This is a genomic window from [Mycobacterium] manitobense, from assembly GCF_025821665.1.
In the GTDB taxonomy this organism is placed as follows: domain Bacteria; phylum Actinomycetota; class Actinomycetes; order Mycobacteriales; family Mycobacteriaceae; genus Mycobacterium; species Mycobacterium arseniciresistens.
Map to the genome: position 1 here is coordinate 1 of NZ_JACKSJ010000016.1, position 55,895 is coordinate 55,895.

At 68.4% G+C, this 55,895-nt stretch carries 56 protein-coding genes and 1 pseudogene (1 of these 57 running past the window's edge); 30 read left to right on the forward strand and 27 right to left on the reverse strand.

The window, feature by feature from the left end:
* Positions 1-320: 320 nt before the first annotated feature.
* The 7 genes from H7I41_RS01125 to H7I41_RS01160 all read right to left on the reverse strand — a co-directional run bounded on the left by H7I41_RS01125 (position 321) and on the right by H7I41_RS01160 (position 7,024).
* The gene (locus tag H7I41_RS01125) at positions 321-1,070 is read right to left on the reverse strand and encodes an SDR family oxidoreductase (protein ID WP_264010710.1); all 750 of its coding nucleotides are present in this window, start codon (positions 1,068-1,070) and stop codon (positions 321-323) included.
* Between the two features lie 29 nt (positions 1,071-1,099).
* The gene (locus H7I41_RS01130; protein WP_264010711.1) at positions 1,100-2,668 is read right to left on the reverse strand and encodes a succinic semialdehyde dehydrogenase; all 1,569 of its coding nucleotides are present in this window, start codon (positions 2,666-2,668) and stop codon (positions 1,100-1,102) included.
* Between the two features lie 55 nt (positions 2,669-2,723).
* Complete coding sequence (locus H7I41_RS30235; protein ID WP_302471742.1) at positions 2,724-3,587, reverse strand: Fpg/Nei family DNA glycosylase; 864 nt, start codon at positions 3,585-3,587, stop codon at positions 2,724-2,726.
* Positions 3,588-3,603: 16 nt separating this feature from the next.
* Positions 3,604-3,996 carry a phage holin family protein gene (locus H7I41_RS01145; RefSeq protein WP_264010712.1) on the reverse strand — a complete coding sequence of 131 codons (393 nt, stop codon included), beginning with the start codon at positions 3,994-3,996 and terminating at the stop codon, positions 3,604-3,606.
* Positions 3,997-4,026: 30 nt separating this feature from the next.
* A complete protein-coding gene (gene cobF, locus H7I41_RS01150) occupies positions 4,027-4,764 on the reverse strand; it encodes a precorrin-6A synthase (deacetylating) (protein ID WP_264010713.1) in 738 nt (245 codons plus the stop codon).
* A 203-nt stretch (positions 4,765-4,967) separates the two neighbouring features.
* The gene (locus tag H7I41_RS01155) at positions 4,968-5,786 is read right to left on the reverse strand and encodes a SigB/SigF/SigG family RNA polymerase sigma factor (protein ID WP_264010714.1); all 819 of its coding nucleotides are present in this window, start codon (positions 5,784-5,786) and stop codon (positions 4,968-4,970) included.
* A 185-nt stretch (positions 5,787-5,971) separates the two neighbouring features.
* Positions 5,972-7,024 carry a YihY/virulence factor BrkB family protein gene (locus H7I41_RS01160; protein WP_264010715.1) on the reverse strand — a complete coding sequence of 351 codons (1,053 nt, stop codon included), beginning with the start codon at positions 7,022-7,024 and terminating at the stop codon, positions 5,972-5,974.
* A gap of 127 nt (positions 7,025-7,151) precedes the next feature.
* Between H7I41_RS01160 and H7I41_RS01165 the strand changes: the two genes are divergently transcribed.
* Positions 7,152-8,060, forward strand: coding sequence for an AurF N-oxygenase family protein (locus tag H7I41_RS01165; protein WP_264010716.1), 909 nt, complete (start codon positions 7,152-7,154; stop codon positions 8,058-8,060).
* The gene (locus H7I41_RS01170) at positions 8,057-8,821 is read left to right on the forward strand and encodes a DUF4873 domain-containing protein (protein ID WP_264010717.1); all 765 of its coding nucleotides are present in this window, start codon (positions 8,057-8,059) and stop codon (positions 8,819-8,821) included. Before H7I41_RS01165 ends, H7I41_RS01170 begins: the two co-directional genes overlap by 4 nt.
* Before the next feature lie 9 nt (positions 8,822-8,830).
* On the opposite strand, the gene H7I41_RS01175 is transcribed toward H7I41_RS01170, so the two are convergent.
* Both H7I41_RS01175 and H7I41_RS01180 read right to left on the reverse strand, forming a co-directional pair.
* Entirely contained in the window at positions 8,831-10,618 is a 1,788-nt protein-coding gene (locus H7I41_RS01175; RefSeq protein ID WP_264010718.1) for a thiamine pyrophosphate-requiring protein, read from the reverse strand.
* A 32-nt stretch (positions 10,619-10,650) separates the two neighbouring features.
* Positions 10,651-10,920: a DUF4235 domain-containing protein gene (locus H7I41_RS01180; RefSeq protein ID WP_264010719.1), complete on the reverse strand. Its 270-nt coding sequence runs from the start codon at positions 10,918-10,920 to the stop codon at positions 10,651-10,653.
* A gap of 89 nt (positions 10,921-11,009) precedes the next feature.
* Between H7I41_RS01180 and H7I41_RS01185 the strand changes: the two genes are divergently transcribed.
* Together H7I41_RS01185 and H7I41_RS01190 are read left to right on the forward strand one after the other, a co-directional pair.
* Entirely contained in the window at positions 11,010-11,876 is an 867-nt protein-coding gene (locus H7I41_RS01185; RefSeq protein ID WP_264010720.1) for a TIGR03619 family F420-dependent LLM class oxidoreductase, read from the forward strand.
* Positions 11,877-11,973: 97 nt separating this feature from the next.
* Entirely contained in the window at positions 11,974-12,726 is a 753-nt protein-coding gene (locus H7I41_RS01190; RefSeq protein WP_264010721.1) for an STAS domain-containing protein, read from the forward strand.
* 36 nt (positions 12,727-12,762) lie between these two features.
* On the opposite strand, the gene H7I41_RS01195 is transcribed toward H7I41_RS01190, so the two are convergent.
* On the reverse strand, positions 12,763-13,758 hold the full coding sequence (locus H7I41_RS01195) for a helix-turn-helix transcriptional regulator (RefSeq protein ID WP_264010722.1): 996 nt from the start codon (positions 13,756-13,758) through the stop codon (positions 12,763-12,765).
* Between the two features lie 137 nt (positions 13,759-13,895).
* Positions 13,896-15,080: an ROK family transcriptional regulator gene (locus H7I41_RS01200; protein WP_264010723.1), complete on the reverse strand. Its 1,185-nt coding sequence runs from the start codon at positions 15,078-15,080 to the stop codon at positions 13,896-13,898.
* Between the two features lie 85 nt (positions 15,081-15,165).
* Between H7I41_RS01200 and H7I41_RS01205 the strand changes: the two genes are divergently transcribed.
* The 3 genes from H7I41_RS01205 (at position 15,166) to H7I41_RS01215 (ending at position 17,549) form a co-directional block, all read left to right on the forward strand.
* Entirely contained in the window at positions 15,166-16,371 is a 1,206-nt protein-coding gene (locus H7I41_RS01205) for an MFS transporter (protein WP_264010724.1), read from the forward strand.
* A gap of 5 nt (positions 16,372-16,376) precedes the next feature.
* The gene (locus tag H7I41_RS01210) at positions 16,377-17,138 is read left to right on the forward strand and encodes an SDR family NAD(P)-dependent oxidoreductase (protein ID WP_264010817.1); all 762 of its coding nucleotides are present in this window, start codon (positions 16,377-16,379) and stop codon (positions 17,136-17,138) included.
* Positions 17,139-17,255: 117 nt separating this feature from the next.
* The gene (locus H7I41_RS01215; RefSeq protein ID WP_264010725.1) at positions 17,256-17,549 is read left to right on the forward strand and encodes a hypothetical protein; all 294 of its coding nucleotides are present in this window, start codon (positions 17,256-17,258) and stop codon (positions 17,547-17,549) included.
* A gap of 66 nt (positions 17,550-17,615) precedes the next feature.
* Here the strand turns inward: H7I41_RS01215 and H7I41_RS01220 are convergent, their stop codons facing one another.
* Together H7I41_RS01220 and H7I41_RS01225 are read right to left on the reverse strand one after the other, a co-directional pair.
* Entirely contained in the window at positions 17,616-19,124 is a 1,509-nt protein-coding gene (locus H7I41_RS01220; RefSeq protein WP_264010726.1) for a sensor histidine kinase, read from the reverse strand.
* Positions 19,121-19,891, reverse strand: a complete 771-nt coding sequence (locus H7I41_RS01225) for a response regulator transcription factor (RefSeq protein WP_276008146.1) — start codon at positions 19,889-19,891, stop codon at positions 19,121-19,123. Before H7I41_RS01225 ends, H7I41_RS01220 begins: the two co-directional genes overlap by 4 nt.
* A 92-nt stretch (positions 19,892-19,983) precedes the next feature.
* Between H7I41_RS01225 and H7I41_RS01230 the strand changes: the two genes are divergently transcribed.
* The 3 genes from H7I41_RS01230 to H7I41_RS01240 all read left to right on the forward strand — a co-directional run bounded on the left by H7I41_RS01230 (position 19,984) and on the right by H7I41_RS01240 (position 22,242).
* Positions 19,984-20,379 carry a hypothetical protein gene (locus tag H7I41_RS01230; protein ID WP_264010727.1) on the forward strand — a complete coding sequence of 132 codons (396 nt, stop codon included), beginning with the start codon at positions 19,984-19,986 and terminating at the stop codon, positions 20,377-20,379.
* A 153-nt stretch (positions 20,380-20,532) separates the two neighbouring features.
* Complete coding sequence (locus H7I41_RS01235; protein WP_264010728.1) at positions 20,533-21,507, forward strand: hypothetical protein; 975 nt, start codon at positions 20,533-20,535, stop codon at positions 21,505-21,507.
* Positions 21,508-21,633: 126 nt separating this feature from the next.
* Complete coding sequence (locus H7I41_RS01240; protein ID WP_264010729.1) at positions 21,634-22,242, forward strand: FHA domain-containing protein; 609 nt, start codon at positions 21,634-21,636, stop codon at positions 22,240-22,242.
* Here the strand turns inward: H7I41_RS01240 and H7I41_RS01245 are convergent.
* Positions 22,235-25,228, reverse strand: a complete 2,994-nt coding sequence (locus tag H7I41_RS01245; protein WP_264010730.1) for a serine/threonine-protein kinase — start codon at positions 25,226-25,228, stop codon at positions 22,235-22,237. The two genes, H7I41_RS01240 and H7I41_RS01245, sit on opposite strands and share 8 nt — an antisense overlap.
* A 107-nt stretch (positions 25,229-25,335) precedes the next feature.
* Positions 25,336-26,094: an acyl-[acyl-carrier-protein] thioesterase gene (locus H7I41_RS01250; protein WP_264010731.1), complete on the reverse strand. Its 759-nt coding sequence runs from the start codon at positions 26,092-26,094 to the stop codon at positions 25,336-25,338.
* Between the two features lie 61 nt (positions 26,095-26,155).
* Between H7I41_RS01250 and H7I41_RS01255 the strand changes: the two genes are divergently transcribed.
* Positions 26,156-27,544 (forward strand): NAD(P)-binding protein, encoded by a 1,389-nt coding sequence (locus tag H7I41_RS01255; protein ID WP_264010732.1) that lies wholly within the window; start codon positions 26,156-26,158, stop codon positions 27,542-27,544.
* Here H7I41_RS01255 and H7I41_RS01260 read toward each other — a convergent pair whose 3' ends face one another.
* A complete protein-coding gene (locus tag H7I41_RS01260) occupies positions 27,545-28,165 on the reverse strand; it encodes a hypothetical protein (protein ID WP_264010733.1) in 621 nt (206 codons plus the stop codon).
* Positions 28,166-28,219: 54 nt separating this feature from the next.
* Between H7I41_RS01260 and H7I41_RS01265 the strand changes: the two genes are divergently transcribed.
* Both H7I41_RS01265 and rnhA read left to right on the forward strand, forming a co-directional pair.
* On the forward strand, positions 28,220-28,852 hold the full coding sequence (locus H7I41_RS01265) for a VOC family protein (RefSeq protein ID WP_264010734.1): 633 nt from the start codon (positions 28,220-28,222) through the stop codon (positions 28,850-28,852).
* A gap of 35 nt (positions 28,853-28,887) precedes the next feature.
* On the forward strand, positions 28,888-29,352 hold the full coding sequence (gene rnhA, locus H7I41_RS01270) for a ribonuclease HI (RefSeq protein ID WP_264010735.1): 465 nt from the start codon (positions 28,888-28,890) through the stop codon (positions 29,350-29,352).
* Here the strand turns inward: rnhA and H7I41_RS01275 are convergent.
* Complete coding sequence (locus H7I41_RS01275) at positions 29,345-30,343, reverse strand: aldo/keto reductase (RefSeq protein ID WP_264010736.1); 999 nt, start codon at positions 30,341-30,343, stop codon at positions 29,345-29,347. The two genes, rnhA and H7I41_RS01275, sit on opposite strands and share 8 nt — an antisense overlap.
* A 101-nt stretch (positions 30,344-30,444) precedes the next feature.
* Here H7I41_RS01275 and H7I41_RS01280 point away from each other — a divergent pair, with 101 nt between their 5' ends.
* From H7I41_RS01280 to H7I41_RS01295, 4 genes are all read left to right on the forward strand, one after another.
* The gene (locus H7I41_RS01280; protein WP_264010737.1) at positions 30,445-31,290 is read left to right on the forward strand and encodes a helix-turn-helix transcriptional regulator; all 846 of its coding nucleotides are present in this window, start codon (positions 30,445-30,447) and stop codon (positions 31,288-31,290) included.
* Positions 31,291-31,419: 129 nt separating this feature from the next.
* Positions 31,420-32,253, forward strand: coding sequence for a bestrophin-like domain (locus H7I41_RS01285; protein ID WP_264010738.1), 834 nt, complete (start codon positions 31,420-31,422; stop codon positions 32,251-32,253).
* Positions 32,254-32,383: 130 nt separating this feature from the next.
* Entirely contained in the window at positions 32,384-32,941 is a 558-nt protein-coding gene (locus H7I41_RS01290; protein WP_264010739.1) for a hypothetical protein, read from the forward strand.
* A gap of 28 nt (positions 32,942-32,969) precedes the next feature.
* Positions 32,970-33,956: an NAD(P)H-quinone oxidoreductase gene (locus H7I41_RS01295; RefSeq protein WP_264010740.1), complete on the forward strand. Its 987-nt coding sequence runs from the start codon at positions 32,970-32,972 to the stop codon at positions 33,954-33,956.
* Positions 33,957-34,662: 706 nt separating this feature from the next.
* On the opposite strand, the gene H7I41_RS01300 is transcribed toward H7I41_RS01295, so the two are convergent.
* Positions 34,663-35,244, reverse strand: coding sequence for a TetR/AcrR family transcriptional regulator (locus H7I41_RS01300; RefSeq protein WP_264010741.1), 582 nt, complete (start codon positions 35,242-35,244; stop codon positions 34,663-34,665).
* Between the two features lie 89 nt (positions 35,245-35,333).
* On the opposite strand from H7I41_RS01300, the gene H7I41_RS01305 reads away from it, so the two are divergent.
* Both H7I41_RS01305 and H7I41_RS01310 read left to right on the forward strand, forming a co-directional pair.
* Positions 35,334-36,095, forward strand: coding sequence for an SDR family NAD(P)-dependent oxidoreductase (locus tag H7I41_RS01305; RefSeq protein ID WP_264010742.1), 762 nt, complete (start codon positions 35,334-35,336; stop codon positions 36,093-36,095).
* 34 nt (positions 36,096-36,129) lie between these two features.
* Positions 36,130-36,897 (forward strand): SDR family NAD(P)-dependent oxidoreductase, encoded by a 768-nt coding sequence (locus tag H7I41_RS01310; protein ID WP_264010743.1) that lies wholly within the window; start codon positions 36,130-36,132, stop codon positions 36,895-36,897.
* A gap of 68 nt (positions 36,898-36,965) precedes the next feature.
* Here H7I41_RS01310 and H7I41_RS01315 read toward each other — a convergent pair whose 3' ends face one another.
* Positions 36,966-39,233 carry an ATP-dependent DNA ligase gene (locus H7I41_RS01315; RefSeq protein WP_264010744.1) on the reverse strand — a complete coding sequence of 756 codons (2,268 nt, stop codon included), beginning with the start codon at positions 39,231-39,233 and terminating at the stop codon, positions 36,966-36,968.
* 32 nt (positions 39,234-39,265) lie between these two features.
* On the opposite strand from H7I41_RS01315, the gene H7I41_RS01320 reads away from it, so the two are divergent.
* Together H7I41_RS01320 and H7I41_RS01325 are read left to right on the forward strand one after the other, a co-directional pair.
* Entirely contained in the window at positions 39,266-39,490 is a 225-nt protein-coding gene (locus tag H7I41_RS01320; RefSeq protein WP_264010745.1) for a hypothetical protein, read from the forward strand.
* 159 nt (positions 39,491-39,649) lie between these two features.
* Positions 39,650-40,517 (forward strand): annotated as a pseudogene (locus H7I41_RS01325) (type IV toxin-antitoxin system AbiEi family antitoxin).
* Positions 40,518-40,562: 45 nt separating this feature from the next.
* On the opposite strand, the gene H7I41_RS01330 reads toward H7I41_RS01325, so the two are convergent.
* Genes H7I41_RS01330 through H7I41_RS01355 form a run of 6 tightly spaced genes read right to left on the reverse strand, consistent with a single transcriptional unit; the run spans position 40,563 to position 47,205 of the window.
* Positions 40,563-41,831, reverse strand: coding sequence for a DUF4032 domain-containing protein (locus H7I41_RS01330; RefSeq protein WP_264010746.1), 1,269 nt, complete (start codon positions 41,829-41,831; stop codon positions 40,563-40,565).
* A 4-nt stretch (positions 41,832-41,835) separates the two neighbouring features.
* Complete coding sequence (locus H7I41_RS01335) at positions 41,836-42,918, reverse strand: ABC transporter ATP-binding protein (RefSeq protein ID WP_264010747.1); 1,083 nt, start codon at positions 42,916-42,918, stop codon at positions 41,836-41,838.
* A 29-nt stretch (positions 42,919-42,947) separates the two neighbouring features.
* The gene (locus H7I41_RS01340) at positions 42,948-43,820 is read right to left on the reverse strand and encodes a carbohydrate ABC transporter permease (protein ID WP_264010748.1); all 873 of its coding nucleotides are present in this window, start codon (positions 43,818-43,820) and stop codon (positions 42,948-42,950) included.
* A gap of 2 nt (positions 43,821-43,822) precedes the next feature.
* A complete protein-coding gene (locus H7I41_RS01345; protein WP_264010749.1) occupies positions 43,823-44,806 on the reverse strand; it encodes a carbohydrate ABC transporter permease in 984 nt (327 codons plus the stop codon).
* Complete coding sequence (locus H7I41_RS01350; RefSeq protein WP_264010750.1) at positions 44,806-46,176, reverse strand: ABC transporter substrate-binding protein; 1,371 nt, start codon at positions 46,174-46,176, stop codon at positions 44,806-44,808. Before H7I41_RS01350 ends, H7I41_RS01345 begins: the two co-directional genes overlap by 1 nt.
* 24 nt (positions 46,177-46,200) lie before the next feature.
* The gene (locus H7I41_RS01355) at positions 46,201-47,205 is read right to left on the reverse strand and encodes a sugar-binding transcriptional regulator (protein WP_264010751.1); all 1,005 of its coding nucleotides are present in this window, start codon (positions 47,203-47,205) and stop codon (positions 46,201-46,203) included.
* Between the two features lie 115 nt (positions 47,206-47,320).
* Here H7I41_RS01355 and H7I41_RS01360 point away from each other — a divergent pair, with 115 nt between their 5' ends.
* Genes H7I41_RS01360 through H7I41_RS01370 form a run of 3 tightly spaced genes read left to right on the forward strand, consistent with a single transcriptional unit; the run spans position 47,321 to position 50,663 of the window.
* Positions 47,321-48,322: an NAD(P)-dependent alcohol dehydrogenase gene (locus H7I41_RS01360; RefSeq protein WP_264010819.1), complete on the forward strand. Its 1,002-nt coding sequence runs from the start codon at positions 47,321-47,323 to the stop codon at positions 48,320-48,322.
* Entirely contained in the window at positions 48,319-49,731 is a 1,413-nt protein-coding gene (locus H7I41_RS01365) for a mannitol dehydrogenase family protein (protein WP_264010752.1), read from the forward strand. The genes H7I41_RS01360 and H7I41_RS01365 overlap by 4 nt, the downstream gene beginning before the upstream one ends.
* Entirely contained in the window at positions 49,728-50,663 is a 936-nt protein-coding gene (locus tag H7I41_RS01370) for a carbohydrate kinase family protein (RefSeq protein ID WP_264010753.1), read from the forward strand. The genes H7I41_RS01365 and H7I41_RS01370 overlap by 4 nt, the downstream gene beginning before the upstream one ends.
* Here H7I41_RS01370 and H7I41_RS01375 read toward each other — a convergent pair.
* A complete protein-coding gene (locus tag H7I41_RS01375; RefSeq protein WP_264010754.1) occupies positions 50,644-51,135 on the reverse strand; it encodes a hypothetical protein in 492 nt (163 codons plus the stop codon). The genes H7I41_RS01370 and H7I41_RS01375 overlap by 20 nt on opposite strands.
* A gap of 59 nt (positions 51,136-51,194) precedes the next feature.
* On the opposite strand from H7I41_RS01375, the gene ku reads away from it, so the two are divergent.
* Positions 51,195-52,130 carry a non-homologous end joining protein Ku gene (ku, locus tag H7I41_RS01380; protein WP_264010755.1) on the forward strand — a complete coding sequence of 312 codons (936 nt, stop codon included), beginning with the start codon at positions 51,195-51,197 and terminating at the stop codon, positions 52,128-52,130.
* Positions 52,131-52,204: 74 nt separating this feature from the next.
* Here ku and H7I41_RS01385 read toward each other — a convergent pair whose 3' ends face one another.
* Positions 52,205-52,762 (reverse strand): TetR/AcrR family transcriptional regulator, encoded by a 558-nt coding sequence (locus H7I41_RS01385; RefSeq protein WP_264010756.1) that lies wholly within the window; start codon positions 52,760-52,762, stop codon positions 52,205-52,207.
* A 50-nt stretch (positions 52,763-52,812) separates the two neighbouring features.
* Between H7I41_RS01385 and H7I41_RS01390 the strand changes: the two genes are divergently transcribed.
* From H7I41_RS01390 to H7I41_RS01410, 5 genes are all read left to right on the forward strand, one after another.
* Positions 52,813-53,148, forward strand: coding sequence for a DoxX family protein (locus H7I41_RS01390; protein ID WP_264010757.1), 336 nt, complete (start codon positions 52,813-52,815; stop codon positions 53,146-53,148).
* A gap of 93 nt (positions 53,149-53,241) precedes the next feature.
* A complete protein-coding gene (locus tag H7I41_RS01395; RefSeq protein WP_264010758.1) occupies positions 53,242-54,033 on the forward strand; it encodes an SDR family oxidoreductase in 792 nt (263 codons plus the stop codon).
* 10 nt (positions 54,034-54,043) lie between these two features.
* Positions 54,044-55,114, forward strand: a complete 1,071-nt coding sequence (locus tag H7I41_RS01400) for an NAD(P)H-dependent amine dehydrogenase family protein (protein ID WP_264010759.1) — start codon at positions 54,044-54,046, stop codon at positions 55,112-55,114.
* A gap of 42 nt (positions 55,115-55,156) precedes the next feature.
* Complete coding sequence (locus H7I41_RS01405) at positions 55,157-55,414, forward strand: hypothetical protein (RefSeq protein ID WP_264010760.1); 258 nt, start codon at positions 55,157-55,159, stop codon at positions 55,412-55,414.
* A gap of 146 nt (positions 55,415-55,560) precedes the next feature.
* A protein-coding gene (locus H7I41_RS01410) for an Nramp family divalent metal transporter (RefSeq protein ID WP_264010761.1) crosses the window boundary here: on the forward strand, positions 55,561-55,895 show its beginning. The gene runs 892 nt beyond the window's last position; 335 of the gene's 1,227 nt are visible here — the first part of the coding sequence; the start codon lies at positions 55,561-55,563; the stop codon falls past the right edge of the window.

Sequence of the window (55,895 nt, forward strand, 5' to 3'; positions counted from 1 at the left end):
GCCGCAGCGCCCGTGCCACCGGGAACGGCGGCTTGCGCACCGCCAGGACCCGCCGCAGCGGCCGGGCCACCGGGGACCGCGGCTTGGGCGCCGTTCGGGCCCGCATCACCCACGGGACCGCATGCGACGCCCGGTGCACACGGCGGCGGGGCCGGCGGGTTGGCGAGAGCGATCGGTGCAGCTGCGATTCCCGCGGCAGCGACACCGGCGAACAGGACTGGTGTGAGCTTCGAAAGTTTCGCGTTCATGATCAAGGGGTTTCCACGCCGCTGCGGTGCTTAAACCGGCTACCGACAATTCGTCTTGTCAGCCGTTTCACCTCACGCGAACTTGGCGGCGATCCTCGGTGGCAGCACCTTGAGCAGCAGCACCAGGGGCGCCCACGGCCACGCCGGCACCGCGGCGCGGCCACGCTCACGCTCGATGGCGTCGACCATCGCCGCCGTCCCGGTCTGGGTATCGACCATCAGCCGGGTGGTCTCAGCCTTGGCCGTCATCTCCGATTCGATGTAGCCGGGTTCGAGCACCGTCACCGTGATCGGGCTGCCGGCGTACTCGGCCCGCAACGACTCGCCGAGCGACGAGACGCCGGCCTTGCTCGCGGCGTAGGCAGCGCGCACGCCGGGCACGCCCTTGTTGCCGAGCACCGAGGACACGAGCACCAGGTGCCCGCCACCGGCGGCGGTGAACATCTCGAGTGCCGTCTCGATCTGCACCAGCGCGGCGACCAGATTTGTCTCGATCGTGGCCTTGTTCGCCCACAGCTTGCCCGTCCCCAGCCGGGCGCCCTTGCCGACGCCGGCGTTGACGACGATGCGGTCGATGCCACCCAGTTCCTCGGACAGCGCGGCGAACACCTGCGGCACCCGGTCGTGGTCGTTGACGTCGAGTGCGGCGACGGCCACCCGGATCGCCGGATGCCGGTCCTGCAGTTCGGCCTTGAGCTCCTCGAGGCGGTCGATCCGGCGCGCACACAGTGCGAGGTCACGGCCCTTGGCGGCGAACACCCTGGCCATTCCGGCGCCCAGGCCGGAACTGGCGCCGGTGATGAGGATCCTCTGCCTGGTCATCGGAGCAGCGTAGCGACCGGCCGCCGGCGCTACTTGACGCCAGGGATGCGGCGAAGCGCCTTGAGTCCCGCGGTCATCACCGTGGCGTAGCGGTCCGCGCGGAGCCATGGCGGCGCACCGACGGGTAGCCCACGCTCGGTGGCGATGGTCTGGGACTCGGTGTACTTGAGGATGCCGTGTTCGCCGTGGCGGCGGCCGACGCCGGAGTCCTTCATGCCGCCCATCGGAGCGTCCACCGACGCCCACGCCGCGGCGTACGCCTCGTTGACGTTGACCGTGCCCGCCTGCAGCTTCGCCGCCACCCGCCGACCGCGTTCCGGATCATTGGTCCACACACTGAAATTCAGGCCGAACCGGCTGTCGTTGGCCTTGGCGATCGCTTCGTCCTCGGAGTTCACCCGGTAGACCGAGACCACGGGTCCGAAGGTCTCGTCCTCGTAGACGTCCATGCCTTCGCGCACTCCGGTCAGGATCGTCGGCTCGTAGAAGTACGGTCCGATGTCCGGCCGCGGCTGCCCGCCGGTGAGCACGGTCGCGCCCTTGGACTGCGCGTCGTCGACGTGTTGGCGGACCGTTTTCAGCTGGTTCTCGTTGATCAGTGAGCCCATGTCGGCGGAGTAGTCGAGGTCGGGCGTGAGCTTCAACGCCTGCGTGTACTCGACGAACCGCCCGATGAACGCGTCCCACAGCGCATCGGGGACGTAGATCCGCTCGATGGAGATGCACAGCTGCCCGGCGTTGGAGAAGGCCGCCTTGACCGCGCCGCGGGCCGCTTTCGCGGCATCGGCGTCGTCGAGCACCAGCAGTGCGTTCTTGCCGCCCAATTCCATCGAGTAGTCGATCAGCCGCTCCGCGGCCTGCTTGGCGACGGTCCGCCCGGTGCTCGTCGAACCGGTGAACATCAGGAAGTCGGACTGTTCGATGATCGGCGTGCCCAGTTCCGATCCCGGCCCGGTGACGGTCTGTACCAGCCCCGGGGGCATTCCAGCCCGTTCGAGCAGCTGCACCGCCCACAGGTGGGAGAACGGCGTGCGGTCGTCGGGCTTGGCCAGCACCGCGTTGCCCGCGACCAGCGCTGGCAGCGCGTCACTGATGCCGAGAGTCAGCGGGTAGTTCCACGGGGAGATGACGCCCACCAGCCCCTTGGGATGGTGGTGCTCCCACACCTCGGTGAGCATCAGCTGCACACCCTGGCGGCGCTTCGGCCGGAGGTACTTCTCGGCGGTGTTGGCGTAGTAGCGGGCGGTCAGCGCGACGTCGATGACCTCCTCGAACGCGTGACGGCGGGCCTTGCCGTTCTCCAGCTGGATGAGGTCGAGCACCTCGTCCTGATGTTCGAGGACCAGGTCGTGCAGCCGGACCAGCACCTGTGCCCGTTCGGCGACCGGGCGGGCCGCCCACTCCTGCTGCACGGCGCGGGCGCGTTCCGCCGCCGCGGCGACGTCCTCGGCGGTGCAGTGCGGTACCTGCCCGAGCGGACGGCCCGTCATCGCGTCGGTGATGTCGCGCTTGCGGCTGGAGTCGGCCGCATGGACCCGGCCGGGCAGGTCGGCGAGGAGCGCGGCGACGCGGGGATGGGCGGTGCTGAATGTCGTCATGGCAGTCCTTCCGGTCTGACGTCAGGGATACCCGCACGGGAGACCGGCAAGCGCATTACTTGAGCAGTCGCGACATCCGCCGGTCGGCGAGCACCTTCCCGGCGGTCTGGCACGTCGCGCAGTACTGGAACGACTTGTCCGCGAACGACACCTCGCGCACGGTGTCCCCGCAGACCGGACACGGCAGCCCGGTGCGCGCGTGCACCCGCAGCCCGGAACGCTTCTCGCCCTTGAGGGTTGCGGCCTGTTGGCCCACCGACCGCGACACCGCATCGGTGAGCACCGAGATCATCGCGTCGTGCAGCGAGCCCAGCTGCGCGGCGGTCAGCTTGTTGGCGGTGGCGAATGGCGAAAGGCGCGCCACGTGCAGGATCTCGTCGCTGTAGGCGTTGCCGATCCCGGCGATCACCTTCTGGTCGGTGATGACGGTCTTGAGCCGGCCGCTGTTGCCCGCCAGCAGCCGGCCGAGGTCTTCGACGGTGAGTTCCAGCGCATCAGGACCGAGGCCGGCGATGCCCGGCACCGTGTCCGGGTCGGTGACGAGCCAGACCGCCAGCCGCTTCTGGGTGCCGGCCTCGGTGAGATCGAAGCCGGGCGCCTCGCCGGGCGTGCCGAGGTGGACGCGCAGCGCGATCGGCCCCTTGCCCGGCTTCAGCGGAGCGGCGGCGAGCTTGTCCGACCAGCGCAGCCAGCCGGCCCGGGACAGGTGGGTGATCAGGTGCAGGTCGCCGAATTGGAGGCCGAGGTACTTGCCCCACCGGTTGGCACCGGTGACCTCGCGTCCGTGCAGCGCGGTGATGGGCGGGTCGAAGGTCTTGAGCACCGAGAAGGCCGAGACGTCGACGCGGCCGACCGTCAGGCCGACGGCATGGCGACGAAGGTGGTCGGCCAGCGCCTCGACTTCGGGGAGTTCAGGCATGAAACCAGTGTGCCCCTCAGCGCTCGGCCAGCAACCGGCCTGTGAGCAGCGACAGCACCCAGCTCACGAGGGACAACACGATCGCCGCCCAGATGGCCGTCCACCAGAAGTGGTCGATGTAGAGGCCCCAGTGCGTGGTGTGCTCGGTGATCGAGGCGGTGATCCACAGCATCAACGCGTTGATGACGACGTGGAACAGCCCGAGGGTGAGGATGTAGAGCGGGATCGACAGCAGCTGCACGATCGGCTTGATGATCGCGTTGACCACGCCGAAGATCAATGCGACCACACCGATGATGCCGATCTCCTGCAGCCGGTTGTCGGCGCCGACGAAGCTCATGCCCGGCACGAACCACGTGACGAGCCACAGCGCGAAGCCGGTGACCACTGTGCGGAGCAGGAACCCCATGCGGTGATCCTGCCACGATCGGGACTCGCGTCAGGGGCGCAGCAGGTAGGTGTCCATGATCCAGCCGTGCCGCGAGCGGGCCTCGGCGCGGATGTCGGCGATCGTCTGGCCCACCTCGCCGACGGTGCCCGCCACGAGGATCTCGTCGGGTGTGCCCAGGTAGGCGCCCCACCATATCCGCGTCGCCGGGGGGCACTGCCGGAATGCGCAGTCCGCGTCGAGCATCACCACCGCGGCGCCGGCCAGTCCGTGCTCCCGCAGCCGGCGGCCGGTGGTGATCAGCACCGGCTCGCCGACGTCGTTGAGCGGGATGCGGTGTCGCGCGGTGAGGGCCTGGATGGCGGTGATGCCGGGCACCACGTCGTAGTCGATGTCGACGTGTGCGCCGACCAGGTCGAGGATGCGCAGCGTGCTGTCGTAGAGCGACGGGTCGCCCCAGGCGAGGAACGCGCCGACGCCGTCCGGTTCGAGTTCGGTCGCGATCGCCTCGGCCCAGATCCGGGCGCGCTCGACATGCCAGTCGGCGACGTTGCGCCGGTAGTCGCCGTCGTCCGCGCGCTTCGGGTCGGGCAGTTCCACGAACCGGTAGCCGGGCGTGGCGATGAACCGCTCGCAGACGTCGCGGCGCAGCGCCATCAGATCGCTCTTGGCGTCGCCCTTGTCGGCGGCGAAGAAGACCTGGGTGTCGTTGAGTGCGTCGACGGCCTGGGCGGTGACATAGCCGGGGTCGCCCGCGCCGATGCCGATGACGTGGATGCGTCGGGTCACGCTGCGAAGTATGCGTCACCCGTGTCGGGCGGCGACGTGGGAACAGGCTGTGGTCTCAACACTGCGGTTGCATCCGGCTGTCGCCTTGCGAAGGGATGGAACGCAACCTATTCACCCGCCGCCGCTTCGGACGCTACGCCGCACATGGGGGGCCGTCTACGGATTCCGTACGTCAAGACCGGAAAGACTACGAATTTCGTACCTCAGGCCAGCATGCCGTCGCGGAGTTTGGCGAGCGATCTCGCCAGCAACCGTGACACGTGCATCTGTGAGATGCCGAGGCGTTCGGCGATCTGGGTCTGGGTGAGCGACTCGAAGAAGCGCAGCCGGATGATGGTGCGCTCGCGTTCGGGCAGGGAGGCCAGCAGCGGGCGCAGCGCCTCCCGGTTCTCGATGTGGGCCATGTCGGGGTCGTTGCCGCCCAACGTGTCCGCCAGTGCCGGTGCGCTGTCGTCGTCGCCGCCGCCCGTTGCGGCGTCGGTTGACAACGTCCGGTAACAACTCCCGGCGATCAGCCCCTCCACCACCTCGGCGCGGTCGAGTCCGAGTTCGGCGGCGATCTCGCTCGCCGTCGGCGCCCGGTTGAGCCGCTGTGAAAGATCGGCCACTGCCGCGCCGAGAAGTTGGTGCCGTTCCTTCAGCCGTCGGGGCACGTTCACCGACCAGCCGCTGTCGCGGAAGTAGCGCTTGATCTCGCCCATGATCGTCGGCACCGCGAAGGACAGGAAGTCGACGCCCTTGTCCACGTCGAACCGGTTGACCGCATTGACCAGTCCCAGGCGGGCGATCTGTACCAGGTCGTCGCGTGGCTCGCCGCGATTGACGTACCGCTGCGCGCAGTGTTCGGCCAGTGGAAGGCATCGGGCGATGATGCGGTCGCGCTGGCGCTGGTGTTCGGCCGAACCCTCCGGCAGCAGTGCAAGGCCGGCGAACAGCACGAGGACGTCCTCGTAGTCGGACGGTCTGGATTGAGGCCGACGGCGCCCGCTCCGTTGTTCGCGAGTCCGCTCGACTGTTGTCATGGTTCAGGAGTACCCACCGCGGGCGGTCGCCCTTTTGCTGGCGTCCGTCAGTTACCGTCGCCGTGACCTCACCGTGAGTCCGCCTACGCAGGCGTTTTGCCAGTTGACGACGGTAGCTGCGCAGCCAAGAACGCTGCGTGAATTGGCTACCGGGAACCACCGGATTTCGCTAATCGCACCTGGATTCAGGACTCGTCGCCGCCCCTGCTGCGGCGCAGCGCGGCCGCGCGCTCGATGTCCTTCTCCTCGGCGGCCTCGTTCTTCTCGACGACGCGAGTGTCCCGCGGGGGCAGCTGCAACTCGCGTTCGGCCGGCAGGCCGGCCTGCAGTTGCCTGCCCCGCTCGAGTTCGGCGTCGAGTTCGGCGCCGAACAGCAGCGCCAGGTTGGTGATCCACAGCCAGAGCAGGAAGACGATCACGCCGGCGAGTGCGCCGTAGGTCTTGTTGTAGCTGGCGAAATTGGCGACGTACAGGCCGAAGCCGAGCGACGCGACCATCCACGTCAGTATCGCCACGCCGGCGCCGATGCTGATCCACTTGAACTTCGGCTGCTTCACATTGGGGGTGGCGTAGTAGAGCACCGCGACGGCCAGCACGACGAACAGCAGGATCGCCGGCCACTTCACCACGCTCCACAGCGTCACCGCGGCACTGCCCGCACCGATCGCATCGCCCACCGCGCGGGCGACGGGTCCGCTCACCGCCAGCATGAACGCCACCGCCGCCACCGACACGACACCGGCCAGCGTCAGCACCAGCTGCAGCGGCCGCAGCTTCCACACCGGGCGGCCCTCCTGCACCTCGTACATGCGGTTCATCGCCCGGCCGAAGGCGCCGACGTAGCCCGATGCCGACCACAGTGCGCCCGCCAGGCCGAGGATCAACCCGAGACCGGCCTGCGGCGACTCGACGAGCTGCTGGATCGGCCCGCGCAGCGTGTCGAGAGCCGACGACGGGGCGACGTCGTCGACGGTCTGCAGGACCGCATCGGTGGTGCGCTGGCCCTGACCGAAGACGCCGAGCAGTGACACCATCGCCACCAGCGCCGGGAACAGCGACAGCACCGCGTAGTAGGTCAGGGCGGCCGCGAGGTCGGTGCACTGGTCCTGCTGGAATTCGCGGGCGGTCTTGCGCAGCACATAGAACCAGGACCGTTTGGTGAGGTCGGTCGGCGAGTCGGGCTTGCGCGGGTCGTCGGGGTCCGGAGCGCGGTCCCGATCGTCAGTGGTGACGGTCATATCCGGCGCGTTTACCCCCGGCACCGGAGGTCAAACGCCTACCGTGGGTATCCGGTACCGCGAGTATTGACCGAGGTCGGTTCCGTCACTAACTTCACTTACATACCGTCCGGAAGGGAAGTCGACGATGACCGCATCGGTGAAGCCCACTGGCCCTACCCGCGCGGAGTTCTCGGAGCGGCTGCTGAAGGGCTCGGTGAAGAAGTCCTACTCCCCGGTCGTCGACATCGACTGGGACGCGCCGCTGGACCCGGACAAGTTCTACCTGCCGCCCAGGGTCGTGTCGCTGTACGGAACGCCGTTGTGGGACAGCATGTCCCGCGAGCAGCGGATCGAGCTGTCGCGACAGGAGCTGGTGAACACCCTGTCGGCGGGGATCTGGTTCGAGAACATCCTCAACCAGGCGCTGCTGCGCAAGATGATGCACCAAGACCCGACCGCCCGCTCCACCCACTACGAGCTGACCGAGCTGGGCGACGAGACGCGTCACATGATCATGTTCGGCAGGGCCATCGAGCGGGTCGGCGCGAAGCCGGTCCGCCCGAAGCTCTATCAGCGGGTCATCATCAACATGCTGCCGATGGCGTTCCAGGGCTCGCTGTTGTGGGTCGCCGCCCTGATCGGTGAGGAGATCTTCGATTCACTGCAGCGCCAGATGATGGACGACCCCGAATTGCAGCCGATGGTGCAGCGACTCATGCGGATCCACGTGACCGAGGAGGCCCGCCACATCCAGTTCGCCCGAGACGGACTGCGCAAGCGCGCACCGCACATGCGGCGGGTCAGCAGGTGGTGGGCGGCCAACATCAACGGCGCAGGCGGACTGTTCTTCCGCCATCTGTTCAGCAATCCGGTGCCCTATGCACGGGCCGGGCTCGATGCGCGCGAGGCACGCCGCCTGGTCCGCGCCAGCCCGCACCGCCGCGAGGTGCAGATCACCGGCTTCGCCCCGCTGGCCGCCTTCCTCGACGAGGTCGGGCTGCTCGGGCCGGTCGCGCGGCGGCTGTGGCGGCGCACCGGTTTCCTTCCGCAATGACCCACCGCGTCGTCATCGTCAGCAACGGATCAGGTTCGCGCACAAGGGATGTGCTGCAGCACAGCGGGCTCACCGACGTCGTCGTCCTTAACGGGGTGACCGACCGGTGCTTCGACCGCACCGCGCACACCTGGACCCTGCGCACCGGCGACGGTACCGAGCATCGCGCGCAGATCGTCGTCGACGAACGGCCCGCCGAGCACACCCCCGCGCCGTACCTCGGCATCGCCGTGCACGGCATGCCGAACCACTTCCTGCTCAACGGAGCGGACCACGGCGGGAAATCGCGCTACATCGTCGAATGCCTGCGCACGATGGAAAGCCGTGGCAGCACCCGGATCGAAGTCCGCCACAGCACCCAGCAGGTGTACAACGACAAGTCGGGCAGCGGCCGCGAGGTGATCCCCTGGCGGCGGCTCGCCAGGAAGATTCCGTCGGCATTCCACATGAGCTCCTCTCCCACGCTGGACGACGGAGTGTTCGACGGGCCGGTCGTGGTGCACATCGGAGGCGACGCGTTCGACGCACGGGCGCGGCTGGCCGGCCACCTCGACCCCATCGACGGCAGATACCACTGGCAGGGAACGCTATTCGGTGAGTTGCCGGAGGATGTGGTGTCGAGAACAGTAACCGTCGGCATCGGCGACCGCCGCGCCGACGGCCGCATCACCGAGCGCACGCCGTCGGGTTACTCGGTGACCGGGGTCGGCGCGCCGCCGTTCCCGCTCGACGACGTCGAGGTCACGCTGCCGCAAGTTTGATGCGGACGGCTATGACGGCCCGCTGCGCTCGGCTCTCACCTGTGCGCCGACCCGGTCGCCGGCGGGCCCGTCGTCGTCCTCGCGGCTCAGCGCATCGACGACCTTCTCCGCCTTCTCGTCGGGCATCAACGGTGGCAGCAGCGGGGTCGCGGCGTCGACCACCGCCTCGATGACGAACGGCCGGTCGGCGCCCAGTGCGTGCCGCCAGGCCTCCGCCGCCTGGCCGGATTCGGTGACGCGGGCGCTACCCAGTCCGAGCAGCTCGGCGTACTCCGCGTAGGGGAACTCCGGAACCCGCTGCGAGGCAGGGAACCTCGGGTTGCCCTCCATCTCACGCTGTTCCCAGGACACCTCGGTCAGGTCGCGGTTGTGCAGCACCAGCACGACGAATCGCGGATCGGACCACTGCCGCCACCGGTCGGCAAGCGTGATGAGCTCGAGCAGTCCGTTCATCTGCATCGCGCCGTCACCGACCAGGGCGACGACGGGCCGGTCGGGCGCATCGAGCTTCGCGGCGATGCCGTAGGGCAGTGCGCATCCCATCGACGCCAGGTAACTCGACACATGCGCGGGCACACCGCGGGGCAGCCGCAGATGCCTGGCGTACCAGTACGTCGACGATCCGACGTCGACGGCCACCCGCGCATCGTCGGGCAGAAACTCTGACAGCGCACCGACCACGGCCTCGGGGTTGGCGCTGGTTCCCACCACGTCGCGGCGGTCGGACGCGACCTCATCCCAGTGCCGCGCCCAGTCGTGCACGCGGCGCTGCCAGCCGCGGTCGTCGTGGCGGGTGAGCATGGGCAGCAGTGCCGAAAGGGCATGTGCCGCATCGCCGATCACCGGCGCCTCGACCGGGTACTTGGCGCCGACGACGCGCGCCTCGATGTCGATCTGCACCGCGCGGGCCTGGCCGGGTGCGGGGTAGAACTCCGTCCACGGGTCGTTGCAGCCGACGATCAGCAGCGTGTCGCACTCGGCCATCAGATGCGCGCTCGCGGTGGTGCCCAGGTGGCCCATCACGCCGGTGTGCCAGGGCGCCGACTCGTCGAGCACCGGCTTGCCGAGCAGCGAGACGGTGACGCCCGCGCCCAGGATGTCGGTGACCGCGGCGATCTCATCGGCCGCGCCCGCGCCGCCCCGGCCCACCAGCAGGGCGACCCGCTCCCCCGCATTCAGCACGTCGGCGGCTGCGCGCAGCTGCTCTTCGGGGGCGCGCACCTGTGGCCTGGCCGCCACGGCGGCCGACGGCACCACACCGTGGCTGTGTTCGAGCTGCTCGGGCATCTCCGCCTGCTGCACGTCGTGCGGAACGATGAGGCACGTCGGCGTCGAGGTCGCCATCGCGGTGCGCATCGCGTTGTCCAGGGCCATCAAGGCCTGCTCGGGTGCGAACACCGTCTGCACGTACTGCGCGCAGACGTCCTTGAACAGCGAATGCAGGTCCACCTCCTGCAGGTAGCCGCTGCCGAGCGCGGTGGTGACCACCTGCCCGACGATCGCCACCACCGGCCTGCGGTCGAGCTTGGCGTCGCAAAGGCCGGCCAGCAGGTGGATCGCGCCCGGTCCCTGGGTGGCCGTGCAGACGCCGACATGACCGGTGTACTTGGCATGTCCGCACGCCATGAACGCCGCCATCTCCTCGTGCCGGGTGGCGATGAATTCCGGCTCACCCGAGCGCTGCAACGCGCCGAGCAGGGTGTTGATGCCGTCACCGGCGTAACCGAAAACGCGGGTGATGTCCCAGTCCAGCAGTCGCGCCACGAGCGCGTCAGCGACTGTCTGCTCCGATGCCATGCCGTGCGCTTACCCCGAAGTGTGCACGCGGGTCAGCTGGGATTCTCGTTCGTCAGCGCGTGGAAGCCCTTGGCCTGGGCGCGGGCCAGCGACGCACGGACCAGCCCGACGATCATGCCCTGCACGGCGGCGGCGATGAAGATCTCCTTCGCGGAGCTCTGCAGGTCCATCGGTTCCGGCGGCTCCTGGCCGGACGGGTTCGCCCGTTGCCAGATCTCGGTGAAGATCTTCCCGGCCAGCAGGCCTCCGACGATGCTGCTTGCGAGGGCTAACGGCTTGTACATGGTTTTGGCGGCGCTCACGCTGACGATGTTCCCGGGTGGGCCAAAGCCAAACCTCGAACTAGAACACGTTCTAGTATTCGGGAGACACCCGACGACGAGGAGACGACGTGCGGTTCACCTACGCCGAGGCCATGACCGACCCGACGTTCTACATCCCGTTGGCGAAGGCGGCCGACGAGGCCGGCTACCACGCCATGACCATCCCGGACAGCATCGCCTACCCGTACGAGTCGGACTCGACGTATCCCTACACCCCCGACGGCGACCGCACGTTCCTCGACGGCAAGGCCTTCATCGAGTCCTTCGCGCTGATCGGTGCGCTGTCCGCGGTGACAACGCGGCTGCACTTCAACATCTTCGTGCTGAAGCTGCCGATCCGCCCGCCCGCCCTGGTGGCCAAGCAGGCCGGCTCGCTGGCCGCGCTGTTCGGCAACCGGCTCGGCCTCGGCGTCGGCACGAGCCCGTGGAAGGAGGACTACGAAGTCATGGGTGTGCCGTACGCCCGCCGCGGCAAGCGGATGGACGAGTGCATCGACGTCATCCGCGGCCTCACCACCGGCGACTACTTCGAGTACCACGGCGAGTTCTACGACATCCCCAAGACCAAGATGACACCCGCCCCGAGCGAGCCGATCCCGATCCTGATCGGCGGCCACGCGGAAGCGGCGCTGCGGCGCGCGGCCCGCAACGACGGCTGGATGCACGGCGGCGGCGACCCCGAGGAACTCGACACCCTCATCACGCGCATCCAGCAGCTGCGCGAGGAGGAGGGCCGCGACGGCCCGTTCCAGATCCACGTCATCTCCATCGACGGGTTCAGCGCCGACGGCGTCAAGCGCCTGGAGGACAAGGGCGTCACCGACGTCATCGTCGGCTTCCGCATTCCCTACATCAAGGGCCCTGACACCGAGCCGCTCGACGCCAAGATCCGCAATTTGGAGTGGTTCGCCGAGAACGTGATCGCCAAGCTGTAGTCCGGTTGCGATGTCGCCGTCTGGGTAATCGCCGAAAGATGGCCGGTATCGGAGCGCGACGCAAAGGGCACACGACAACAGTGCGCAGGTGGGGAATTTGACCACGTCGGCAAAGCTGTCGATCGCCGTCTCCTCGGCTGCCGAGGCGACGGTCCTGACCCCGGACGGCGTACTGGACACCACCACTTACCTGTCGCTCAGGGACAGCATCATCAACGCCGCCTTGGACGAACCTTGCGCGGTGATCGTGGACATTGCGCATCTGGTCGTCCCGGCGCAGTCCGCGCTGGCAGTGTTCACCAGTGCCAGGTGGCACGTCCGGCGCTGGCCCGAAGTACCGGTGATCCTGGTCAGTGAGGACGACGCCTGCCTCGAGATGCTCGCGCACAACGACGTGACGCGGTACGTCCCGGTGCACCCGACCGTCGATGCCGCTCTGGACGCCCTCTCCACACCCGTCAGACCCCGCCGACGCCGCGCCCGCACGGAACTGCCCCCTGAGCCGCTCAGCCTGCGTCGTTCACGCGACTTGGTCGGCCTGTGGCTGACCGCATGGTCACATCAGGATCTGGTGCCGGTCGCCAAGGTGGTTGTCACCGTTCTCGTCGAGAACGTGCTCGCGCACACCGACGGCCCGGCCAACCTCCGGGTGGAAACCGATGGCGCAGCGGTCACCGTAGCGGTCGCAGACGCCAGCCACAGTCTGCCGGGCCTTCGCGAGGAACCCGCAGCCGATCCGCGCCCGACCGGCCTCCAGGTCGTCGCCGCGCTGACGCGGATGTGGGGCACCGCCCCGACGCCGACGGGTAAAACGGTGTGGGCCGTGGTGGGTTCGGAGAACCGGTTGTAGCGCGGGTGTTCGCGGATCGACAGATCGTCGGCTGAATCAATCGCGCAGGGTGGCGTGTGGGCTGCGACCGAATGCCTCGCGGTACATCACGGCGAACCGGCCGGTGTGGGCGAAGCCCCACTTGGCCGCGATGGCGGTCACGGTGTCGTGTTTGCGGTCGGCCGCGGTCAAGTCCCGATGAGCCTGAGCGAGGCGGATACGCCGCAGATATTGCAGCGGCGTCGTCTCCAGGTGGCGGCGGAACATGTACTGCACCGCCCGCGGCGAGACGTGCACGGCCAACGCGATGTCGTTGAGGGCGATGTCGTTGGTCGCGTTCTCTTCGATGTAGGCGATGGCACGACGCAGCAAGAGTGGCGTGGCGTCGGTGCGGTCGTGCGCCGCCGAGTCGTCCGGCATGACGCCCGGGAAGGCCGACAGTGTCACCGCGCCGAGCAGTCGGCCGGCATGCCCCAACACCAAGGGCGTCGCCTTCGTGTCGTCGGCCAACACGCAGTCCCGCACATAGGTGACCGTGTCGCGCCACATCCTGGCCGCCGTCGCGCTGACCGGTGTGAACCGCTCGAAGCGCAGCGACCTGGACCGGACGGCCTCGAGCTTGCCGTGTGCCGCGCCGACGACGAGGGCGGGATCCAGCAGCAGCACCGTCGCGGTCAGGTCCTCGGACAGCGCCTCGTACGGCAGAGCGGGCTGAGACAGGAGTGCGACGTCACCGGACCCGGCTGCGCCGTTGATCCCGTCGCAGTGGCCGGACACCCGCCCGGCGCTGGGCCAGACCGCCATCACCCGATTCAGGGCGTCGGGCGCGGCCTCCACCGTGCCCGGCATCCGCATCTCGTCGATGACGAACGATCCGGCGTCGGTGCGGCCGTGACGGAGCAGAGGCGCCTCGCCCGAGCGTTCTGTCGTGCGACGTAGGCGCATCCGCGCCTGATAGGCCGCGTCGAGATAGGGCCCGACCTCGCAAGGATCGCTCAGTTCGACACTGGATCGCGTCGGCCGGCCGTGCATGTTGATGTGCTTGTCGATCATGATCACCTCGGCGGGGGTGACGCAGTTCGGAGCTTAGGCTGAACCCCCGGGACTTGGCTCCACTTTAGCCGGTACCAGCGATCCCGGGCCGGATGTCACACGTTTGTCAGACTTCTCCAGCCCGCCGACAAGGTGGTCTAACCTGCCGGTCGCGACAGCAGGGCGTCGATCGCCGACGGGCTGAGCACCCGGTCGAGCACCATGGCGGCGCTGCCGATCACGCCGGCCCGGTCACCATAGGTCGAGCGCACGACCTGCAGCGTCCGTGTCGCCAGCGCCGTCGCGTTGCCGTACAGGCTTGCGCGCATCCCGGCGACGAAGATGTCGTAGGCGCCGACCATGTCGCCCGCCACCACCAGCACCGCCGGGTTGAGCAGGTTCACCGCTGCGGCCAGCACCTCGCCGACGTGGCGGCCGCTGTCACGGATCAGCCTGCGCGCCTCGGCATCCCCTGCATTCGCGAGATCGACCACGTCGCGCAGGTGCCCGATGTCGCGGCCCTGCGCCCGCATCGCCGCGACCAGGGCCCAGCCGCCGGCGATCGCCTCGAGGCACCCGGTGTCGCCGCAGCGGCACGGCGCGCCCGCGGCCGCGGCCGTCTTGTTGTGCCCGAACTCCCCTGCCGCGTGAGCGGCGCCCCGCAGCAGCGCGCCGCCGGCGATGATGCCCGCGCCAAGACCCGTCGAGGCCTTCACCACCAGCAGGTCGTCGATCAGCGGACCCTCACCGCGCCGTTCGGCGAGCGCGATGGCGTTGGCGTCGTTGTCGATCACCACCGGCGCCGCGGTGAGGTCGCGGAAATAGGGCGCCAGCGGAACGCCGTCCCACCCGGTCATGATCGGCGAGTCCAGGCTGGCGCCGCGGTCGCCGTCGATGCTGCCGGGCAGGCTCAGCCCGACACCGAAGACGGCGTCGTCGCGCCGCCCGGACTCGCGCAGCAACGCGTCGAGGCGCGTGGTGACCAGTGGCATCAGGTCGTCGGGCCGGCAGCCGGGCTCCTGGTCGATGTCGCCGACGGCCAGCATGTCGCCCGCAAGGTCGCACACCGCGAGGCGGACCCGGCTGCGCCCGACCGCGGCCGACAACACCACACCCGCGTCGGCGTTGAACGACACGAACGAGGCGGGGCGGCCACCGGTCGAGGGCGCCTGCTCACGCTCGTCGACGAGGCCGTGTGCGGCGAGGGCGGCCACCCTGGCCGACACCGCCGTCCGGGAGAGGCCCGTCAGCTGACCGAGTTCGCCGCGCGTGACGTCGCGCCGCGTCCGGATCAGGTCGTACAGCTCGCCGGTGGATGCCGGTGAGAGTCGCAGCGCAGGCACAGTTGCAGCGTAACCCCGGCCACTTTTGTCTTTCAAGTGCCTAATTCAATTGGCCAGCGGGCATAAGTCTCGTTACCGTGGCCGCATGACGGTTTCCCTGGATCGACCTTTGTCGGTCGTCGCGCCCGCCCCGGCCGTGCGGTGGCTCGCGGTGTTCGCCCTGGCGCTCGGCGGGTTCGGCATCGGCACCACCGAGTTCGTCGCGATGGGCCTGCTGCCCGACATGGCGGCGAGCCTGGGCATCACTGAACCCACCGCCGGCCACGTCATCTCCGCCTACGCACTGGGCGTCGTGGTCGGCGCACCACTGATCACCGCGCTCACCGCCCGGATGAACCGCAGGACGCTGCTGCTCGGCCTGATGACGGTGTTCACGCTCGGCAATCTCATCACCGTCGTCGCCCCCACCTACGGCACGCTGATGGCGGCCCGCTTCGTCGCGGGCCTGCCGCACGGGGCGTTCTTCGGCATTGCCGCGCTGGTCGCCGCCCACCTGATGGGGCCGAAGAACCGTGCCAAGGCGGTCGCGCACGTGATGACCGGCCTGACCCTGGCCACCGTGCTCGGCGTGCCGATGGCGTCCTGGCTGGGCCAGTGGCTCGGCTGGCGGGCCGCCTTCGCCCTCGTCGTCGGCATCGGCGCGCTGACCGTGACGGCGCTGTGGTTCTGGCTGCCCACACTGCGGTCGATGCACGCCACCAGTCCGACGACCGAACTCGGCGCGCTGCGCCGCGTTCAGGTCTGGCTCGCCCTGCTCATCGGCATGGTCGGCTTCGGCGGCATGTTCGCCGTCTACACCTACGTCGCCACCACCATGACCGACGTCGCCGGCCTGTCCCGCGGACTCGTCCCGCTGGCGCTGATGATGTTCGGACTCGGCATGGTGGTCGGCAACTTCGTCGGCGGCTGGGCCGCCGACCGGTCGGTGATCCGCGCGCTCTACGCCTCGATCGGGACGCTCGCCGTGGTGCTGGCGCTGTTCGTCGCGGCCGCCCACCACCCGGTCACCGCGCTGATCGGGCTGTTCGCGGTCGGCGCCGCGGGGTCTGCGGTCGCCCCGGCACTGCAGACCCGGCTGATGGACGTCGCCCACGGCGCGCAGAGCCTGGCCGCCGCGCTGAACCACTCCGCGCTCAACATCGCCAACGCCACCGGCGCCTGGGTCGGCGGCCTGGTGATCGCCGACGGCTACGGCTACACCGCGCCCGCCGCCGCAGGCGCCGCGATGGCCGTCGCCGGCCTCGTCGTGCTGACCCTCTCGGTGGCGCTGGGGCGACATTTGATCAAATGACCCCCATGTCCGTACTCGACGCATTCCGCCTGGACGACAAGGTCGTCATCGTCACCGGTGCCTCGTCCGGCCTCGGGGTGTCGTTCGCCCGGGCGTGCGCCGAGGCAGGCGCCGACGTGGTGCTCGCCGCCCGCCGGGTCGAGAAGCTGGCCGACACCGCCGAACTGGTGCGCGGCACGGGCCGCCGGGCACTCACCGTCGCCACCGACGTGGTCGACCCCGAACAGTGCCAGGCGATGGTCGACGCCGCGATGACCGAGTTCGGCCGCGTCGACGTACTGGTGAACAACGCCGGTGTCGGCACCGCGGTGCCCGCCACCCGCGAGACGCCCGACGAGTTCCGCGCGGTGGTGGACATCAACCTCAACGGCTCCTACTGGGCGGCGCAGGCCTGTGGACGGGTGATGCTGCCGGGCAGTTCGGTGATCAACATCTCGAGCATCCTGGGCATCACCACCGCGGCACTGCCGCAGGCGGCCTACAGCGCGAGCAAGGCCGCGATCTCCGGGCTCACCCGGGACCTGGCTCAGCAGTGGGGCCTTCGCAAGGGCATCCGCGTCAACGCGATCGCGCCCGGCTTCTTCAAGTCCGAGATGACCGACCAGTACAAGCCCGGCTACCTCGAGAGCGTCATCGAGCGGGCCGCCCTCGGGCGCGTCGGCGACCCGGCGGAACTCGCCGCGACGCTGGTGTGGCTCGCCTCGCCCGCCGGCGGGTACGTGACCGGTCAGACGATCGTCGTCGACGGCGGCGTCACCATCACCTGATCTTCACCCCGGTAGCCATTCTTTATGCGTTTCCTATGAGCTGCTGGGTTATTCTCTCGCACCTCCATAGATTGGTTTCAGGAGCTTTTCCAACCAATCAGTCGGAGGAACAGAGAAATGAACAAATTCGCCGTCGCCACGATCACCGCGGGCGCCATGGCCTCGATGACGCTGGCGCTCACCGCGACCGCCACCGCCGCTCCGACCGGGTGGTCGGACGCCGAGCAGACCGTGGAAACGTTGCAGAGCAGCGGGTATCGCGTCCAGGTCAACCGCAGTGGTACCGCTCCGCTGTCCGAGTGCACGGTCGACTCCGTGCGCAGGGGACCGGCCGCCATCGGCCCCAACGTCGGGCCTCCGTCGGACACCCGGAACATGGCGGTGACGGTGGTGGTGAACGCGAGCTGCTGAATTCGCCGGCGCACCGATGCGAATTCATGGCACGGACTCCCGTGCCATGAATTCGTATTTCTTTTTCTATACGGGCTTCAATTCCTGCGCCGGTACCAGCACCGGCAATCGAATGCGAAATGTGGTCGTGCCGCCGCCGGACTCCGCCGTGATCGAGCCGTCGTGGGCTTCGATGATCGACGCGGTGATGGACAGGCCGAGGCCGAAGCTGCCGGCCTCCCGGGAGCGCGACTTGTCCGCCCGGACGAACCGCTCGAACAGGTGCGGCAGCAGATCGGCCGGGATGCCCGGCCCGTCGTCGGAGACGGTGAGCGCGACGTGCCCGGACCCGTCACCGTCCCCGCCGACCGCGAGGCCGGTGGTGACCGTGGTGCCGGCAGGGGTGTGCACCCGCGCATTGGCAAGCAGGTTGGCCACCGACTGGTGCAGTCGCGCGCGGTCTCCGCGCACGACGACGGGACCCTCGACGTCGGTCACCCAGCGGTGCGTCGGCGCGGACACCGCGGCGTCGTTGACGGCGTCGACCACCACGTCGGCGAGGTCGACGTCGGTGCGGTCGAGGTCGTGTCCCTCGTCGAGGCGGGCCAGCAGCAGCAGGTCGGCCACGAGTGCGTTCATCCGCAGCGCCTCGGCCTCGATGCGGGCCAGCGAGTACTCCGTCGTCTCGGGCAGCACCGCACTGTCCTGCCGGGTGAGCTCGGCATAGCCCTGGATCGCCGCCAGTGGGGTGCGCAGTTCGTGGCTGGCGTCGGTGATGAACTGCCGCATCCGGCGGTCCGAGGCGGCCACGTCGCCGAGCGCGCGTTCGACGTGGTCGAGCAGCCGGTTCAAGGTGTCGCCGACGAGGCCGACCTCCGTGCGCGGGTCGGTGTCACCGGCAGGCACCCGCGGGGTGATCGCATAGTTGTCCCGGTCGAGGGGAAGCAGGGCCACCTCGGCGGCGGTCGCCGCGACACGGCGCAGCGGGCGCAGGGCGAAGCGGACGATGGCGACCGTGCTGCCCGCCGTGACCAGCAGGGCGAGCACGGTGAGGACGGTGACGATCGCCGTCTCGCGGATCATCGCCTCCCACGCCGGGGTGCGTGACACGCCGGTCACCAGGATCTCGCCGCCGTCACCGGGACGGCTGGCCACCCGGTACCAGCCGAGGCCCGGCAGTTCGACGCTGCGCGGCTCGGCGCCATCGGGCGCCGTGTCGGCAACGGCCTCCACGGCGTCGGTGGGAACCGGACGCGCCTCGCCGTCGACGAAGTACGCCGAGTCGACGACCTCGCCGCCGCGGATCAGCGCGATGACGTTCCCGGGAGCCTGGCCGACGAAGTTCGCCAGCGGCTTCGTGGTGCCCGGCGGCGGCAGCTCACCCGTCGTCGGCAGCGGCGTGCTGCGGTACTTGGTCACGCCGTTGCTGAAATTGTCGGCGGCGCCGGACAACTGGCCGTCGATGATCCCGAGCACCGAGGCCCGCAGCGTCAGCACCGACATCGTCCCGATCGTCGCCACGGCGATCATCACCACGAGTGAGACGCCGACGACGAGTTGCCGCAGCAGGGTCCAGCTCCGCCAGATACGTCTCATTCCGCGGGCCGCAGCAGATAGCCGACCCCACGCACGGTGTGGATCATCGGGTCCCGGCCGGAGTCGATCTTCTTGCGCAGGTACGACACGTACAGGTCGACGACGCTCGACTTGCCGCCGAAGTCGTAGTCCCACACCCGGCGGAGGATTTCGTTGCGGGTCAGTGCCTTCCGGGGATGCTGCATCAAGTAGCGCAGCAGCTCGAATTCCGTCGACGTCAGTGGGATGGGGTCGCCGGCCCGGTACACCTCCCGGCTGGTGCCGACGAGCTCGAGATCGCCGACGGTGAGGTGCTCCTCCGAATCCGGGGTGAGGTAGGCGTTGCGCCGCAACAGTCCCCGCAGCCGGGCGACCAGCTCCTCGAGGCTGAACGGCTTGGTCATGTAGTCGTCGCCGCCGGCCGTCAGCCCGGTCACCCTGTCGCGCACCGAGTCCCGTGCGGTGAGGAAGAGGATCGGTGTGTAGGTGCCCGACGACCGGATCTGCTGCAGCACCCCGAAGCCGTCGGTGTCCGGCAGCATGATGTCGAGAACCAGGATGTCCGGACTGTGCTCGCGGTACTTGGCCACCGCCTCGCCGGCGTCGTGGGCGACCTCGATGGCCCAGCCCTCGTACTGCAGCGCCATTCGCACCAGATTCGTCAGCGCACGCTCGTCGTCGACCAGCAGGACGCGGATGGGTGACCCGTCGGGCCGGCACATCTTCGGCAGCTGGCCGAGGACGGGCCGGCGTGGACCTGTCCCACTGTCGGTCGGCACAGACGTCATCCGACCATTCTCGCGAGCGCCGCGTGGCCGGTCACGCGTCTCATAGAGATTTCACATGTGCGCCGTGGCGCCGGCGCGGGTATGCGGTCGCCGTGGCAGACCAGTCCTTCGCCTTCCGTTTCGACCCGCGCTACCGGATCGCGGCACTGCCGTTCGGCATCTGGCCTTCGCGATGCGGCGTCGACGTCGGGGCCGACCGCCTCACCGCCAGGTTCGGGCCGTGGCGGCTGGAGACGGCTCTCGAGAACGTCGCCGAGGTCACCATCACCGGGCCCTACCAGTTCATCAAGACGGCGGGCGCCGCACACCTCTCGATCGCCGACCGGGGCCTCACCTTCGCCACCAACGGCGACCGCGGTGTGTGCCTGCAATTCCAGACGCCGGTCCCGGGCATCGAACCCACCGGACGCCTCAGGCATCCCAGCCTCACCGTCACCGTGGCGGACTGCGACGCGCTCGCCGCCGCGCTGCGCGAACACCTGGCCTGACAGTCAGCGACGGCCCGGAGACCCTTACCCGGCGGACAGTAAACCCTTCCCCGGTGGCGCCGGATTCTGGCTCGGTGGCGATTACGCGGTCAGGACGCCATCGCGACGATGGATGTCGTCCTGCTGTACACCGCACGAGCACAAGGAAGCATGATGTTCGCGACAACACCCACCGGCCCCTTCCACGACGAAACCGTGCGGATGCCCACGGCCGACCTTCCGGTGAAGCCGCTCGCGACCCACGTTCCGTCCCCCGACGTGCCTTTCAAAGCGCTGCCGAAGGCCGTCAGCGGCTTCGACGGCAAGACCGTGCGCCTGCGGCCGGTCGAGATCATCGGCACCGTCTCGGACACCGTCCGCCAGCGCTACATCAATCTGGCCACCAAGCCGAGCCCGCCCACCAAGTGGGCCATCGCCCGGGTTTTCTTCGTGCTGTTGCTGGCATCCATGCCGATCCTGGCGATCCCGGTGGAAGTGTTCGGGCTGGTCCACCAGAGCACGACGTCGATCGTCATCATCGCGCTGCTGGCAGTGCTCGGCGCGATCATCGCGTTCGCACCGCACCGGATCGACATGGTGGTCGGGCGCGGCCTGATCGCCGGCATGGTCGCCTGCATCGTCTACGACGCCGCGCGGTTGTTCGCGGTGCACGTCCTGAACCTGATGGGTGACTTCATCCCCGTGATGGGTTCGTTCGTCACCGGAGAGCCGGAGACCAACGGCAGTGCCGCGGTCGGGTACGTGTGGCGCTACATCGGCGACGGCGGCGGCATGGGTGTCGCGTTCTTCATCGCGGCGTTCGCGCTGGGGATCGATCGGTGGAAGAGCGTCTACGCGGTGCTGGCCTTCGTGGCGATGTCGGTGTTCCCGCTGTGGAGCGGACTGATCGGCACCGTCGTGCTGGCCCCGCGCGGCGAGGAGATGATGTTCGACCTGAATCCCGCCACGTTCACCATCACCTTGGTCGGGCACCTGATCTTCGGCCTGGTGCTGGGACTGGCCTTCCTGAAGGCGCCCCGGGGAGCCGTCCACAGCGAATGGCCGTGGCCGCCGATCCTGGAGTCGGCGAAGGTGAAGCGGATGATCCCGCAGGCGTGGAGAGCCACCCACCGCGCGCCGCGCGCGTGATCTGAGGTGGGCGAGCCGCGGGTCGTCGGGGGCAACTCCGACGGCCCGCGGTGGCGCGTCCGCCGTGTTTGCGCGCAAGGACCGGGTCCGTGGGCGAAGATTGCTGCAGAGGAGGTCCCCATCGTCATGTCGTCGCACCTGGAAGTCCTCCGGCCCTCGGGGCGGGAGCTCGTCCCGCTGACCGGCCAGCGGGTGACCCTCGGCAAGTCGTCGACCAACGTGGTGGCGCTCGAGTACGACGAGACCGTGTCGCGCCTGCACGCCGTCCTGGAGAACCTCGGGTTCGCGTGGTCGATCCGCGACCTCGGCAGCCGCAACGGGACCCACCTCAACGGGGAGAAGATCACCGCCGAACGCGTCCTGCGGTCGGGCGACGAGGTGCGGATCGGGAAGTCGAAGTTGATCTTCTGGGAGGTCAGGGACTCCGGCGGCGCCCTCGACGAGGAGACCGTCACGGCCCAGCCCGCCGAGGTTCCGCCGCGGCTGACCCCGCGTGAGGTCGACGTGCTCGTCGTGTTGTGCCGCCCGCTGGTGTCCGACGACCCGTTCCCGGAACCGGCGTCCGTGCGGAAGATGGCCGGTGAACTGTTCGTCTCCGAGGCGGCCGTCAAACAACACCTGCAGAATCTCTACGACAAGTTCGCCGTCCCCGCCGAGGGTGACCGGCGGGTGCGGCTGGCCAACGAGGCGCTGCGGCGCGGCGCCGTCACGCTCGCGCAGTTGCGCGCTACGTGAAGTCGAGCGCCTCGATCGTCGCCACCGGGCCTTCGTGCGTCGGCCGGTCGGCGCCGCCGATGCAGTACAGGGTGGAGCCGACGGCGGCCACCACCTGACCGTGCACAGGGGTGTTGATCGGCGCGACGGTGGACCACTTGCCGGTGTCGATGTCGTAGATCTCGACGGTGGCCAGCACGCGCGTCGGTTCCTCGCCACCGACGGCCACGATCCGGCCGTCGACCAGCGCGGCACCGTAGCTGCCGCGCGCAGTCGGCATGTCCGCCAACCGCTCCCAGGTCCCGGACTCCGGGTCGAATCGTTCGACTGCCGAGGAGTTCTCGTCGGCAGTCAGCGCCCGCCCGCCCACCGTGTACACGTAGGTACCGTCCGACACCGCCGCCATGTGTTCTCGCGGGGTGGGCAGGTCGGCGGCCGTGGTCCAGGACTCCCCGTCGAAGACCTCGGTCGCCGCGACGAGCTTCTTGTCGTTCTGTCCGCCGACGACGACGAGCTTGTCGTCGACGACGGCCGCTGACGGCGCCGCGCGGGCGAACCCGAGGCTGGGCAGTTCCACCCACGCGCCGTCGCGCAGCGCGAAAACCTTGTTCGACGCCTCGGCGACGGTGTCGGTGGCGCCACCGATCACGATCATCTCGCCCCGGAAGTTCGCCGCCGTCGCGTGGTGCAGGGGTATCGGCAACGGCGGATGCTTCTGCCATGCGCCGGTCTTCGGGTCGTAGCTCTCGACGGTGTCGAGGGACTGCGAATGCCCCAGCATGCCGCCGGCGATCCATATCTCGTCGTCGAGCACGGTCGACGCCATCATCAACCGCGGGGTCTGCGCGTCGGGCAGCGACCGCCACTGCGCAGCGGGCTGGGGCCTGCGCGGCGCCAGCTCCAGCGCCTCGGCCGACGAGACGACCTGATCGTCGCCGGCACCGGTGGACCCGCTGATCGCGTACACGGTCCTGCCCACCGCGGCGACCCCCGAACCGTGTCTCGCGGTGCCGAGATCCGGCAGGTCACTCCAGGTCGAGGTGGTGAGGTCAAGCGCGGCAACGCTTCTGAGGACCTGTCCGCGCGACATGCCGCCGACCGCCAGCAACCGGGCGTCGGTGACGGCGACGCCGAAGTCGCTGCGCGGCCGGGGCAGGTCGGGCATGGCCGACCACCTGTCCGCGACCGGGTCGTAGGCCTCGACCGCCGCCAGGTCGGCGGTGCCGGTGGTGCCGCCCACCGCGTACATCAGCTTCCCGTCCGACGCCGCACCCAGCAGCTGCCGGGGCGTGGGCATGGGGGCGACCTGTCTCCATGAGCCGCCGTCGTAGACCTCGGTGGTGTTCAGCAGCCTGCCGCCGGCGTCCACCCCGCCGGTGACGACGATGCGGTCACCGACCACCGCGGCCGCCGCTGCGGCCCGCGGTTGCAGCAGCGGCGGAAGCTCCACCCAGCGGCTGTTGACCACCCGCCACACCCGGTCGGTGGCGATCTTCACGTCGGCGCCCTCGCTGCGCCATCCGCCGAGCACCACCGGCGTCTCCTGCCAAGTCACCGCCGCCGCGTGCTGGACGGGGACGGGCAGGTCCTCACCGCCCTTCCAGCTGTCGATGGCCGGGTCGTAACCCTCGTGGCCGCCGCTGACGCGGTTGTCCGCGCCGACGCCGCCGAAGATCCAGATGGTGCCGTCGGCCTGGGTGGCCGCGACCGCCTCGCGTGCGACCCGCGCATCGGCGACCGCCTCCCATACGGGCTGCGGTTCGGCGGTCGGCCGGCTCGGCGCGGCTGCCGTCGTCTCGGCGGTGTCCCGCGACGAGGTGACCATGACGATGCCGCTGACCACCAGGAGCAGCACCGCCACGACGGCCGCCCCGGCGATCAGCAGCCTCTTGCGGTCGCGCTTGGCCGGCTGGCCCGGATCGGACTCCATCACCCGCGGGGGTTCGGGGACCTTCGGTGGGATCTGCGCGGCCTGCCACGGCAGGCTCGACCCGCTGATCGACGTGGTGTGGGCGAACATGCCGGGGACCGGAGGCGGCAGGCCGCCGTCCGGTGACTGCGCACCGGACGCGGACGGATCGCCGGTGTGCTCCGGCAGCGGCAGCGCCTGCGTGCCGTCCTCCTGGTCCGGCGCGGAACCGGCATCGCTGAGCGCCATCGGATCGGCGGTCAACCCGTTGTGGCCCTGTGCCAGTTGCAGTTCGCGGCCGAACTCCGCCGCGGAGGCCTGGCGGTCGCCCGGCTCACGTGACATCGCCTTCTCGATGGCCGCGCAGACGTCGGCCGGGATGCCCTGCGGACGTAGATCCGGCACCGGCGTCGAGGTGATGCGCAGGTAGTGCGCGATCAGATCCTCGTCGGCCTTGCGCTCGTGCGGTGGCGTCCCGGCGATCAGCGCGTAGAGCGTCGCACCGAGGGAGTACACGTCGGCCGCGACCGTGGGCGGGTTGCCGGCGAGCACCTCGGGAGCGGTGTAGGACAGGGTGCCGGTGAAATAGCCGGTCACGGTCTTGTAGCCGCCCGTGATGCGGGCGGTGCCGAAGTCGCTGAGCTGCGGTTCGCCGTAGTCGTTGGCGAGCACGTTGGCAGGCTTGATGTCTCGGTGCAGTGTCCCGGTGCGGTGCGCGGTCTCCAGCGCCCCGGACAGCTTCACCCCGATGCGCAGCGCCTCCGGCCACGCGATGCGGCCCTCCCGGCGTATCCGCTCCGCGAGAGAACCCCGTGAGTGGTAGGGCATCACGATGAACGGCCTGCTGCTCTCGGTCACGCCGACCTGCAGGATGTTGACGATGTTCGGGTGCCCGGACAGCGCTCCCATCGCGTAGCCCTCGCGCAGGAACCGTTCCCGGTCGTCGTCGTCGAGATCGGAGGCGAGCACCTTGATGGCGACGATGCGGCCGAGGGACTTCTGGTGGCAGCGGTAGACCACCCCGCCGCCGCCCCGGCCCACTTCGATCGCGTCGCCGAAGCCGGCGGCCGCCAGCTCGGCCGCTATCCCGCCCGCCATGGTGTCTCGCCCTCCGGTGACATGCCGATTTCCTTCGCTTGAAGGTACCGAGCAAATATTCGGAAAAGATGAAATTGACGCATCACTCTCCGGCGCCGCCGGTCGCGCTAGAGGCTGCGGATCAGTGCGGCGGCGTGCACGGTGTCGTCCACGACGAACCACACCCGGAGCCCGCCGTCGCGCGACGCGAAGTGGATGACGACGTCATCCGTGCGCTGAATCGGCTTGCGGTACTCGACGACTGCGCGGTACGGGGCCGTCGCGATGTCCGGGTACTGCGCCATCACCTCGTGCACACCATGCCAGTAGACGGTGTTGTTGACATGCCGGAAGTGGTCGATGTCGGTGTGACGCAGGGCGAAGGGGATCGACGCCTCCGGCTCGGCGGGGCCGGGGAGCCACGGCCGCCATTTCAGCCGGGTCTCGTCGGTGGTGCTCGCGAACCGGGCGAACAGGTCGCCGTCGATCAGTGACGGCGTCTGGGTGTCCTTGTTCATGTTGATCCAGAAGCCCTCGGTCTCGACCAGGCCGCCCTCCGAGCCGTCGAGCCGAACCCGCATCGAACACCAGCGGTTGGAGATGCCCGAGCACCACCGCCGCAGGGTGATGTCGCTCGGCCATTCGATCGGTTCGACGACGTCGATCACGGTGCGCTGCACGATCCAGTGCGGATTCACGTCGGCGAACCCGGAGTCGACCAGGTGCTCGGCCCCGGCCTCCTGGATGTACCGGGCGACGCCGTCCAACCGGATTCGCCGGTGCTCGTCGATGTCGCTGGTAGTGAGCCGCCAGCCCGTCCGGAACACGTAGCCGGTGTCCGGCAACGGGTGCAGCGGTCTCGCCGCGTCCGGCTGGGCTGTCGACACGGTACCGACGGTAACGCATGCCCCGATCTCCGATAGGGTCGCGCGGAGCGAGGGGGACGGCATGCGGACGATGGAGACCGATTACCTGGTCGTCGGCGCCGGCGCCATGGGGATGGCCTTCACCGACACCCTCGTCGCCGAGAGCGATGCGCAGGTCGTCGTCGTCGACCGGGGCAGTTCGCCCGGCGGGCACTGGACGCGCGCCTACCCGTTCGTGCGCCTGCACCAGCCCTCGGCCTACTACGGCGTCAACTCTCAACCGCTGGGGTCCGGCGCCCTCGACGACGCCGGGTGGAACGCCGGCCTGCACGAGCTGGCCGCCGGTGACGAGGTGCGCGGATACTTCGACGAGGTGATGCAGAAGGTCCTGCTGCCGACGGGACGGGTGTCGTACCTGCCGGAGAGCGAGTACCTCGGTGACGGCCGGATCGTCGGGCCCGGCGGTGACGAGGTGGCCGTCGACGTGCGGCGCCGGACGGTCGACGCGACCTATCTGGAGACGGTGGTGCCCTCGATGCGCCCGCCGGCATACGGAGTCGCCGACGGCGTCGTGTGCGTGCCCCCCAATGAATTACCGCTGCTGGCGGCGGATTTCGATCGTTTCGTCGTGGTCGGTGCGGGCAAGACGGGTGTCGACGCGTGCCTGTGGCTGCTCGCCGCCGGCGTCGCACCCGAGCGGCTGCGGTGGATCATGCCGCGCGACGCGTGGCTGCTCGACCGCGAGAACATCCAGCCGGGCCCCGACTTCCTCGACCGGTTCAAGACCAGCTTCGGGGCGCGGCTGACGTCCATCACCGACGCCGGCTCCGTCGACGACCTGTTCGCGCAGCTGGAGGCCAACGGCAACCTGCTCCGGCTCGACCCGGCGGTGCGGCCCTCGATGTACCGCTGCGCCACGGTGTCGCGCGCCGAACTCGACCAGCTGCGCCGCATCGAGGACGTGATCCGGCTCGGCCGCGTCGAGCGGATCGAGCCCTCCGGGATCGTGCTCACCGGCGGCACAGTGGCGTCGGCCGCCTCGACGCTTTACGTGGACTGCACCGCCGACGGTCTCGAGAAACGCCCGGCGGTGGACATTTTCGACGGAGACCGGCTGGTGCTGCAGAGTGTGCGCGGCTGCCAGCAGGTGTTCAGCGCAGGCCTCATCGCCCATCTGGAACTCAGCGGCGCCGACGACGCCGCCAACAATGCGCTGTGCCGGCCGGTGCCGCACCCGAACACCGACGTCGACTGGCTGGCGATGACGCTGGCCGAGCACCGCAACGAATTGCGTTGGCTCGCAGAGCCCGAACTGATGGATTGGTTGGCGACGTCACGGCTGAACCTGCTGCGCGAGATGTTCTCCCCGATGCTGGCGCGACCGCGGAGTCGCGAGCGGTTGCTCGGCATGGTCGCCAAAGCGTTACTAGCCGCCAACGACAAGCTCGAACTGCTGCTGCGCGAGGGCTGACTACCGGAGTTCGTGCAGCTGGTCGAGGATCGACCCGAGCAACTGTTCGTCGGTGCTGGTGTGCAGCCGAATGGGTTCGAGATGGCCTGCGCCCGACGGCAGCTGCCGCTGCATCTCGTCATGACGCTCGAGCACGTCGTTGATCAAGCCCCCGAAGTCTTGCAGGTGCTGGTTAACGAACCGCGTACAGCCGTCGAGCAGCTCCACGTGTTGACGTGCGACAGAGCGCCTTCGGCAGTTCTCCGCGATCTCGAGCATCCTCTCGTAGAGGTCGGCCAGGTGGTGTGCGGCACGAACGACGCCGTCGGGGTCCGCGATGTCCTTGCCGTCGCCGAACATCGCCGTGAACTCCGGCGCGCGCAGGTACGCCGCTGCCTCCGCGACGACGTCGTCGGCGGCGCGCAGGTGCCGGGTGAGGAACTGCGCGACGTCGTGGCCCGTGCGCAGCCTGCCGGCCGGATGCACAGCCCGCCCGACCACCTGTGCGATCTTGCGCTCCTCGAGCGCGGCCCAGCGCTGGAAGACCACGGACGCGAAGGCCGCCCAGGCCCAGCCCGGCGGCTTGTCCCGCACCATCTGGTCGACGAGTTCGGGCGTGGGGACGAGGTCCGCGGTTCGCATGGCATGACCGTAGGCGAGGGCACCGACAAGACCGAGGCATGCGACCGTTGACCCATGACCGTCACCGTCGAGTCGTTCGAGGTCGCCGATCCGGCGGAAGCGTGGACGCGGGCCGGGTTCGCTGTCGATTCCGGTGTCTGCCGGGTCGGCGGCGTCGGCATCCGACTGGTCGGCCGCGAAGGTCCGGGCACCGGCATCATCGGGTGGTCGTTGCGGGGCCTGCCTCCCCGCGCCTCGGACCATGACCTCGACGGCGTCCCGACCACCTGGACGGACGTGGCCGCCGCAGCGCCGGCCGAGCACCCGAACGGCGTCGTCGCGATCGACCACGTCGTGCTGCTGTCCCCGGACCTGCGCCGGACGGTCGCGGCGCTTGCCGCCGTCGGCGTGGAGCCACGCCGCGAACGGGATGCCGAACTCGGCGGACGGCCGATCCGTCAGATCTTCTTCCGGTTCGGCGAGGTGATCGTCGAGGTCGTCGGTTCACCGGACATGGCGGACGAGGGTCCGTCCACCCTGTGGGGCATCACGTACGTCGTCGCGGACATCGACGCGACCGCCGCGTTCTTCGGTGACCGCACCGCACCGGTCAAGGACGCGGTGCAGCCAGGACGCCGGATCACCACGCTGCGGCATCGCGACCTCGGGATGTCGGTCCGCACGGCGATGATGTCGGCGCGTCGATGAGCGCGACCGCCCGGCCCATTGCCTATTCTCGGCGCATGACCGAGGACCGTGTGGTCATCCACACCGATGGCGGGTGCAGGCCGAATCCCGGGCCCGGCGGTTGGGGTGCGGTGCTGCGCCAGCGCCACCACGTCCGCGAGATGTGCGGCGGTGAGCCGGGCGAGACCAGCAACAACCGGATGGAGCTGATGGCGCCCATCATGGCGCTCGAGGCGCTCACCCGACCGGTGGTGGTGCATCTCCATACCGACAGCACCTACGTCCGCAACGGCATCACCAAGTGGGTACTCGGCTGGGAACGCAACGGCTGGCTGACCGCCGCCAAGCAGCCGGTGAAGAACGTCGACCTCTGGCAGCGGCTGCAGGCGGCCTGTGCGCGGCATCGGGTCGAGTGGTTCTGGGTGAAGGGGCATTCCGGCGTCGTCGACAACGAGCTGGCCGACGTGCTGGCCACCCGGGGCATGCAGGAAGCGATCGCAGGGGCAGCTCTCCTCAGCTGACCGGCGAGCGCTCGGAGTCGAGCGCCGCCATGTGTTCGGCCGGGTATCGGTCGCCCGCCACCTCGGCCGCAGGCACCGCCGACTCGAGTTGTGCCAGTTGGTCTTCCGTCAGCGTCACGTCGACGGCCCCGAGCGCCTCGGTCAACCGGTTGCGGGTGCGCGCGCCGATCAGCGGCACGACGTCGTCTCCCCGGGCGGCCACCCACGCGATGGCCGCCTGGGCGACCGACACCCCGAGTTCGTCGGCGACACCGCGCAACGCCTCGACCAACGCCAGGTTGCGGTCGAGGTTGGCATCGGCGAATCGCGGGCTCATGGTGCGGAAATCGCCTGGACCGCCGCTGGTTCTCGTCCAGTGCCCGCCGATCAGCCCCCGGGAGAGCACCCCGTACGCGGTCACGCCGATCCCGAGCTCACGACAGGTGTCGAGGATGTCGCCCTCGACGCCGCGCGACATCAGCGAGTATTCGATCTGCAGGTCGCTGATCGGCCGGACGGCGGCCGCGCGACGGATGGTCTCCGATCCGACCTCCGAGAGCCCGATGTGCCGGACGTATCCGGCGTCGACGAGCTCGCCGATCGCGCCGACGGTGTCCTCGATGGGCACGGCGGGATCCAGGCGGGCCGGCCGGTAGACGTCGATGTGGTCGGTGCCGAGGCGCTGCAACGAGTACGCGGCGGCGGACTTCACCGCAGCCGGGCTCGCGTCGTAGCCGACCCAGGCGCCCGCGGGGTCGAGTCGACCGCCGAACTTCACGCTGAGTTGGTACGCGTCGCGCGGGGTGGAGCGCAACGCCTCGGCGATCAGCAGTTCGTTGTGACCCATGCCGTAGAAGTCGCCGGTGTCCAGCAACGCGATCCCCGCGTCGAGCGCGGCGCGCACGGTGGCGATATTCTCGTCGCGGTCGGATTCGCCGTACGCCCCCGACATGCCCATGCATCCGAGGCCGACCGCCGATGTGTTCAAGGTTCCGAGTGTCTTGGTTCGCATGAATATCAGCGTGGGCCCGGATCAACGGGGCTGCCAGGACGCGTGGAGGCAGGGATCGGGAGTCCCTGCCTGAGGCTGCACCTCTGGCGGACAATGAACCGATGGATCGCGAAGCGCTGGCCCAGTTCCTGCGGCGCCGCCGGGAGGCGCTGAGCCCGGTGGACGTGGGACTGCCGGTCGGCGTGCGTCGCCGCACCGCGGGGCTGCGCCGGGAGGAAGTGGCGCAGTTGACCGGTATGTCGGTGGACTACTACGGCAGGTTGGAGCAGTCGCGCGGGCCGCAGCCGTCACCGCAGATGCTGCGGGCGCTCGCGCGCGCCCTGCGCCTGACCGACGACGAGACCGATCACCTGTACCGGCTCGCGGGCCACGCGGTCCCCGACCGCAGCACGCATTCGGTGAACGTGCGGCCCGCGCTGCTGTTCGTCCTCGACCAGCTCAACGACGCAGTCGCTTTCGTCTGCTCCGACACGGACGTCATCCTCGCGCAGAACCGGCTCGCCGCGCTGCTCATGAGTGAGCTACCCGCAGCGGGCGGATCGGGCGTCGAGGCCAGCATGACGTGGCACTGGTTCACCGATCCGCGGTCGCGTGCGGGCGCACCCGAGAAGGACCACGACCGGCTGAGCCGGACCACGGTGGCGGACCTGCGCGCGGCGTGGGCGCGCAGGCCCGACGACGCCGACATGCGCGAACTCGTCGAGGCGCTGCTCGAACACAGTCCCGAGTTCGCCGACCTATGGGCGCGTCACGAAGTGGCCACCCGGCGGATGGATCGCAAGACGTTCCTGACAAGGGTCGGTCCCATCACGCTGGACTGCGAGGTGCTGGCGACGACGGACGGTCAGCGGCTGGTGCTGCTCACCCCGCCCGCCGGCTCCGACGCGCTGGCGAACCTGCGGCTGCTCGACGTGGTCGGCAACCAGGTGGTCGGCGAGGTGACGTGAGCTGTGCGGCCGCGAGCCGCCCGACTGCCCGGAGTGTCCCGTTGTGCGACGAACCGACATGCCCCACACTCGTCAGGCGATGATCGCCATCATCGTCGAAGACGGTGATGGGATCAGCATGGACCAGGCATGGCGTTCCGGACGAGTCCGAACCAGCTCATGCTGACCTGGCTGGCGGGTTTGGTGCTCGTCGTCGTGGTGACATCCGTCGTCGTCGTGAAACTGCTGGCGCGCAGGCGCGCGCCCGACCCCGGCTGGTTCATCGACAGCACCCGCGCCGCAGGAGCTCTCACGGTGATCGGCACCATGTTCGCGGTGCTGATGGCCTTCACCATCTTCTACGCGCTGCAGAACTACCAGCGCGCGCGAGACGGCGGCAGCACGGAGGCGATCGCGGTGACCGAGTTGCACAACGTCGCCGATGTGCTCGAAGGCCACAGCGGCGAGCGGCTGCACGGTGACCTCATCTGCTATTCGCGCGCGGTCGTCTTCGATGAATGGCCCGCGATGGCACGCGGCGAACGATCGGACACCGTGCAGCATTGGGTCGATCAGATGGTCGGAGACTTCGCCGCCACCGATCCCGGGAACCCCAAGCAGGAAGCGGCCTACGGGCAGTGGTTCGACCAGCAGGCGGAACGCCGGGACGGCCGCCGTGCGCGCGCTGCCGAAGCACAACCCTCGGTGCCGCTGCCGCTGTGGATCGTGCTGGGGATCGGCGCGTCGGCGATCTTCATCTACATGTGCGTCCAGGCCGACCGCCGGGAGAGCGCCGTGGTCCAGGCGGTGCCCATCGCGTTCGTGTCGGCCCTCGTCACGTCGGCGTTGCTCGTGGTGGCTTTCCTCGATCACCCCTACGCCGGTTGGGCGGGCAGCATTCAACCCGACGAGATGCGGGTGACCCTGAGTCTCATCGACGACGGTCACGTCGTGCCCTGCAATCCGAACGGCGATCCCGCGTAGCGCTTACTCCCATCTGAAATTCCTAGGTGCTAGCACTACCTGCCGGTTCACGGCAGCCTCATTGTCGACCCGAGTTCCGCGAAGCCATGCTGGCAGACGACGCAGCAATCTTCTATGGCAGGAGTCCTCAATGAGTTCCGCAGTTCGCGACGACCTCGTGCTCTCGCACGCCGTCATCACCGCCGACGTCACGGCGCGGTTCGATGACGTCGACATCGCGGAGTGGTTGAAAACGCTTCCGACACACGAGTACCAGCGCTGCGCACCGGGTGATCACAAGGCCGCCGGCTACACCGTGGATGACGACGGGACGCCGATGTCCATCAACATCGAGATGATCGGCACGGGTCTCGTGGTGCAGCAGTACCGCTTCGACGTGGCACAGCCGCACTACTGCAGAATGGTGTCACTGTCGGACATTCTCACCCCATCGGGATGGACGACCACGCAGGTCATCTGGGAACTGCGCATGGAGCAACTCGACGGCGACCGCTGCCGCTACACCAACACGGTGACCTCCCACCCCACCGAGGGCTTCTTGCAGTTCATCGCCGAACAGGGCCAGACATTCGCCGAGGCCGCACATGCCCGCCAGGATGCTTCCGGACGGCACTGCCGGATCGAGACTCCCCGGTACGCGGAGAGCATCGCACGCTGGGCGGCGGCACGCTCAGCTCTGACCGCGTAGCTCCTCCACATCCGAGAACGGAGATGCGATGACCTCAGCAGTGTTGTTCGACCATCCCGGCCCTCCGGGCGTTCTGCGTTGGCGCTCAGTGACTCCGATACATCCTCGTCCGCATGAGGTGGTGATCGACGTGGCTGCGGCCGGAGTCAACAACGCCGACCTCCTGCAGCGCCGAGGTCAGTACCCCGTGCCGTCGTGGGCGCCGCGTCCGTTGGGGTTGGAATGCGCCGGAACGATCACCGAGGTCGGGGCCAACGTCACGGCCTGGTCACCAGGCGACAAGGTGTGCGCACTGCTGGACGGCGGCGGCTACGCCGACGAAGTGGCGGTTCCGGCTACGCAGGTGATGCGAATTCCGGCCGGACTCAGCGCGGTCGAGGCGGCCGCCGTTCCCGAGGTTGCGGCCACCGTCTACTCCAACCTCGCCATGGTCGCCGAGCTGAGGCACGGTCAGACCGTACTGATCCACGGCGCCGGCGGCGGCATTGGCACCTTCGCGATCCAATGGGCGACCGCGATCGGCGCACGGGTCATCACCACCGCAGGCAGCACGACCAAGACGCAGGCGGGCCTCGAGATGGGGGCATGCGTTGCGATCAACTATCGGACTGAGGATTTTGTCGCCGCGACGCTGGCTGCGACCGAAGGCGTTGGGGTTGATGCGATCCTGGATGTTGTCGGTTCGGAATATCTCGGACGCAACGTCGAGTGCCTCGCGCCCGACGGACACCTGGTGGTCATCGGCGGCAATACGGCACCGGCGCCGCTCGACCTCGGATTGCTGATGTTCAAACGCGGGACCGTCAGCGCGACGATGCTTCGCGCTCGCCCGCCACATCAGAAGGCAGAAATCATCGCGGGTGTGACGCGGGACGTTCTGCCTCTCTTCGAAACCGGCGCTGTCAGCGTGGTGGTCGACACAGTCCTGCCTATCGCGGAAGCCGCGCGCGCCCACGAGCTGTTGGAATCCAAGCGCACCGTCGGCAAGGTGATTCTCGACAACCGCGGCAGCTAGCCGCCGCCGCTGTAGGCGTCTCAGCCATCGCGCGTTTCGAGGTGGGCGTGATGAGCTGGTCGCCCGACCGGGATCGTCGTGAGGACGCCTGCGAAGTACGCGGATCGATCGTGGGATTCTCCAGCGGGTTGGCGATCGCCCGCACGTCGTAACCCCGCTGTTGAAGCGCAGAGAAACACGTTCCAGCTGGAGGCGTCCGCCCGTGCGCGGTGCACCAGTACGACCGTGGTTCGTACTTCATCGGGGAGTTCGGCTGACGCCGGCTAGCCGCAATCGACCGAGCCGTCAGACATTCACGGCGACGTGAATCCCGCTAGACGACCGTCCGTGTCGCCGGCGACACCCTGCGGCAACCACCAGGGCGCTGACCCGCCCGGTTGAACAAGTGGCGCTCATGAAGTGGCACCCGGCTACATGAGTGTCCCTCACTTCTATCGCAACGACCGGCCGGATGTGGTGACTTCGGGGGGCTCGTGGTGCGACAGCGGACCGACTTCGATCCGCAGACGGCAGCGCAGGGGCCGTCGTCAGGCGGTCGCGGGAGCGCCGTACTACGACGACGCACGGCCAGACGCCCGGAACCGCTTGTCATTGTTGTGACTGCCATGGAGGTGTACTCAAAGAGTGCAGTGTTCGTTCGGGAAGTTCAGCAGGCACGTCGCCAGTGCCTTCACGCCACCGCCAATCGTTGGCGATGCGCGCGCCACTACTCGTTAGATGCCAACAGCTGCGCCAGGTGTTGCGCATCGGCACCGCCCAGGAGCCGGTCAGTCGCCAGCATCCGGTACCAGATCACCCCGAATACGATGTCGCCGATCAGCTCACCGTGCACCTCCGGAGGCAGATCACCGCGGGTTTCGGCGCGGCTCACGATCTGAGCCAGCGCAGCACGGCGCCGCTCCAAAAACTCTTCTCGAAATCGTCGCAACAGGTCAGGATTCTGCTGAGCCTCCGCCATCAAGCTACGCAATGCGCTTCGAACTCCCTGCGGGCGAAGAACTTTGAAGGTCTGATTGAGGAAGCGTCGCAGGTCCTGCCCATACGAGCCGTGATCCGAGGTTGATATCCGCGCCTCCGCTTGCTCAGCCAGCGACTCGAGAAGGATGTCTCCCTTGGTCGGCCACCACCGATAAATGGTCTGCTTGCTGACTCCCGCTCGGGCCGCGATGCCCTCGATCGTGAAGTCCTGCCCCTCCTCCGCCACGAGATCGAAGGCCGCCGTCAGAATTGCGCGCCTGCTCTCCTCGCTCCGTTGCCTTCCGCGTCGCCGGGGCGCTCCATCACTCACCCTCGAAGCCTACGGCTAAACGGTGCGCGGCGTCTCGAAAAAGAGTACGGTTATTTGCGAGACGCAACGCACCGAAATTGGGAGGTATCGTGAGTGACACTGCGCTGGATGGAAACGTTGTACTCATCAGCGGTGCATCGAGCGGAATCGGCACCGCCGCGGCGCTGCGGCTCGCCGCAGCGGGGGCCAAGGTCGCGCTCGCCGCGCGCCGGGCCGACAAGCTCCAGGAACTGGCGGAACACATTCGCTCCCTAGGTCATCAGGCTCTCGCCATCGCTGCTGACCTCACGGATGCCGGCAACGGACAAATGGCAGTGGACCGAACCGTCGGGGAATTCGGCCGTCTCGACACCCTGGTCAACGCGGCAGGCGTGATGCTGAACGGCGCCTCCGAAGAGTCGCCGCTCGAGGAGTGGGACCGAATGGTCGACATCAACCTCCGCGGCCTGATGTATGTGACCAAGGCGGCGTTACCGCATCTGCTCGTCGCCGCACAGGACAGCCCACGCTCCGTGGCGGACGTGGTGAACATCTCGTCCGTCGCCGGACGCGTCGCGGCACCGACGGTGGCGATCTACAACGCCACAAAATTCGCCGTGACCGGCGCGACGGAAGCGTGGAGGCAGGAATTCACCAAACGCAACGTCCGCTTCTCGGTGATCGAGCCTGGGCGCACCCAGACCGAACTGTTCGACCAGAAGGCCAATTCCGCCGCCGATTTCGATGCGGCGTTCGGCCAGGTGGAGCAGTTGCACGCTGAGGACATTGCTGAAGCGATCGCGTACATCGTTCTTCAACCCCGCCGCGTCGCGGTGAACGAGATCGTCATCCGACCGACAGATCAGCCGTAGCCGGACCAGCGCACACCACGGATGTGTCTAGGAGATGACTATGAAACTGGCAGGAACGGTTGCCCTCGTCACCGGCGCCAGCAGCGGTATCGGCGCCGCCACCGCCCGCCGCCTCGCTGAGCACGGCGCCGCCGTCGCACTCATCGCCCGGCGCAAGGACCGTCTCGTCACACTGGCCGCAGAGATCGGACACAACGGCAGCGCAGCGATGGCCGTGGAAGCAGACATCAGCGACCGCTCACAGGCTGCGACAGCGGTCGAGCATGCGGTCCAGCGATTCGGCCGGTTGGACATCGTCGTCAACAACGCGGGGCTCATGCTGCTGGGACCGGTCGCCGATGCGGACGCCCGGGAATGGGATCGCATGATCGCCGTCAACGTCACCGGCCTGCTCAATACGACCCACGCCGCACTGCCGCATCTACTGGCCGCCGCAGACGACGGACCGCGGGGAGTCGCGGACATCGTCAACGTCAGCTCGGTCGCGGGCCGCAGTGCCAGCGATGGGTTCGGCGTGTACAACCTCACAAAGTTCGGGGTGAACGGCTTCACCGAATCCCTACGGCAGGAGGTCGCCCGGCGCCACGTGCGGGTGGGCGTCATCGAGCCCGGCGCAGTGAACACCGAGCTCGGGTCGCACAACAGCCGCGAGATCCAGTCGCGGATCATCGACCCGTTCAACGCAGACCTCGAGACCTTGGCGCCCGACGACATCGCAGAGGGCATCGGCTACATGGTCACTCGTCCCCGCCACGCCGCTATCGGCGAGCTGTGGATCATGCCGACCGAACAACTCGCTTAGCCTCGTAGCGTGCGTGTCGCACCGTGCACCTCCATCATGTACGTGCATGGCCTTTTTCGGTCCCGCTGCTACTCCCACCTGACCTCGTCGGGCGTCTTGTCCGGCCGCAGGCCGCGCCAGGACGGTTGGCGCAGCCGGCCGTCGGACGTCCGCTCGCTGTACCGCACCTCCCCCACCAGCGTCGGCTCGACGAACGTCACGCCCTTGGCGTCCTGCGTCGGAAGTCGTGCCGCAAAGGGTGATTCGTCGGTTTCCAGCGGCGCCAGCGTCTTCTTGAGCTTCGCCAGTTCCTTCTCGGTGAATCCGGTGCCGACCCGTCCGACGAACTGCAGCGCGCCGTCGGCGTCGGGGATACCCAGCATCAGGGCGCCGATCCCGCTGGTGCGTCCGCCGGTGCCCTCGCGCCAGCCGCCGAGCACCACCTCTTGGGTGCACCAGATCTTGTCCTTGATCCACGACGACGACCGCCTGCCCGCCTGGTACGTCGAGTCCAGCTTCTTGGCGACCACACCCTCCCACCGCTGCTTGCGCGCGTACTCCAGCGCCTCCGGGCCGTCACCGGGCAACCGGTCGGGCACGATCAGGCCGGTGCCCTCGGCCACCGCCTCGAGGATCTTGCGCCGGTCGGAGTACTTGGCGCGCAACAACGATCGCCCGTCGAGTGCCAGGATGTCGAACGCCCAGAACTCGACGCGGGTGGAACGCGCCCGATTCTGCATCTCGCCGAAGCTGGGCACCCCGGACTCGTCGAGGGCGACCGCCTCCCCGTCGAGGACGACGTGATGGTCGGCGAGGTCGGCGCCGAGCGCGGCCAGCTGCGGATACTCGCGGGTGACGTCGCGGCCCCGGCGTGACCGCAGGGTCAGCGTTCCGCGGTCGGCGTCCACCAGCAGGCGGTAGCCGTCCCACTTCCCCTCGAACGCCCACTGATTCGCCTTGAATTTGTCCACCGACCCTTCGGTGGCCAGCATCGGCGCCAGATCGCCCGGGGTGGGCTGCTGCTGCTCCTTCATCCGGTGCGCAAGCCAGTTCTTGCCGTCGGTCTGGATGAGCGCGTAGCGGCCGCTGACCTTCTCGCCCTTGAGGGTGACGATCACCTCGCCGCCCTTGGCAGGCCCGTCCGGGGCGTGGTCGTTGAACTTCTCGGTCTCGTAGGTGCCGGTGTCCCAGACGTAGACCTCGCCGCCGCCGTACTCCCCCTTCGGGATCTCGCCGGCGAAGGTGAGGTACTCCATCGGATGGTCCTCGGTGTGCACGGCGAGGTGGTTGACGCTCGGGGTCTCCGGCAGGTTCTTCGGCACCGCCCAGCTGACGAGGACGCCGTCGCGTTCCAGGCGGAAGTCGTAGTGCAGCCGGCGGGCGTGGTGCTCCTGGATCACGAACTTGTCGTTGTTGCCGACCGCGGGCGCCTTGGCGGGCACGGGTTCCGGCGTCCTGCCGGGATCGCGCATGCTGCGGTAGGTGGTCAGCCGGTCGGCCAGCGGCACCTTCTCGTCGAGTTCGGCGAGCAGGTCGCCGTCGCGTTCCACCCGCTCGAGCACCTCGTCGAACCGCAGGTGCCGCAGGTCGGGATCGGCGATCTCGTCCCATGTGCGCGGGGCCGCCACCGTGGGCTCCTCGCGGCCGCGCAGTGAGTACGGTGCGATCGTCGTCTTCGCGGCGCTGTTCTGGCTCCAGTCGACGAACACCTTGCCGGTGCGCAGGCTCTTGGTCATCGTCGCGGTGACCTGCTTGGGCATCGTCTTCTCGAGCTGCTGGGCAACGCGGCGCGCCAGTACCGACGCGCCCCGTGAGCTGATCGGCTCCTCGAGCGGCACGTAGAGGTGCAGGCCCTTGCTGCCGCTGGTGAGCGGGTAAGTGGTCAGCCCGATGTCGGTGATCAGGTCGCGCACCTCGTGGGCGACCTGGCACAGCTGCCGGAACGTCACCTCCTCGCCGGGGTCGAGGTCGAACACGATGCGGGTGGCCGGGCCGACCTTGCCGTCGACGAACCGCCACTGCGGCACGTGCACCTCCAGCGACGCCTGCTGGGCGAGCCACGCCAGCCCTTCGCGGGTGTCGATCACCGGATAGGTCGTCGTCCCGGACTTGTGCGTGACGCTCTCGCGGTGCAGCCACTCCGGGGCCGACGACGCGAGCTGCTTCTCGAAGAACTCGAGCTCGCCGACGCCGTTCGGCCACCGCTTGCGGGTGACCGCGCGGCCGGCGATGTGCGGGACCATGGCGTCGGCGATCGCCACGTAGTAGTCGAAGACCTCACCCTTGGTCGTCCCGGTTGCCGGGTACAGCACCTTGTCCGGGTTGGTCAGCCGCACCCGCCCGAGTTGATCCACCACACGACGGTATTACCCGTTGTAGCGTCGTACCAGTGAAGATCCTGTGCGCGGCGTGCATCCTCGCCGTCGGCGCCATGATCGCCGCGCCGCAGGCCGCCGCCGATCCCCGCGACTGGGTGCCCTACTGCTCGGGCGATCAGACGCCGATGGACGACAACTGCAGGGCGATGGCCCACCAGCACTTCACCCACGACGCGCCGGGCGCCAACCCGCAGGTGCCCGTCGGGCTCGACCCCGGCAACGAACCCGCCGTCTGAGGCTTCTTTCCGCGAGTTCTACACCAGGGCTGTGATCGTCGCGCTTCAGCGACCCTGGTGTAGAAATCGTCGTCAACAGTCGGCCATTCATCCACAGCCCGCGTCGTGAGTCGACGCTGAGCCGTCTCTTGCGTCGGCGTCACTGCTGAGCATCGATCCATGGACCAACCCCTGATCGGTCGCGAAGCACTCGACAGCGGCGCCCTCACCCGCGGCCGCCTGCGATGGAACTATCGGGCGCCCTCACCCGCGGGTGTATGTGGCCAAGGGCGCCGAACCGACGTTGTGGAGCAATACCGTGGCCGCCTGGCTCTGGACCGAAAGGCGGGGCGTCATCGCCGGGCGAGCTGCGGCCACACTGCACGGCGCACGATGGGTCGACGCATCAACGCCCATCGAGGTCATCGCTGCGCACGGGCGGCCCCGTCCCGGTGTGATCGTCCGCGAAGAACGGCTCGGCGCCGACGAAGTCGCTCGAGTCGGCGAACTTCCCGTCACGACGCCGGCACGCACGGCGTTCGACCTCGCGCGGCACCTTCCCCGAGACCGCGCCGTGCAGCACCTCGACGCGCTTGCCGCGGCCACCGGCGTCACGGCCGCGGATGCCCTGGTGCTCGCCGAGCGGTACCGCGGCGCACGCGGCACACGGCGCGCCCGCGTCGCTTTGCATCTCATGGACGGCGGCGCCCAGTCACCGCGGGAGACCTGGTTGCGGCTACTGCTGGTCGACGCCGGATTGCCTGCGCCGCGCACGCAGATCCGCGTCGCCGAAGCCCACCGAGAAGCCTTCATCGACATGGGCTACGACGAACCGATGGTCGGCCTCGACTACGAGGGCGCCCACCACGCAACCATTCGCGGTCAGTACGTCTACGACATCGGCCGAGCTGAGTTCATCGAGCGTCAGGGCTGGATCGACCTGCGAGTGGTGGCCGAACACAGTCGGCAGTTCATCCTCCATCGGGTGCACGAGGCGTTCGGCCGTCGCGGCTGGATCCCTCCGCCCAGTTCTACGCCACGGTCGTGATGAGGCCTTGCGGACAGCCCTGGTGTAGAACTCGGCGACCCCCCGTTACTCGTCGTCGGCGCTCAACACCGCGAACGGCGCCGTCGGGACCTCGGCGACGGCCAGCTTCGCCGCCGAGTCGACCGGGATGACGTCGCCCGCCAGCGCCGCGAGCGCCTTATTGGTGCCGACGTCGCGGCCGGCCTTCTCGCTGAGCAGCCACCGGACCTCGAGCATGTCGCAGTACGCCTGGATCTGCGTGCCGGCGCCGTGGACGGCCTGATGAGCGAGGTGGCCGTAGGGCGTCAGCACCTCCATCACCCACAGCCGCGCGGCCGTCGACTCGTCGACGTCGTGGCCGGCCTCGCGGCACAGCTGCGCCTGGTAGGCGTACAGGTCGCCGAGCAGGATCGCGGCCTGCCCCTCTCCGGCGTCGATGCCGGTGAGATCCCGCAGACGCTGCGCGTGGTAGCGCCGGTCGCCGACAACGACGTGCACACGTAACCGGCTCGGGTCGGCGCTGTCGGGTTGCAGTGACAGTTCGTCGACGGCGAAGCCGAGGTCGTTGAGCCGGCGGATGGTGCCCTCGACGCGGTAGCGGTCGGTGAAGCCGAACACCGGCTCGGCGTGCAGCACGTCCCACAGGTCCCGGTAACGCCTCTCGACCTGCTTGGCCTCGTCGATCAGCTTGTCCTGCAACGCTTCCGAGGCACCGATGCGCTCGGCCACGTCGATCATGCCGCCCGCCACGTTCTGCACCATGATGTCCAGATCCTGTCGGCGTTGCCCGCGGCTCAGCGACGGGTGCACCTCGGAGGTCTCGGCGTCGACGAGGTGTGCGGCCAGGAGTTGACCGTCGCGGGAGAACAATGTGTTCGCCAGCGAGCAGTCACCCCAGAAGACGCCGTGGCGGTGCAGTTCCACCAGCAGGCCGGCCATCGCGTCCAGCAGCCGCGCCCGGTGCTTGGGCTCGTCCGGCGGCAACCGCATGAACAGCCGCCGGTACTGCCACGACCCCTCGAGGTAGCGGGTCACCAGGATCGCCGTGTCGAACTCCGGCTGCACCACCACGCCGGCCGGACGCACCGCAGGCAGCGCCATCTCCTCGAGCCGGCGCAGCACGTCGAACTCCTTGACCGCGATCCGCGCGGGCATGTCCTTGACCGCCCACAGCGCGCCGTCGGCCTCGACGAACTTCACCAGGTGCCGGCTCGGGCCGACCGCGATGTCGCGCAGCGCGACGTCGGGAGCCTTCCAGTGCACCAACGGCAGGTCCCACGGTAAGGCGAGCAGACCCGCCGTGGGGGCCCGCAGCCGCAGTTCCGGCGGGCGCATGATGTCAGTTCAGACGTTCGCCGGTCTCCGGATGGAACAGGTGCACATTGCCTTCCGGCTTCATCCGCAATTCGATGGTGTCGGCCAGCTTGATCGGCTTGCGGGACAGCGACCGCGCCACCAACTCCACGTCGGGATGTGCGTGGGTGTACAGGTAGGTCTCGCTGCCGAGGTCCTCGACGAGATCGATGACAACGTCGATACCGCCGCCCGGTGACACCTCGAGATCCTCGGGGCGGATGCCGAGCGTGACCTTCTCGACGCCCGCCTCGTGCAGCTTGGTCAGATGCTCGCGCTCGAGCGGCAGCGTGGAGTCCTCGCTGATCCGTACACCGTCGGCGACGACAGGTGCCGTCACCAGGTTCATCGCGGGCGAGCCGATGAAGCCGGCGACGAACGCGTTGGCCGGCCGGTCGTAGAGCTCATTGGGCGAGGCGAACTGCTGCAGCTTGCCGAAGCGCAGCACGGCCACCCGGTCGCCCATCGTCATCGCCTCCACCTGGTCGTGGGTCACGTAGACGGTGGTGGTCCCCAGACGCCGCTGCAGCGCGGCGATCTGGGTGCGGGTCTGCACGCGCAGCTTCGCGTCCAGGTTGGACAGCGGCTCGTCCATGCAGAACACCTGCGGCTCGCGCACGATGGCGCGGCCCATCGCGACGCGTTGCCGCTGACCGCCGGACAGCTTGGCGGGCTTGCGATCCAGGTGTTCGGTGAGGTCCAGGATCTTGGCGGCGTCCTCGACCTTCTTGCGCCGCTCGTCAGCGGAGACACCCCGCAGCTTGAGTGCGAAGCCCATGTTCTCGGCCACGGTCTTGTTGGGGTACAGCGCGTAGTTCTGGAACACCATCGCGATGTCGCGATCCTTCGACGGCACGCCCGTCATGTCCTTGCCGCCGATCTCGATGGCGCCTTCGTCGATGTCCTCGAGTCCGGCGAGCATGCGCAGTGCGGTGCTCTTGCCCGAACCGGACGGTCCGACCAGGACGACGAATTCGCCGTCCTGGATGTCGAGGTTGAGGTTGTCGACCGCGAGCTTGTCGGAGCCTTCATAGATGCAGGAGGCGTTCCTGTAGGTGATCGATGCCATTGTTCTTCTCCCGGTTCGTTTTCTGACGTTTACTTGATCGCGCCGAACGAGAGTCCGCGCACCAGCTTGTTCTGGGCGAACCACCCGCAGAGGATCACGGGGAGCGCCGCCATGGTCGCGGCCGCCGACAACACGGCCCAGTACTGTCCCTCACCGGCGATGAAGCCGACGAGGTACACCGGCATCGTCTGTGCGTTCACCGCGGTCAGGTTCACCGCGAGGAAGAATTCGTTCCAGGCGAAGATCACGCAGATGAGCGCCGTCGCCGCGATGCCGGGCGAGACCAACGGAAGGATCACCTCTCGCACCGATCGCCACAGGCTCGCGCCGTCCAGGCTGGCGGCCTCGAGGAGTTCGCCCGGCACCTCGAGGAAGAACGACCGCATCATCCACACGGCGATCGGCAGATTCATCGACGTGTACAGGATCACCAGGGCCCAGATGTTGTCCAGCAGGCCGATGTTGGACACGATCACGTACAGCGGCAGTATCGCCGCGACGACGGGCAGCATCTTCGTGCTCATGAAGAAGAACAGCGCATCGGAGGTCTTGCGGACCGGCCGCAGCGACAGGGCGAACGCCGCGGGCACGCCGAGCAGCAGCACCAGGATCGTCGACATCGCGGTGGCGAACACCGAGTTCAGCATGGCGGGCCCGATGCCCTGATTGAAGACGGCAGCGTACTGATCCAGCGTCGGGACGAAGAACAGCTTCGGTGGATTGGTCGCCGCATCACTCTCGGCCTTGAACGAGGTGAGCACCATCCAGAACACCGGGAAGAAGAAGCCGAGTCCGACCAGCCACGCCACGATGCCCCACGGGCTGAACTTCTTGGACTTCTTCTTGCGGACCGGAGCGCCATCTCTGGTCGCCGTGGCCTTTTCGGCAGTGGTAGTAGTCATAGCTAGGCCGCCTCTTCCTTGCCGGAGAATGATTTGAAGATCAACCGCAGCGCGAAGCTGGCGATGATCATCGTGAAGATGACGACCACCACGCCCATGGCCGCCGCCTGCCCCATGTCGAAGCCCAGGAACGCGCGCTGATAGATGTAGAACGGCAGGTTGGCACTGGCGACACCCGGCCCACCCTGCGTCATCATGAAGATCGCGTCGAAAGTGTTGACCAGGTAGACCGCGCCGAGCACGACGCCGAGTTCGATGAAGCGCCGAAGGTGCGGCAGCGTCAACTCCCGGAAGAGCTGGATCGCCGTCGCCCCGTCGACCCGCCCTGCCTCGAGCTGGTCGCGAGGCATGGACGTCAGGCCGGCCAGGATCAGCAGCATCATGAACGGCGTCCACTGCCAGATCAACTCGACCATCACCATGGCCAACGGGAACTGACCGATCCAGTCGACCGGACCGATTCCCACCAGCGACAGCGCCCAGTTGAGGATGCCGTTGTTGGGGTCGAGGATCGTCGTCTTCCAGACCAGCGCACCCGCGACGGGTGTGATGAGGAACGGGGTGATCAACAGCGTGCGGACCACGCCGCGGCCGAGGAACGCGCGATCGAGCAGCAGCGCGATTCCCAATCCGAGCGCCGCCGAGATCAGCACCACCCCGACGATCAGGATGACGGTATTGCCCGCCACCGACCAGAACTGGCTGTCCTGAACGACCGCGAGGTAGTTGTTGAACCCGACGAACTGCCGCGATCCGGGCCGCACCAGGTTCCACGACAGCGTGGAGTAGTAGAGCGTGAACAGGAACGGCACCTGCGTCACCGCGATCATGAAGATCAGAGCGGGCAGCAGCGGACCTCGCCGTCGCCATCCCTCGGCGCGACTCACGCCGACGTCCTGGGCCTCCTTGATCTTTCGAACCCGTTCGGCGACGGCTTTCTCGTCGGCCGCGGCCGTGGACTCGGAGGTTACCGAAGTTGTAGTCATCACTTCTCCTGGTAGCTCTTGCCGACGACCTCGGCATACAACTGTGCTTGCTCCAACGCGTCGTCGACGGACTTCTGCCCGGCGATCGCCGCACTGATCTGCTGGCTCACCCGCGTCCCCAGGTCCTGGAACTCGGGGATCCCGACGAACTGGATGCCGGTGTACGGCACCGGCTGCACGGTCGGCTGGTTCGGGGTGGCGCTCTCGATCGACTTCAGTGTCAACGGACCGTAGGACTTCGAGATCGCCTCGTACTCCGGCAGTTCGGTGTAGGTGGAGGTGCGGCTACCCGGTGGCACCCGAGCCCAGCCCAGCTTCTCGCCGACCAGCTTCATGTAGTCCTTGCTGGTCATCCACGAGATGAACTTCCACGCACCGTCGGGATTCTTGGCCGCCTTCGGGATGCCTAGCGCCCAGGTGTACAGCCAACCGGAGTTGGGCTTCTCGACGATCGGCGCAGGCAGGTAGCCGATCTTGCCGACCAGGTCCGGATAGGTCTGCGGATCCTCGAGCACCGACACCGCCGACGTCGCGTCGTACCACATCGCCGTCTGACCCTGGCCGAAGAGGTTGGCACATTCCTGGAATCCGGTTGAGGAAGCGCCCAATTCGCCGGATTCCTTGATCGTGTTGACGTAGAAGTTGACGGCCTCTTTCACCTCGGGGCTGTTGAGCTGGGCGTTCCACTGTTCGTCGAACCAGCGGCCGCCGAAGGTGTTGATCACCGTGTCCAGAGGTGCGAGCACCTCACCCCAACCCGGCTTGCCGCGCAGACAGATCCCGGCCCGGTCGTCGGTCTTGAGGGTTTTCGCCCAGGCTGCGACCTCCTGCCAGGTGGGCTGGTAGTTCGGATTCTGGTCGACCTTGATGCCGGCCTGCTCGAAGAGATCCTTGCGGTACATCAGGAACGACGATTCGCCGTAGAAGGGAACCGAGTACATGTTGCCCTCGTAGGACAGCGACTCCCGCAGCGACGGGATGAAGTCCTCCTCGTCGTACCCTGGCGTGTTCTTCGCGTAGTCCGAGAGGTTGAGCAACCAGCCGTCCCTTGCCCACTGCGGGGTTTCGAAGTTGCTGATCATCGCGACGTCGAACTGACTCCCGCCCATGGCCGTCGACATGGTGATCTTCGCCCGGGCCTGGTTCTCCGAGAGCGAGATGAATTTCAGCTTGACGCCGGGATTCTCCTTCTCGAACTCGGTCGACAGCTCCTGGGCGTCGGCCATCTGCGAGTTGGACACCAGGGCGATCGTCACCTCGTTGTCCGATGCGCCCAGGCTGCCCGCACCCGCGCAACCGGCGGTGAACGTCAGCCCCACCGCGGCGGCGCACGCCGAGAACCGGTGTAGAACTCTCCGTCGAGTCTTCACACTGACCTACCTTTCACTGCCCGGTCACCGGGCGAGTAGCCAACGGGCACAATCGATGTCACACACGAGTAATTTGGCGAGACCACCCCGAAGGGCGGCCAGCGTGGCCTGGTGCTTGCCTGCGCCACTGGAGATCAGCAGGGTCTTCTTGCACGCCCGCACATCCTCCAGCGGTACGGACACTGCCCGGGCCTGCAGTTCGCTGTCGACGGGCCGACCGTCGGCGTCGAAGAACCGTCCGCCGATCTCACCGACGGCGCCCATCGATATCAGCTCGTCGAGCATCCGGGTGTCCAGGAAGCTGCCCTCGAACAGCGTGGTCGAGGTGGAAACGGCACCCACGCCGAACAACATCGCGTCGGCGCGCCTGCCGGCTTCCAGCGTGCGCGAGATCATCGAGTCACTGCGCATGGACGCCACCGTCGACGGGTCGGCGTACAGCGGGGCGGGTAGCCGGATGGTGTTGGCGCGCAGCGTGTCCGCGCAGCGGCTGAGGATGAGCTCGACACCGGTCTGGTAGGCGGCGCTCGACATCGAGCCGTCGAGCTGGACCACGGCACGGCAGGTCGCCATACCGGCGGTCAACGCCGTCGCCACCGCCACCTGCTCGGGCCCCCAGGTGAAGCCGAGCACGTCGTTGGGGGTGAGGCGGCGCATCAGCAGCGCCGCGGCGGCGCGGCCGACACTGGCGTAGGCGGGCGGCCGGCCGGGCGCACCGATGTCCACACCGTGCCCGGCGACCACCACCTCGGTGAGGCCGAACCGCTGCTCGAGTTCGCGCTCCTCCTCGGCGTGCAGGTCGTCGCTGAGGTCGGCAGGCACCACCACCTCGATGCGGACCAGGCCGCGGGCCTTCGCGCGGGCCACCAGCCGGCCGGCCGTCGGGCGTGAGACGCCGAGGCGTGCGGCGATCTCGGCCTGGGTGAGGCCGTCGAGGTAGTAGAGCGTCGCGGCGCGAAGAGCCAACCGAAGATCCTCGGGCTGGACGCGATGCGCCGTCGCGGCACGATCCGGCGTCGACACCGTCATTCCTCCACCCCGCTCTCGAGTCTCAACCATGAGCATTTGCTCAGGGGTGCGTGTAGATGCTCATCACGTTAACATGATGGGTGTGACGCAGACAACACTTTCTCCGGACCAGCGGATGCGGGCCGCTGTACTGGTCGAACCCGGGACCATCGCGATGCAGGAGCGGCCGGTGCCCACACCGCAGGCCGGTGACGTGCTGGTCCGGGTCGCATCGGTCGGGGTCTGCGGTTCGGACACGCACTACTACCGGCACGGGCGGGTCGGTTCGTTCGTCGTCGAATCGCCGCTGGTGCTGGGCCACGAGGCGTCGGGCACGATCGTCGGCGTAGGCGACGGGGTGGACCCGGCGCGGATCGGTCAGCGCGTGTCGATCGAGCCGCAGCGGCCCGACCCCGACACCGTGGAGACCCGCAGCGGCCACTACAACCTGTGTCCGCACATGCAGTTCTATGCGACGCCGCCCATCGACGGCGCGTTCTGCGACTACGTCACCATCGGCGCCGCCTTCGCGCACGCGGTGCCCGACACCGTGTCCGACGACGCCGCGGCGTTGTGCGAGCCGCTGTCGGTCGGCATCGCCGCGGTGCGCAAGGCCGAGGTGACCGGTGGTTCCCGGGTGCTCATCGCCGGCGCGGGCCCGATCGGCGTCGTCATCTCCCAGATCTGCAGTGCCTACGGCGCCACCGAGATCGTGGTGAGCGATCCCGACGAGGCACGGCGGCGGCAGGTGCTGGGCTTCGGCGCGACCGCGGCGCTCGACCCGACGGCCGGACCGATCGGCGACCTCGGTGTCGACGCGTTCATCGACGCCTCCGGCGCGCCGTCGGCGGTGACCGCCGGTATCCGTGCGGTGCGGCCGGCAGGCACCGTCGTGCTCGTCGGATCCGGTGCGGAGACGATGGAGCTGCCGACCCAGGTGATCCAGAACCGCGAGCTGATGCTGACCGGGGTGTTCCGCTACGCGAACACCTGGCCGACCGCGATCGCGCTGATCGAGTCCAAGCGCGTCGACCTCGATGCGATGGTGACCGCCCGCTTCCCGCTGGAACGGGCCGCTGAGGCACTGGACGCCGACCGCACGCCGGGTAGCGTCAAGGCAGTGGTGACCGTGTCATGAAGCTCAACGCGTCGACGCTGGCGCAGCTCGAGATTCCCAAGCCCGAGTACGACCGCGCGGCAACGACTGTCGGCATCGTGCACTTCGGCGTCGGCGGATTTCACCGGGCCCACCAGGCGATGTACGTCGACCGCCTGCTCGGCGAGGGCGCCGCCTCCGACTGGGCGATCTGCGGAGTCGGCATCCTGCCCGGGGATCGCAAGATGGCCGACGTGATGGCCGCCCAGGACGGCCTCTACACGCTGCTGCTCGAGAAGCCCGACGGCACCCGCGAAGCCCGGGTGATCGGCTCGATCGTCGACTACCGCTTCGCGCCCGACGACCCGGAGGGCGTCGTCGAACTGCTCGCCGCGCCCACCACCCGCATCATCTCGCTGACCATCACCGAGGGCGGCTACCACCTCGACTCGCTGCCCGAGGTCAACGTGTTCGGCCTCGTCGCCGAAGCGCTGGCGCGGCGACGCGACCGGGGCGTGGCGTCGCCGACCATCGTGTCGTGCGACAACATCGAGGGCAACGGCGACGTCGCCCGCGCGGCGTTCACCGCGTACGCCGACCGCGTGCATCCCGGGCTGTCCGAGTGGATCACCGAACACACCCGATTCCCCAACTCGATGGTCGACCGCATCACCCCCGTCACCACACCGGAGGTGATCGCCACCGTTGCAGACGAATTCGGCGTCGACGACGAATGGCCGGTGGTCGCCGAGCCGTTCACCTCCTGGGTGCTGGAGGACTCGTTCTCCGACGGCAGGCCGCCGTTCGAGGACGCCGGCGTCCTGCTGGTCGACGACGTGACGCCCTACGAACTGATGAAGCTGCGGCTGCTCAACGCCGGCCACCAGGCGCTGTGCTACTTCGCCTACCTGTCCGGCTACCGGCTGGTGCACGACGCCGCGGGCGACCCGCTGATCGCCGAGTTCCTGCGTCAGTACATGGATTCCGAGGGCACCCCGACGCTGAAGCCGGTGCCGGGGATCGACCTGCCCGACTACAAACGGACCCTGATCGAACGCTTCGCCAACCCCGGCGTGCGCGACACCGTCGCCCGGCTGTGCTTCGGGTCGTCGGACCGCATCCCGCAGTGGTTGCTGCCGGTGATCCGGGAGAACCTGAAAAGCGGTGCGCCGGTCCGACTCTCCGCGGCGGTGGTGGCGAGCTGGGCCCGCTACGCCGAGGGCGTCGACGAACAGGGCGAACCGATCGACGTCCAGGATCAGCGCGCCGAGACGCTGATACCGCTGGCCAAGGCGCAGTACGACAACCCGCTGGCGTTCCTCGAATACACCGACCTGTTCGGTGACCTCGCCGAGCAGTCACGCTTCGCCGAGGCCTACACGTGGGCGCTCGAGTCGCTGCACCGCGACGGGGCGCGGGCCACGCTGGAGAGGCTGGTGAGCCCGTCATGACCGAACGCGCGCTGGTGATCGGTGAGGCGCTGATCGACATCGTCGAACGCGACGGCGCCATCGAGGGCGAACACGTCGGCGGCAGCCCCCTCAACGTGGCCGTCGGCCTGGCCCTGCTGGGCCGCGACGTCGACTTCCTCACCCACATCGCCGATGACGACCGCGGCCGCCTCATCGTCGAGCACGTCCAACGCTCGGGAGTGTCCATGGTCGCGGGGAGCATGACCGCGTCGCACACCCCGACCGCGCTGGCCACCCTCGACGCCGACGGCCAGGCGAAGTACGAGTTCGACATCGACTGGCAGCTGTCGGGCACACCGGAGGTGGCGCCGCCGCTCGTCGCGCACACCGGGTCGATCGCCACGGTGCTCGAACCGGGGTGCCGCGCCGCCGTGGCGCTGCTGGACGCCTACCACCTCTCGGCGACGCTCACCTTCGACCCGAACGTGCGGCCCTCGTTGATCGACGACGACGCGACCGCCCGGACTCGCATCGAGCGACTGGTGGAGCGCTGCGACGTCGTCAAGGTCAGCGACGAGGATCTGCAGTGGCTCGAGCCGGATCGCACGCCCAAACAGATCGCCCGGACCTGGCTGGGCCTCGGCCCGTCGGTGGTGGCGGTGACGATGGGTGGCCGCGGCGCCTTCGCGATGTGCGAGGCGGGTACGGCGCGCGTGGCCGCGCGGCCGGTGCAGGTGATCGACACCGTGGGCGCCGGCGATGCATTCATGGCCGGCATGATCGACGCGCTCTGGACGCAGGACCTGCTCGGCGCGGACCGGCGTCAGGACTTGCGGCGCATCAGCCTCGACGCGCTGCACACCATGTTGCAGACGGCGGCGCTGTCCTCGGCGTTGACCGTCGCCAAGGCCGGCGCCGACCTACCCGACCGCGCGACCCGCGACGCGGCCCTCAACTCGCCCGGGCAGTGAGCTCCCCGGCGCGGATCTGAGCCGCCAGCCGGTCGACGAGTTCGCCGGCCGCGTCGAACCCGGCGGCGCTCTCGGTGCGGTGGTGCAGCTTCTCCCGATCGACCTGCACCGGCCAGCGCGAGATCCCGATCGATCTCGCGGCGATGGCGATCGGCAGCACGATCAGCTGCACCAGCATGTCGAGCACCGAGACCGTCACCGTCAGCACCACCGCGAGCACGATGAACAGCAGCTTGCCGATACCGATGACCGCCCAGATGATGATCCCCAGCACCCAGAACAGCACCTTGCCCACGGGATTCGCCGGTTCCTTCGACTCCTCGGCCTCTGCCGGGGTTTCGGGCGTCTCGCCCTCTTTCGACTCGGTGTGCCACAGTTCGCGCAGTGCCATCGCGCGCCGCCACGGTAACCACCGTCGTCGCACCGTCCAGGTGACGCCGTCGGGGTCGACGACGTGGGAGCGTCCCGCCACGAACGCACCTTAAGCCAGGCTCATCGCCTTTCCGTGCTGTTTGCCGCCATACTGGCAACATGCGTTCCATCTGGAAGGGATCGATCGCCTTCGGCCTGGTGAACGTGCCGGTCAAGGTCTACAGCGCGACCGAAGACCACGACATCAAGTTCCACCAGGTCCACGAGAAAGACAACGGCCGCATCCGCTACAAGCGGGTCTGCGAGGTCTGCGGTGAGGTGGTGGAGTTCCGCGACATCGCCAAGGCCTTCGAGTCCGACGACGGCCAGATGGTCATCATCACCGACGAGGACATCGCGACCATGCCCGAGGAGCGCAGCCGCGAGATCGAGGTGCTCGAATTCGTGCCGGCCGCCGACCTCGACCCACTGATGTATGACCGCAGTTACTTCCTGGAGCCCGAGGGCAAGTCATCGAAATCCTATGTGCTGCTGGCGAAGACACTCGCCGAGACGGATCGCGTCGCCATCGTGCACTTCGCGTTGCGCAACAAGACGCGGCTTGCGGCCCTGCGCGTCAAGGACTTCAGCAAGCGCGACGTGATGGTGATCCACACGCTGCTGTGGCCCGACGAGATCCGTGACCCCGACTTCCCGGTGCTCGACAAGGAGGTCGACATCAAGCCGGCCGAGTTGAAGATGGCCGGCCAGGTGGTCGAGTCGATGACCGACGACTTCAATCCCGACCGCTACCACGACGACTACCAGGAGCAGCTACGCGAACTGGTGCAGGCCAAGCTCGAGGGCGGCGAGGCGTTCGCAGTCGAGGAGCAGCCGACCGAGCTCGACGAGACCGAGGACGTGTCCGACCTGTTGGCCAGGCTGGAGGCGAGCGTGAAGGCGCGTCGCGGCGATTCCGGCGGGAAAGCCGACGGCGACGGCGACGGCGACAAGCCGGCCAAGAAGGCCCCCGCGAAGAAAGCCGCGGCGAAGAAGGCACCCGCCAAGAAGGCCGCGAAGAAGGCTCCGGCCAAGAAGGCCGCGGCCAAGAAGTAGGCCCCGCGCCCGCGAGTGTGAAACGTGGGCGGAATTCGGGCCGATTCTCCGCCCACGTTTCACACTCGCGCGGGTCAACGCTGGAGCAGCTGCGCGAGCGCGGCGTCGAACCGGTCGCCGGAAACAACCGACGCCGGGTCGAGTTCCGTTTGGATCAAGAGTCCGTAGAACATCGCCAGTGCCAGCGTCGCGGCGTCATCACCCCCGTCGCCGAACCCGAGGAGCCGCGCGATCGCCGGCCGGGTGCGGGTGAACCCGTCGGCGAGTTGATCGCGAACTACCGTGTCATGGCGCGCCATCGCGACGGCCGCGAAGAAGTTCTGCACCAGCCCGGCGTGGCGCCGTCGGGTCCGCTCGACGACCGCATTGACATCATTCAGCCGCTGGGATCCTTCGGCGGTGCCTAACCCAGACAGGCCTTGCTGCACCTCCTCCAGCCAGCGATCGAGGCCCTCGATCACCGCCGCCGTCACAAGCGCGTCCTTTGAACCGAAGTGATAGCCGATCGACGCCAGATTGGCGCCCGCCTCGTCGGCGACCTCGCGGGCGGTGACGCGATTGAGTGGCAACCGTTCGAGACACCGCATCGCGCCGGCGAGTAGTTGCTCGCGGTTGCTGCGCTGGGGGCTCATCGATCTCCTCCGGTCTTGTCACCAATCTATACAAATGTTTACATTGGTGCATGGCGCTCATCATCGTGTCGGCGATCCTGGCGGCGATACTCGCGGCCTCGGCGGGGATGAAGCTGACGCACCGTCCTGCGGTGGTCGAGAGCTACCGGCGCGCGGGCGTTCCCGAGCGTTGGCTGAACGGACTCGCCGTCCTGCTGTTGATCGCTGCCTGCGCGCTGATCGCCGGACTGTGGTGGCAACCCGCCGGCCTCGCCGCGGGCGGGTTCCTCACGGCGTACTTCGTCGTCGCGACGGCGTTCCACCTCCGCGCCCGCGACACCGGGCGGATCGGCGTGCCCCTGGTTCTCGCCGCGCTCTCACTCGCCGTCGTGAGCGAGCACCTCTAACCGCGCCGTCTTACTAGAACGTGTTCCAGAAATCGCCCACCAAGCGTCCGCGGCCTTGTTACGGTGTCGCCCGGCGACAGAAGTGGAGACGACGTGATCCTTGACAGATTCCGGCTCGACGACCAGGTGGCGGTGGTGACCGGAGCCGGTCGCGGGCTGGGGGCCGCGATGGCGGTGGCATTCGCGGAAGCCGGTGCGGACGTGGTGATCGCGGCCCGCACGCAGTCTCAACTCGAGGAGGTGGCGGAGCAGATCGCCGCGACCGGCCGACGCGCCCACGTCGTCGTCGCGGACCTCGCCCGCCCCGAGTCCACGGCCGAACTCGCACAGGCGGCGGTCGAAGCCTTCGGCACACTAGACATCGTCGTCAACAACGTCGGCGGCACCATGCCCAACGCGCTGCTGAGCACCTCCACCAAGGACATGCGTGACGCGTTCACCTTCAACGTCGCCACCGCCCATGCGCTCACCGCGGCCGCCGCACCGCTGATGCTCGAGCACTCCGGCGGCGGCAGCATCATCAACATCACCTCGACGATGAGCCGGCTGGCCGGCCGTGGCTTCGCCGCGTACGGCACCGCCAAAGCTGCACTCGCGCACTACACCCGCCTGAGCGCTCTGGACCTGTGTCCACGCATCCGCGTCAACGCGATCGCGCCCGGTTCGATACTCACCTCCGCACTCGACATCGTCGCCTCGAACGACGACCTGCGTCAGCCGATGGAGAAGGCCACCCCGATGCGCAGACTCGGCGACCCGCAGGACATCGCCGCGGCCGCGGTGTATCTCGCGTCGCCGGCGGGCAGCTACCTGACCGGCACGACGCTCGAGGTCGACGGCGGCCTCACCTTCCCGAATCTCGACCTGCCCATCCCCGATCTGTGAGGACACATCCATGACCATCAGAGTCGCGCAGATCGGCACCGGCAACGTCGGCGGCCATGCGCTCACCCAACTGATCACCGACCCGCGGTTCGAGCTGGCCGGCGTGTGGGTGTCGTCAGAGGCCAAGGCGGGCAAGGACGCCGCCGAACTGGTCGGGCTGGCCGACGCCACCGGGGTGCTCACCACGAACGACCTCGACGAGATCCTCGCCGCCAAGCCGGATTGCGCGGTCTACACGGCGATGGCCGACAACCGGCTTCCCGAGGCGCTCGAGGACTACCGGCGCATCCTGTCCGCCGGCGTGAACGTCGTCGGCAGCGGCCCGGTGTTCCTCCAATACCCGTGGCAGGTGCTGCCGCCCGAACTCGTCGACCCGATCGAGACGGCCACCCGCGAGGGCGGCTCGAGCCTGTTCGTCAACGGCATCGATCCCGGATTCGCCAACGACCTGCTCCCCCTTGCGCTGGCCGGCACCTGCCAGAGCATCGAGCAGGTGCGCTGCATGGAGATCATCAACTACGACACCTACGACAGCGCCACGGTGATGTTCGATGTGATGGGCTTCGGGAAGGCGCTCGACGACCTGCCGATGCTGCTGCAGCCCGGGGTGCTCAGCCTGGCGTGGGGGTCAGTCGTCCGGCAGCTCGCTGCGGGTATCGGCATCGAACTCGACGAGGTCAACGAGACCTATGAGCGCGTGCCCGCGCCGGATGATTTCGACATCGCCTCCGGCCACATCGCGAAGGGCACCGCCGCGGCGTTGCGGTTCGAGGTGCGGGGCATCAAGAACGGTGAGGTGGCCGTCGTGCTCGAACACGTCACCCGACTGCGCGACGACCTCTGCCCCGAATGGCCACAGCCGGCACAGGAGGGTGGGTCGTACCGCATCGAGATCACCGGCGAGCCGACGTACGCGCTCGACCTCTGTTTGAGCAGCCCGAACGGCGACCACAATCACGCCGGTCTGGTCGCCACCGCCGCCCGGATCGTGAACGCGATACCCGACGTCGTGGCCGCCGTGCCCGGCATCAGGACGACGCTCGACTTGCCTCTCAGTACCTGGAAAACCGCTGTACGCTGACGGAACCCACTCGGGGATCACCGAACAAGAAAGAGCGCGCACATGAGGACCACCCTCCGCTATCTCACACCGCTGCTCGCCGCAGGCGGTGCCGCCGTGGCCATCCTGGCCGCACCAGCCGCGGGTGCCGCGCCCGGCCTTCCGCAGTGCGTCAACACCGGTGGCTCAGCGGCTCTGGGCGGCTCGTCGACCCTGTGCGAGTCACCGGGCAACGCACAGCTCAATGCCACGCCGCCCGTCTATGCCTACCCGTGGTCCGACGAGTACTACGGCCCGGCGATGATGATCGGCGGTTGGTAGCAGCACGAACCATGGCCGACCGGCGGCTTGAACGCCGGCGGTCGGGGTATCGGCGTCGAAGCGATGCGGGTGCCCTGGCTTGACGGCCAGGTTTCGGTTAACCTAACTTTTCTATTCGCATTGCCGGATAGAGAAGGGGTTCGTGGGTGCTGCGAGACACCGCCACGCCGCTGAAGCCGGGATTCCTGCTGCTCGGCCCGGCCTTCGTGGCCGCGATCGCCTACGTCGACCCCGGCAACGTCGCCGCCAACGTCAGCGCGGGCGCGCAGTACGGCTTCCTGCTGGTCTGGGTGATCCTGCTCGCCAACGTGATGGCGGGCCTTGTGCAGTACCTGTCGGCGAAACTCGGACTCGTCACCGGCCGGACGCTGCCCGAGGCGGTCGCCGACAACACCCGCACCCCGACCCGCATCGCATACTGGCTGCAGGCAGAACTCGTCGCGATGGCCACCGATCTCGCCGAGGTGGTCGGCGGTGCGAT

What these genes read in the sequence shown, in the direction of transcription:
- H7I41_RS01215 (WP_264010725.1), top strand. Translation starts at nt 17,256, where the DNA reads ATGAACAAATTCGCCGTCGCCACGATCACCGCGGGCGCCATGGCCTCG.
- H7I41_RS01165 (WP_264010716.1), top strand. Translation starts at nt 7,152, where the DNA reads ATGACCGCATCGGTGAAGCCCACTGGCCCTACCCGCGCGGAGTTCTCG.
- H7I41_RS01255 (WP_264010732.1), top strand. Translation starts at nt 26,156, where the DNA reads ATGCGGACGATGGAGACCGATTACCTGGTCGTCGGCGCCGGCGCCATG.
- H7I41_RS01220 (WP_264010726.1), bottom strand. Translation starts at nt 19,124, where the DNA reads ATGAGACGTATCTGGCGGAGCTGGACCCTGCTGCGGCAACTCGTCGTC.
- H7I41_RS01405 (WP_264010760.1), top strand. Translation starts at nt 55,157, where the DNA reads ATGAGGACCACCCTCCGCTATCTCACACCGCTGCTCGCCGCAGGCGGT.
- H7I41_RS01330 (WP_264010746.1), bottom strand. Translation starts at nt 41,831, where the DNA reads ATGCGCCCGCCGGAACTGCGGCTGCGGGCCCCCACGGCGGGTCTGCTC.
- H7I41_RS01210 (WP_264010817.1), top strand. Translation starts at nt 16,377, where the DNA reads ATGTCCGTACTCGACGCATTCCGCCTGGACGACAAGGTCGTCATCGTC.
- H7I41_RS01310 (WP_264010743.1), top strand. Translation starts at nt 36,130, where the DNA reads ATGACTATGAAACTGGCAGGAACGGTTGCCCTCGTCACCGGCGCCAGC.
- H7I41_RS01280 (WP_264010737.1), top strand. Translation starts at nt 30,445, where the DNA reads ATGGATCGCGAAGCGCTGGCCCAGTTCCTGCGGCGCCGCCGGGAGGCG.
- H7I41_RS01245 (WP_264010730.1), bottom strand. Translation starts at nt 25,228, where the DNA reads ATGGCGGGCGGGATAGCGGCCGAGCTGGCGGCCGCCGGCTTCGGCGAC.
- ku (WP_264010755.1), top strand. Translation starts at nt 51,195, where the DNA reads ATGCGTTCCATCTGGAAGGGATCGATCGCCTTCGGCCTGGTGAACGTG.
- H7I41_RS01125 (WP_264010710.1), bottom strand. Translation starts at nt 1,070, where the DNA reads ATGACCAGGCAGAGGATCCTCATCACCGGCGCCAGTTCCGGCCTGGGC.
- H7I41_RS01365 (WP_264010752.1), top strand. Translation starts at nt 48,319, where the DNA reads ATGAAGCTCAACGCGTCGACGCTGGCGCAGCTCGAGATTCCCAAGCCC.
- H7I41_RS01290 (WP_264010739.1), top strand. Translation starts at nt 32,384, where the DNA reads ATGAGTTCCGCAGTTCGCGACGACCTCGTGCTCTCGCACGCCGTCATC.
- H7I41_RS01195 (WP_264010722.1), bottom strand. Translation starts at nt 13,758, where the DNA reads ATGATCGACAAGCACATCAACATGCACGGCCGGCCGACGCGATCCAGT.
- H7I41_RS01340 (WP_264010748.1), bottom strand. Translation starts at nt 43,820, where the DNA reads ATGACTACTACCACTGCCGAAAAGGCCACGGCGACCAGAGATGGCGCT.
- H7I41_RS01130 (WP_264010711.1), bottom strand. Translation starts at nt 2,668, where the DNA reads ATGACGACATTCAGCACCGCCCATCCCCGCGTCGCCGCGCTCCTCGCC.
- H7I41_RS01225 (WP_276008146.1), bottom strand. Translation starts at nt 19,891, where the DNA reads ATGACGTCTGTGCCGACCGACAGTGGGACAGGTCCACGCCGGCCCGTC.
- H7I41_RS01285 (WP_264010738.1), top strand. Translation starts at nt 31,420, where the DNA reads ATGGCGTTCCGGACGAGTCCGAACCAGCTCATGCTGACCTGGCTGGCG.
- H7I41_RS01155 (WP_264010714.1), bottom strand. Translation starts at nt 5,786, where the DNA reads ATGACAACAGTCGAGCGGACTCGCGAACAACGGAGCGGGCGCCGTCGG.
- H7I41_RS01390 (WP_264010757.1), top strand. Translation starts at nt 52,813, where the DNA reads ATGGCGCTCATCATCGTGTCGGCGATCCTGGCGGCGATACTCGCGGCC.
- H7I41_RS01400 (WP_264010759.1), top strand. Translation starts at nt 54,044, where the DNA reads ATGACCATCAGAGTCGCGCAGATCGGCACCGGCAACGTCGGCGGCCAT.
- H7I41_RS01360 (WP_264010819.1), top strand. Translation starts at nt 47,321, where the DNA reads ATGCGGGCCGCTGTACTGGTCGAACCCGGGACCATCGCGATGCAGGAG.
- H7I41_RS01260 (WP_264010733.1), bottom strand. Translation starts at nt 28,165, where the DNA reads ATGCGAACCGCGGACCTCGTCCCCACGCCCGAACTCGTCGACCAGATG.
- H7I41_RS01235 (WP_264010728.1), top strand. Translation starts at nt 20,533, where the DNA reads ATGTTCGCGACAACACCCACCGGCCCCTTCCACGACGAAACCGTGCGG.
- H7I41_RS01160 (WP_264010715.1), bottom strand. Translation starts at nt 7,024, where the DNA reads ATGACCGTCACCACTGACGATCGGGACCGCGCTCCGGACCCCGACGAC.
- H7I41_RS01275 (WP_264010736.1), bottom strand. Translation starts at nt 30,343, where the DNA reads ATGCGAACCAAGACACTCGGAACCTTGAACACATCGGCGGTCGGCCTC.
- H7I41_RS01240 (WP_264010729.1), top strand. Translation starts at nt 21,634, where the DNA reads ATGTCGTCGCACCTGGAAGTCCTCCGGCCCTCGGGGCGGGAGCTCGTC.
- H7I41_RS01265 (WP_264010734.1), top strand. Translation starts at nt 28,220, where the DNA reads ATGACCGTCACCGTCGAGTCGTTCGAGGTCGCCGATCCGGCGGAAGCG.
- H7I41_RS01295 (WP_264010740.1), top strand. Translation starts at nt 32,970, where the DNA reads ATGACCTCAGCAGTGTTGTTCGACCATCCCGGCCCTCCGGGCGTTCTG.
- H7I41_RS30235 (WP_302471742.1), bottom strand. Translation starts at nt 3,587, where the DNA reads ATGCCTGAACTCCCCGAAGTCGAGGCGCTGGCCGACCACCTTCGTCGC.
- H7I41_RS01385 (WP_264010756.1), bottom strand. Translation starts at nt 52,762, where the DNA reads ATGAGCCCCCAGCGCAGCAACCGCGAGCAACTACTCGCCGGCGCGATG.
- H7I41_RS01175 (WP_264010718.1), bottom strand. Translation starts at nt 10,618, where the DNA reads ATGGCATCGGAGCAGACAGTCGCTGACGCGCTCGTGGCGCGACTGCTG.
- H7I41_RS01145 (WP_264010712.1), bottom strand. Translation starts at nt 3,996, where the DNA reads ATGGGGTTCCTGCTCCGCACAGTGGTCACCGGCTTCGCGCTGTGGCTC.
- H7I41_RS01205 (WP_264010724.1), top strand. Translation starts at nt 15,166, where the DNA reads ATGACGGTTTCCCTGGATCGACCTTTGTCGGTCGTCGCGCCCGCCCCG.
- H7I41_RS01170 (WP_264010717.1), top strand. Translation starts at nt 8,057, where the DNA reads ATGACCCACCGCGTCGTCATCGTCAGCAACGGATCAGGTTCGCGCACA.
- H7I41_RS01370 (WP_264010753.1), top strand. Translation starts at nt 49,728, where the DNA reads ATGACCGAACGCGCGCTGGTGATCGGTGAGGCGCTGATCGACATCGTC.
- H7I41_RS01345 (WP_264010749.1), bottom strand. Translation starts at nt 44,806, where the DNA reads ATGACTACAACTTCGGTAACCTCCGAGTCCACGGCCGCGGCCGACGAG.
- rnhA (WP_264010735.1), top strand. Translation starts at nt 28,888, where the DNA reads ATGACCGAGGACCGTGTGGTCATCCACACCGATGGCGGGTGCAGGCCG.
- H7I41_RS01355 (WP_264010751.1), bottom strand. Translation starts at nt 47,205, where the DNA reads ATGACGGTGTCGACGCCGGATCGTGCCGCGACGGCGCATCGCGTCCAG.
- H7I41_RS01335 (WP_264010747.1), bottom strand. Translation starts at nt 42,918, where the DNA reads ATGGCATCGATCACCTACAGGAACGCCTCCTGCATCTATGAAGGCTCC.